50 protein-coding genes, 2 pseudogenes and 1 riboswitch (1 of these 53 running past the window's edge) are annotated in these 57,671 nt (G+C 50.0%); of the genes and pseudogenes, 36 read left to right on the forward strand and 16 right to left on the reverse strand.

Annotated features, from left to right (window positions below; all coding sequences use genetic code 11):
* The coding region (locus LQV63_RS12165; protein ID WP_233696924.1) for a transposase at positions 1-396 on the forward strand (396 nt) is incomplete at its 5' end.
* A 115-nt stretch (positions 397-511) separates the two neighbouring features.
* On the forward strand, positions 512-1,243 hold the full coding sequence (locus tag LQV63_RS12170) for a PrpF domain-containing protein (RefSeq protein ID WP_233696925.1): 732 nt from the start codon (positions 512-514) through the stop codon (positions 1,241-1,243).
* Positions 1,244-1,385: 142 nt separating this feature from the next.
* Here the strand turns inward: LQV63_RS12170 and hemQ are convergent, their stop codons facing one another.
* Complete coding sequence (hemQ, locus tag LQV63_RS12175; protein WP_019423728.1) at positions 1,386-2,135, reverse strand: hydrogen peroxide-dependent heme synthase; 750 nt, start codon at positions 2,133-2,135, stop codon at positions 1,386-1,388.
* A gap of 290 nt (positions 2,136-2,425) precedes the next feature.
* On the opposite strand from hemQ, the gene LQV63_RS12180 reads away from it, so the two are divergent.
* The 7 genes from LQV63_RS12180 to LQV63_RS12215 all read left to right on the forward strand — a co-directional run bounded on the left by LQV63_RS12180 (position 2,426) and on the right by LQV63_RS12215 (position 8,987).
* Positions 2,426-2,719 carry a YuiB family protein gene (locus tag LQV63_RS12180; RefSeq protein ID WP_019423727.1) on the forward strand — a complete coding sequence of 98 codons (294 nt, stop codon included), beginning with the start codon at positions 2,426-2,428 and terminating at the stop codon, positions 2,717-2,719.
* Positions 2,720-2,829: 110 nt separating this feature from the next.
* Positions 2,830-3,534: an NAD(P)H-binding protein gene (locus LQV63_RS12185; RefSeq protein WP_019423726.1), complete on the forward strand. Its 705-nt coding sequence runs from the start codon at positions 2,830-2,832 to the stop codon at positions 3,532-3,534.
* Positions 3,535-3,983: 449 nt separating this feature from the next.
* A complete protein-coding gene (gene abc-f, locus LQV63_RS31770) occupies positions 3,984-5,720 on the forward strand; it encodes a ribosomal protection-like ABC-F family protein (protein ID WP_325175877.1) in 1,737 nt (578 codons plus the stop codon).
* Entirely contained in the window at positions 5,686-5,847 is a 162-nt protein-coding gene (locus LQV63_RS12200) for a hypothetical protein (protein WP_233696926.1), read from the forward strand. The genes abc-f and LQV63_RS12200 overlap by 35 nt, the downstream gene beginning before the upstream one ends.
* Positions 5,848-5,977: 130 nt before the next feature.
* Positions 5,978-7,495 (forward strand): replication initiation and membrane attachment family protein, encoded by a 1,518-nt coding sequence (locus LQV63_RS12205; RefSeq protein WP_233696927.1) that lies wholly within the window; start codon positions 5,978-5,980, stop codon positions 7,493-7,495.
* Between the two features lie 42 nt (positions 7,496-7,537).
* Positions 7,538-8,494, forward strand: a complete 957-nt coding sequence (gene dnaI, locus LQV63_RS12210; protein ID WP_233696928.1) for a primosomal protein DnaI — start codon at positions 7,538-7,540, stop codon at positions 8,492-8,494.
* A gap of 94 nt (positions 8,495-8,588) precedes the next feature.
* On the forward strand, positions 8,589-8,987 hold the full coding sequence (locus LQV63_RS12215; protein WP_019423722.1) for a hypothetical protein: 399 nt from the start codon (positions 8,589-8,591) through the stop codon (positions 8,985-8,987).
* 142 nt (positions 8,988-9,129) lie between these two features.
* Here LQV63_RS12215 and LQV63_RS12220 read toward each other — a convergent pair whose 3' ends face one another.
* Positions 9,130-9,279: a hypothetical protein gene (locus LQV63_RS12220; RefSeq protein ID WP_019423721.1), complete on the reverse strand. Its 150-nt coding sequence runs from the start codon at positions 9,277-9,279 to the stop codon at positions 9,130-9,132.
* Between the two features lie 246 nt (positions 9,280-9,525).
* Here LQV63_RS12220 and trxA point away from each other — a divergent pair, with 246 nt between their 5' ends.
* From trxA to LQV63_RS12245, 5 genes are all read left to right on the forward strand, one after another.
* Positions 9,526-9,846 (forward strand): thioredoxin, encoded by a 321-nt coding sequence (trxA, locus tag LQV63_RS12225; RefSeq protein ID WP_019423720.1) that lies wholly within the window; start codon positions 9,526-9,528, stop codon positions 9,844-9,846.
* Between the two features lie 173 nt (positions 9,847-10,019).
* Positions 10,020-12,068 (forward strand): excinuclease ABC subunit UvrC, encoded by a 2,049-nt coding sequence (gene uvrC, locus LQV63_RS12230; RefSeq protein WP_325175878.1) that lies wholly within the window; start codon positions 10,020-10,022, stop codon positions 12,066-12,068.
* Between the two features lie 97 nt (positions 12,069-12,165).
* Entirely contained in the window at positions 12,166-13,365 is a 1,200-nt protein-coding gene (locus LQV63_RS12235) for a phosphoenolpyruvate hydrolase family protein (protein WP_019423718.1), read from the forward strand.
* A gap of 106 nt (positions 13,366-13,471) precedes the next feature.
* Positions 13,472-14,680: a Tm-1-like ATP-binding domain-containing protein gene (locus LQV63_RS12240; RefSeq protein WP_233696929.1), complete on the forward strand. Its 1,209-nt coding sequence runs from the start codon at positions 13,472-13,474 to the stop codon at positions 14,678-14,680.
* Positions 14,681-14,700: 20 nt separating this feature from the next.
* Positions 14,701-15,534: a phosphoenolpyruvate hydrolase family protein gene (locus LQV63_RS12245; protein WP_019423716.1), complete on the forward strand. Its 834-nt coding sequence runs from the start codon at positions 14,701-14,703 to the stop codon at positions 15,532-15,534.
* 58 nt (positions 15,535-15,592) lie between these two features.
* On the opposite strand, the pseudogene LQV63_RS31775 reads toward LQV63_RS12245, so the two are convergent.
* Positions 15,593-15,742, reverse strand: a pseudogene (locus LQV63_RS31775) (alpha/beta fold hydrolase); the annotation flags it as partial.
* Positions 15,743-15,758: 16 nt separating this feature from the next.
* A complete protein-coding gene (locus LQV63_RS12250) occupies positions 15,759-17,450 on the reverse strand; it encodes a CPBP family intramembrane glutamic endopeptidase (RefSeq protein ID WP_233696930.1) in 1,692 nt (563 codons plus the stop codon).
* A 240-nt stretch (positions 17,451-17,690) separates the two neighbouring features.
* Positions 17,691-17,849, forward strand: a riboswitch (cyclic di-AMP (ydaO/yuaA leader).
* A gap of 59 nt (positions 17,850-17,908) precedes the next feature.
* Here LQV63_RS12250 and LQV63_RS12255 point away from each other — a divergent pair.
* Both LQV63_RS12255 and LQV63_RS12260 read left to right on the forward strand, forming a co-directional pair.
* Positions 17,909-19,267: a TrkH family potassium uptake protein gene (locus tag LQV63_RS12255; RefSeq protein ID WP_233696931.1), complete on the forward strand. Its 1,359-nt coding sequence runs from the start codon at positions 17,909-17,911 to the stop codon at positions 19,265-19,267.
* Positions 19,268-19,305: 38 nt separating this feature from the next.
* Positions 19,306-19,974, forward strand: coding sequence for a potassium channel family protein (locus LQV63_RS12260; protein ID WP_233696932.1), 669 nt, complete (start codon positions 19,306-19,308; stop codon positions 19,972-19,974).
* A 79-nt stretch (positions 19,975-20,053) separates the two neighbouring features.
* Here LQV63_RS12260 and LQV63_RS12265 read toward each other — a convergent pair whose 3' ends face one another.
* From LQV63_RS12265 to LQV63_RS12275, 3 genes are all read right to left on the reverse strand, one after another.
* Complete coding sequence (locus tag LQV63_RS12265) at positions 20,054-20,413, reverse strand: GntR family transcriptional regulator (RefSeq protein WP_267934017.1); 360 nt, start codon at positions 20,411-20,413, stop codon at positions 20,054-20,056.
* Between the two features lie 192 nt (positions 20,414-20,605).
* Positions 20,606-21,442, reverse strand: a complete 837-nt coding sequence (locus LQV63_RS12270) for a hypothetical protein (RefSeq protein ID WP_019423711.1) — start codon at positions 21,440-21,442, stop codon at positions 20,606-20,608.
* Positions 21,443-21,523: 81 nt separating this feature from the next.
* A complete protein-coding gene (locus LQV63_RS12275) occupies positions 21,524-22,438 on the reverse strand; it encodes a LysR family transcriptional regulator (protein WP_019423710.1) in 915 nt (304 codons plus the stop codon).
* A 333-nt stretch (positions 22,439-22,771) separates the two neighbouring features.
* Here LQV63_RS12275 and LQV63_RS12280 point away from each other — a divergent pair, with 333 nt between their 5' ends.
* The 3 genes from LQV63_RS12280 to sdhB are packed head-to-tail and all read left to right on the forward strand — an operon-like array spanning position 22,772 to position 25,999.
* Positions 22,772-23,446, forward strand: a complete 675-nt coding sequence (locus LQV63_RS12280; RefSeq protein WP_026011285.1) for a succinate dehydrogenase cytochrome b558 subunit — start codon at positions 22,772-22,774, stop codon at positions 23,444-23,446.
* A 16-nt stretch (positions 23,447-23,462) separates the two neighbouring features.
* The gene (sdhA, locus tag LQV63_RS12285; protein WP_019423708.1) at positions 23,463-25,232 is read left to right on the forward strand and encodes a succinate dehydrogenase flavoprotein subunit; all 1,770 of its coding nucleotides are present in this window, start codon (positions 23,463-23,465) and stop codon (positions 25,230-25,232) included.
* A 2-nt stretch (positions 25,233-25,234) separates the two neighbouring features.
* Positions 25,235-25,999 carry a succinate dehydrogenase iron-sulfur subunit gene (sdhB, locus tag LQV63_RS12290; RefSeq protein ID WP_019423707.1) on the forward strand — a complete coding sequence of 255 codons (765 nt, stop codon included), beginning with the start codon at positions 25,235-25,237 and terminating at the stop codon, positions 25,997-25,999.
* A gap of 199 nt (positions 26,000-26,198) precedes the next feature.
* On the opposite strand, the gene LQV63_RS31780 is transcribed toward sdhB, so the two are convergent.
* Both LQV63_RS31780 and LQV63_RS31785 read right to left on the reverse strand, forming a co-directional pair.
* On the reverse strand, positions 26,199-26,846 hold the full coding sequence (locus tag LQV63_RS31780; protein WP_325175879.1) for a sulfatase/phosphatase domain-containing protein: 648 nt from the start codon (positions 26,844-26,846) through the stop codon (positions 26,199-26,201).
* Positions 26,822-27,367 (reverse strand): annotated as a pseudogene (locus LQV63_RS31785) (sulfatase-like hydrolase/transferase); the annotation flags it as partial. The pseudogene LQV63_RS31785 and the gene LQV63_RS31780, both read right to left, overlap by 25 nt.
* A gap of 83 nt (positions 27,368-27,450) precedes the next feature.
* On the opposite strand from LQV63_RS31785, the gene LQV63_RS32060 reads away from it, so the two are divergent.
* Positions 27,451-27,612: a helix-turn-helix domain-containing protein gene (locus LQV63_RS32060; RefSeq protein ID WP_407672918.1), complete on the forward strand. Its 162-nt coding sequence runs from the start codon at positions 27,451-27,453 to the stop codon at positions 27,610-27,612.
* A gap of 135 nt (positions 27,613-27,747) precedes the next feature.
* Positions 27,748-28,119, forward strand: coding sequence for a hypothetical protein (locus LQV63_RS12300; protein ID WP_083858941.1), 372 nt, complete (start codon positions 27,748-27,750; stop codon positions 28,117-28,119).
* Positions 28,120-28,686: 567 nt separating this feature from the next.
* Here LQV63_RS12300 and LQV63_RS12305 read toward each other — a convergent pair.
* Positions 28,687-30,057 carry an aldehyde dehydrogenase gene (locus LQV63_RS12305; protein ID WP_233696933.1) on the reverse strand — a complete coding sequence of 457 codons (1,371 nt, stop codon included), beginning with the start codon at positions 30,055-30,057 and terminating at the stop codon, positions 28,687-28,689.
* 177 nt (positions 30,058-30,234) lie between these two features.
* Between LQV63_RS12305 and LQV63_RS12310 the strand changes: the two genes are divergently transcribed.
* The 3 genes from LQV63_RS12310 to LQV63_RS12320 all read left to right on the forward strand — a co-directional run bounded on the left by LQV63_RS12310 (position 30,235) and on the right by LQV63_RS12320 (position 33,176).
* Positions 30,235-31,137 carry a metallophosphoesterase gene (locus tag LQV63_RS12310; RefSeq protein ID WP_233696934.1) on the forward strand — a complete coding sequence of 301 codons (903 nt, stop codon included), beginning with the start codon at positions 30,235-30,237 and terminating at the stop codon, positions 31,135-31,137.
* A gap of 144 nt (positions 31,138-31,281) precedes the next feature.
* A complete protein-coding gene (locus LQV63_RS12315) occupies positions 31,282-32,034 on the forward strand; it encodes a metallophosphoesterase family protein (protein WP_233696935.1) in 753 nt (250 codons plus the stop codon).
* A 158-nt stretch (positions 32,035-32,192) separates the two neighbouring features.
* The gene (locus tag LQV63_RS12320; protein ID WP_019423700.1) at positions 32,193-33,176 is read left to right on the forward strand and encodes a DMT family transporter; all 984 of its coding nucleotides are present in this window, start codon (positions 32,193-32,195) and stop codon (positions 33,174-33,176) included.
* 173 nt (positions 33,177-33,349) lie between these two features.
* On the opposite strand, the gene LQV63_RS12325 is transcribed toward LQV63_RS12320, so the two are convergent.
* Both LQV63_RS12325 and LQV63_RS12330 read right to left on the reverse strand, forming a co-directional pair.
* The gene (locus LQV63_RS12325; protein ID WP_233696936.1) at positions 33,350-34,162 is read right to left on the reverse strand and encodes a histidinol-phosphatase; all 813 of its coding nucleotides are present in this window, start codon (positions 34,160-34,162) and stop codon (positions 33,350-33,352) included.
* Positions 34,163-34,172: 10 nt separating this feature from the next.
* Positions 34,173-35,075 carry a LysR family transcriptional regulator gene (locus tag LQV63_RS12330; RefSeq protein WP_233696937.1) on the reverse strand — a complete coding sequence of 301 codons (903 nt, stop codon included), beginning with the start codon at positions 35,073-35,075 and terminating at the stop codon, positions 34,173-34,175.
* 488 nt (positions 35,076-35,563) lie between these two features.
* On the opposite strand from LQV63_RS12330, the gene LQV63_RS12335 reads away from it, so the two are divergent.
* A complete protein-coding gene (locus LQV63_RS12335) occupies positions 35,564-36,874 on the forward strand; it encodes an MFS transporter (RefSeq protein WP_233696938.1) in 1,311 nt (436 codons plus the stop codon).
* 87 nt (positions 36,875-36,961) lie between these two features.
* Here LQV63_RS12335 and LQV63_RS12340 read toward each other — a convergent pair whose 3' ends face one another.
* Entirely contained in the window at positions 36,962-39,667 is a 2,706-nt protein-coding gene (locus tag LQV63_RS12340) for a calcium-translocating P-type ATPase, SERCA-type (protein WP_233696939.1), read from the reverse strand.
* Between the two features lie 166 nt (positions 39,668-39,833).
* Here LQV63_RS12340 and LQV63_RS12345 point away from each other — a divergent pair, with 166 nt between their 5' ends.
* Both LQV63_RS12345 and LQV63_RS12350 read left to right on the forward strand, forming a co-directional pair.
* Positions 39,834-40,220, forward strand: coding sequence for a type 2 periplasmic-binding domain-containing protein (locus tag LQV63_RS12345; RefSeq protein WP_233696940.1), 387 nt, complete (start codon positions 39,834-39,836; stop codon positions 40,218-40,220).
* Positions 40,221-40,281: 61 nt separating this feature from the next.
* Positions 40,282-42,015 carry a glycoside hydrolase family 13 protein gene (locus LQV63_RS12350; RefSeq protein ID WP_233696941.1) on the forward strand — a complete coding sequence of 578 codons (1,734 nt, stop codon included), beginning with the start codon at positions 40,282-40,284 and terminating at the stop codon, positions 42,013-42,015.
* Positions 42,016-42,113: 98 nt separating this feature from the next.
* Here LQV63_RS12350 and LQV63_RS12355 read toward each other — a convergent pair whose 3' ends face one another.
* Entirely contained in the window at positions 42,114-43,091 is a 978-nt protein-coding gene (locus tag LQV63_RS12355) for a zinc dependent phospholipase C family protein (protein ID WP_233696942.1), read from the reverse strand.
* A 175-nt stretch (positions 43,092-43,266) separates the two neighbouring features.
* Here LQV63_RS12355 and LQV63_RS12360 point away from each other — a divergent pair, with 175 nt between their 5' ends.
* The 7 genes from LQV63_RS12360 (at position 43,267) to LQV63_RS12390 (ending at position 53,288) form a co-directional block, all read left to right on the forward strand.
* Positions 43,267-45,009, forward strand: coding sequence for a sensor histidine kinase (locus LQV63_RS12360; protein WP_233696943.1), 1,743 nt, complete (start codon positions 43,267-43,269; stop codon positions 45,007-45,009).
* Positions 45,006-46,616 (forward strand): response regulator transcription factor, encoded by a 1,611-nt coding sequence (locus tag LQV63_RS12365; protein ID WP_233696944.1) that lies wholly within the window; start codon positions 45,006-45,008, stop codon positions 46,614-46,616. The genes LQV63_RS12360 and LQV63_RS12365 overlap by 4 nt, the downstream gene beginning before the upstream one ends.
* Positions 46,617-47,239: 623 nt before the next feature.
* Entirely contained in the window at positions 47,240-48,571 is a 1,332-nt protein-coding gene (locus LQV63_RS12370; RefSeq protein WP_233696945.1) for an extracellular solute-binding protein, read from the forward strand.
* A gap of 122 nt (positions 48,572-48,693) precedes the next feature.
* Positions 48,694-49,578: a carbohydrate ABC transporter permease gene (locus LQV63_RS12375; RefSeq protein ID WP_019423687.1), complete on the forward strand. Its 885-nt coding sequence runs from the start codon at positions 48,694-48,696 to the stop codon at positions 49,576-49,578.
* On the forward strand, positions 49,571-50,404 hold the full coding sequence (locus LQV63_RS12380; RefSeq protein WP_019423686.1) for a carbohydrate ABC transporter permease: 834 nt from the start codon (positions 49,571-49,573) through the stop codon (positions 50,402-50,404). The genes LQV63_RS12375 and LQV63_RS12380 overlap by 8 nt, the downstream gene beginning before the upstream one ends.
* Before the next feature lie 37 nt (positions 50,405-50,441).
* The gene (locus LQV63_RS12385) at positions 50,442-51,818 is read left to right on the forward strand and encodes a sulfatase-like hydrolase/transferase (protein ID WP_019423685.1); all 1,377 of its coding nucleotides are present in this window, start codon (positions 50,442-50,444) and stop codon (positions 51,816-51,818) included.
* A 144-nt stretch (positions 51,819-51,962) separates the two neighbouring features.
* Entirely contained in the window at positions 51,963-53,288 is a 1,326-nt protein-coding gene (locus LQV63_RS12390; protein ID WP_233696946.1) for a glycoside hydrolase family 125 protein, read from the forward strand.
* Positions 53,289-53,538: 250 nt separating this feature from the next.
* Here the strand turns inward: LQV63_RS12390 and LQV63_RS12395 are convergent, their stop codons facing one another.
* A complete protein-coding gene (locus tag LQV63_RS12395) occupies positions 53,539-55,593 on the reverse strand; it encodes a methyl-accepting chemotaxis protein (RefSeq protein ID WP_233696947.1) in 2,055 nt (684 codons plus the stop codon).
* 386 nt (positions 55,594-55,979) lie between these two features.
* Between LQV63_RS12395 and LQV63_RS12400 the strand changes: the two genes are divergently transcribed.
* On the forward strand, positions 55,980-56,459 hold the full coding sequence (locus LQV63_RS12400) for a chemotaxis protein CheX (protein ID WP_019423682.1): 480 nt from the start codon (positions 55,980-55,982) through the stop codon (positions 56,457-56,459).
* An 82-nt stretch (positions 56,460-56,541) separates the two neighbouring features.
* Positions 56,542-57,318 carry an SDR family NAD(P)-dependent oxidoreductase gene (locus LQV63_RS12405; protein ID WP_233696948.1) on the forward strand — a complete coding sequence of 259 codons (777 nt, stop codon included), beginning with the start codon at positions 56,542-56,544 and terminating at the stop codon, positions 57,316-57,318.
* A 131-nt stretch (positions 57,319-57,449) separates the two neighbouring features.
* Here the strand turns inward: LQV63_RS12405 and LQV63_RS12410 are convergent, their stop codons facing one another.
* Positions 57,450-57,671, reverse strand: the 3' portion of a protein-coding gene (locus LQV63_RS12410; protein WP_019423680.1) for a DUF2573 family protein. The gene runs 42 nt beyond the window's last position; only the last 222 of its 264 coding nucleotides appear in the window; its start codon lies off the right edge, out of view — the gene reads right to left on this strand; its stop codon occupies positions 57,450-57,452.

Raw genomic sequence — 57,671 nt, forward strand, 5'->3', positions numbered from 1 at the left:
ACGCCCTGCTGTTCGATGGGGTTCGCGATGACTTACTGGGGCGCTGACGGCGACTACTTAAAGTTTCGTTGTCCACACGCCACAGGCAAAGTCGATTGTCCACTAGGTATGACCGCTTGCTCGTCGTCCAACTACGGCATGGTAGTCAAAGTCGATACCAAGGAAGACTTGAGACGATTCAGCCATCCGCATCGGGATACCAAACGATGGAAAGAACTTTACAACGAACGAACCAGCGTGGAACGCTGTAACTCCCGAATGAAAACGTATTTAACCGCGGATCGTCTGCATGTCTGGGGCATTCAAAAAGTCACCACGCATCAGTACTTGAATGCCATTGTTCTTCTCGTATCCGCACTTTCAGCTGCTTCGAGAAGAAAGCAAGCCGCCGCTTAAAAAGCTCAAGCTCCAAAAATTCTGGAGGTCTGTCCATTTTCTGAAAGCATACGGTCCTGCGTCGAGACGTTGAGCACTTCTCTCTGCACTTCACCCAGATTTGGAATTATGCAAAATGCTCAAATATGAAGGCAATTTTTCAATCGCAGGCGTTCCCGGATTATCTTCCAAGATCATGTTGAACTTTCTCGATTCGGGCGGCACTTTCACGAGAAAAATGCTGCCGTCAGGCAATGCGATCGACACGGTGCAAATTAAAGACGGAAGGCGTTTTGAAATCAGTGTCGTTGACTGCGTCAATACCATTGTATTTGTAAGAGCGCAAGATGTGGGTGTTAAAGGTACGGAACTCCAGTATCCAATTAACAGCAATGCAGAGCTGTTAGATACCTTGGAGCAGATTCGCGTGAAGGGCGGAATTCTCGCCGGACTGATCCGGCCCCAAGAATCAGTCAGACCGACGACGCATTCGCTCCCCAAAATCGTCATGGTCGCACAGACGACGGATTATATCACGTTAACGAATCAAGCGGTTCAAGCGGAGGACATCGATATTTTATCGCGTTATATCTCCATGGGGGCGCTGCACAAAGCACACGCTGTCGGGGGAGCCATGGCGTTAGCGGCAGCTTGTCAAATACCGGGAACCATTCCTAGCCTCTTAACATCGTCCTCCGGCTCTACTGTACGTATAGGACATCCGTCAGGCACAATGTATGCGGAGGCTGTTGTCGAAAGGAAAGAAACGGATTGGCATGTAATTCGTGCGGCTTGCGGCAGAACCGCCAGAAGATTAATGGAAGGAGAGGCGTATATTCCGGTATCGGTGCTGGCAGCTCATGGTTAAGCGGCCTCCCCGCGTTGGCTGTGTGTCGGGCATGCCGGGTATAGTGACGGGGAAACGGCAGTAGCCGTCAGATAAAAAAACCGGGCCGCCCTCGGGCTTCCCGGTCTCCACTCTCGCCGCGCGGCATAGAAAGAACTATAACTTACTTCATCATTTCGTTCAGCTTGTCCGGTGTGAGCAAATTCCCAACGTAGAAGGAACCGAATTCGCCGAAGCGCGCGCTTACTTCATCGAAACGCATTTCATAAATCAGCTTTTTGAACTGCAGCGCATCATCACTAAAGAGTGTTACGCCCCACTCCCAATCGTCCAAGCCTATGGAACCGGAGATGATTTGCTTCACTTTCCCCGCGTAGCTGCGGCCAATCATGCCGTGGCTGCGCATCATCGCGCGGCGGTCCTCCATCGACAGCATGTACCAGTTATCCGCCAAATCACGCTTCTTGTTCATCGGATAGAAGCAGATGTGCTTGCTCTTCGGCAGAATCGGCTTAAGCCGGGCGATGACTTCCGGATTATCCATCGGATCTTCCGTGGAACCCGGCTTCGCCAAGTAATTGCTCAGTTCGACAATACTTACATAAGAGTAGGTAGGAGTCGTATACTGGGCAAAGGACGTTTTGTTCAATTCATTTTCCAGCTCGTTGAGCTCTTCTAACGTTTCACGCAGATGGAAAATGACGAAGTCTGCTTTCTGGCCGACAATGCTGTATACCGCCGTGCTGCCCTTCTTGTCATTCTCTGTCTGGGTCCAATTGGACCACAGCGCATGAAGCTCTTCCAGCGCATGAGCGCGCTCTTCATCGTCAGCTTTCTTCCACTGTGTCCAGTTGATCGTGCGGAAATCATGGAGCGCATACCAACCGTCTAGCGTTAATGCCGCTTCATTCATGTCGTTATCCTCCGTTATTTAATAAAGTACGTATTCAAAAAGGTCATAGGGACCTTTTTGAATAACCTCTAAAAGATTGTTAAACACAATCGATACGATTAGCCATTACTCAAAGCCATTGTAGCTCATTTGTTATCATATGAGCAACTTCGACGTGACGAATGTCACTGAATGTTCGTTGATTTTTCACAAGTGTACAAGTACACTAAGACTATTCAGCAAATTAGCGAATTATGGATAATAGAGTGGCGAAAATAGACCTGCAGATGGATACAGGGGGATGATTACAGATGGGCTGGATTATGGTCATCATTTTGATGGTGCTCTTCTTTGTCATGATGTTCGGTATCGGTTTCATTCTCAATATGTTGATGAAGACGACTTGGTTTCCGATCGGCTTCTATATTGTGATTGTGCTGCCAGCTACCGTTATTATGCTGTGGAAGCAGGACAATACCTTCCTGGAAAATGTCGCGAGCTTCGGGGTAGTCGATTATTTGACGGCGGTGGCCGGGTTGGCCGGAGCTTACATTAGCGGGAAGACGATTTATTTCTTGCGCAAGAGCGGCTACCAGATGTTCTAAAAATTGAGTGTGCACTGTGAATGGAATTGTCAAAAAAGGGGGGACGCATCTATGAATGGGATGGGTTCCTTTCTTTATTTAAAGATGAGAAGGGTGAGGTGGCGACAACGATGAACGCTCAAAAGGGGCGAACGGCTCTAGTGGTTGGAGCAACGGGGCTGGTAGGGCGGGAATTGGTGCGCAAGCTCGCGGAGGATGCACAAGTTCACAAGCTGATTGCGCTTGTGCGCCGTATGCCAGAGCAAGGCGAGGCGTCTTGGTTCGAGCATGCGAAGCTGGAATGGCATGTCGTGAACTATGACCAGTTGGAGGCATCCAGACAGTCATTCTTGGGTGTGGATGAGCTGTTCTGCTGCTTAGGAACGACGATAAAGAAAGCGAAGTCGCGCGAAGCGTTCCGCCGCGTTGATTACGAATACCCGCTGGAAGCAGCTAAGCTGGCTGCAGAGGCTGGCGCCAAACGAATGTACGTCATTACAGCCATGGGGGCGGATCCGCGTTCGAACGTGTTCTACAGCCGTACGAAGGGCGAAGTGGAAGCGGCGCTCTCCGGTCTGCCATATGACAGCATCTATTTCTTCCGGCCTTCGCTCTTGCTGGGCGATCGGAATGAACGCCGTACCGGTGAGCAATGGGGTGCGATTGCCATGCGCCTCCTGGATCCCATCTTCAAGCTCGGGCCCTTGAAGCAGTATCGCGCCATTCCGGCAAGTGTGGTCGCGGAAGGGATGGTCGCGGCCGCGAAGCAACCGCAGCCAGGGGTGCATGTCATTCTATCGGATTGCATCGCCCCTCTGCCCGTAAATGCATTTTGACAATAACGATTGCGATCGAATACAATAAACATGATTGCATCGACAGATGCAAGTTGATTCTGAATGAAAGGGCAAGGTACACACCGCGATGGACAACTAATCCGAACTCAGCGAATCATTTTGACAGCATTATGATTTCAAAATGTACGTTCAGAGAGGATAGATCTGCCCATTTAGCAGGTTGTATCGGCCGTTATATATAAGCATGTAGAACGATTGAGAAGGTGAACCGCACATTCAGCGGACATGAAGCCGGTGGCTCCTCGTATGTTCATTCTTGTACGAATGGATATGCGTCGTAAGCTGCTTAGCGGCATCTTTCGCGTCAGCGACAGATGATTCCTTTGGCGTCTGGCGATGAGGTGCTCCCATTCTCTCTATTGTGCAATTTCTGCAAGCTTATTGCCGTGAAACGCTATCCTCTCTGGGTAAACCAGGGAGGTTTTTTTATGAATGAAAGATATACAACGAAGACGCCGGAGGTGTCCGGGCGCCTTGTCATGGAGGCGCATCAACTTGCTGCCTACGTCGGCGACCGCCGCTTGTTCCGATTACAGGACCCGCTGCGCGTTTATGCGGGCGAGCGCATCGGTCTAATCGGAGCGAACGGAGTGGGCAAGACTACGCTCCTGCGAATGCTGGCAGGGATACTTGAGCCGGACGCAGGCTATGTGAAATGCGACGTCTCCTCATCCTTCGTGCCGCAGCTTGACGATGTGAGGGAAGAAGAGGCGGAGGAAGTGACACTCAGCGGAGGTGAACGGACGAAGCGCCGTCTGAACGAAGCGGCGAACGGCGGAGCGGAGCTGTTGCTGCTCGATGAGCCAACAAGCCATCTGGATGTAGAGGGCTTGGAGTGGCTGGAGGAACGCCTCATCGATTATGCGCGGAACGGGACGCTGCTCTTCATTTCCCATGATCGGACGCTTCTGAACCGTGTCGCTACGAAAATATGGGAAGTGGAGAATGAAGCGGTTCATATCTATAGCGGAGGCTATGAGGATTACCGCAGAGAGAAGGAGCGGCTGCGGATCGAACGACAGCGTGCCTACGAGAATTATGTGGCGGAGCGGCAGCGATTGCAGGAGGCGATAGTGGAGAAGAAGACACACGCCCATAAGGTCGGAAAGCCTAGGTCCAAGAAAGGATTGACGAGCAAGGAGATTCGTTCGGCTCGTCCGCATTTTAACCGCAAACAGTCGAAGGTCGAGAAGACGGTCAAAACGATGGAGAAACGGCTGGAGCAGTTGAAGGTCGTCGAGCAGCCGTTCGAGCTTGCGCCGGTGCTGTTCGACGCGAATTGCCATGCGCCGCTTCGAAGCAAGAGTGCGCTAGAAGCGCAGGGGCTTCGGCTCAGCGTAGAGGAGCGCGAATTGGTGCGTGACGGGGCCTTTCGCATACGGCCGCACATGCGAGTAGCGCTAATCGGGCCGAATGGAGCGGGGAAGACCACGCTGCTTCGCCGCTTATTGGAGGCGTACGAAGCCCACGGGCAGGATACGGAGCGGCATGCGGAGGGAGCTGGGGTGATCCGTTACGCGCCGAGCGCCCGCATTGCGTATTACGATCAGAAGCTGTACGCCTTGAACTTGCAAGAGAGCGTGCTTGATAATGTCCTGAAGTCGAGCGCTTATGATCAGACTTCCGTACGTACGACGTTGGCGCGGCTTCGGCTGCGCCGGGACGACGCCTTGAAGCCGGTATGGCAATTGAGCGGCGGCGAGAAGGTGAAGACGCAGCTTGCCAAAATGTTCATGAGCGAAGCGAACGTGCTGTTATTGGATGAGCCGACGAACTATTTAGATATCGACACACGCGAAGAGTTGGAGCGAGTCCTGAAGGCGTATCCCGGCACGCTTGTCTTTGCCACACATGACCGCACGTTAATGGATCGGACGGCTACGCATGCCATCGTGTTCAACAACGGCACGTTGGATTGGCTGACGATCGAAGCGCTGCGCGAGCGGCTGCGGTTGAATGCGAACGGTGAGCGCAGTCCCGAGGCTGCTTCCGCAGCGGAGGTTCAATCGGATAGCGTCCTGTCATTGTCCGCGGAAGAGCGCATGAAGCTGGAGCTTGAATGGGCGGAGCTGCTAGCCCGATTGTCGGCTCCGCGCAAGGATGATGCGGTCGAGGAGTTGGAGCGCCGATATGCGGAATTGTTGGAACGGCGCCGACAGTTGTGAGTGGAATCGAATTCCGCTCCATGATGACGGTAAGCGATATCGCGGATCGAGGCCGGGTGATGTGTTGCAGGATGCGCAGACACTGGCGGAACCACAAGCGATATATGCGTTGCTGATCCAGTCTTAAACGCATTTGTTGATAGCAAATCTATGAGTCGGTACCGTCCGCAGTTACCACGATTTTGTCGGACGGGCCGGCTCTTTTTATGATACAATAGGAAAACATGATTTGTTCGGGAGGAGAAGGAGAGAATACGATGCGGATGTCAAATATGCACCATTTTACGGAACACCATCGGTATGTGACTTACCGGGAATTCAGCTTGAGCGAATTGGATCTGAAGATGCTTTCCCATGTGTATCAACCGATGGTCGGAGCATTCGCAATCGGAATGTATCATCTTCTGCATCAGCACGTTGCAGCCGATCGGACCGGATACTCTGGCATTGACGCGCAGCGGCGTCTATTTATGCTGCTTGGATTGGAACCAAGCGAGAAGGGAAGAACGTATTTTGTCGAGCAGACCTCCAAGCTGGAAGCAGTCGGACTGCTGCAGACCTCGCGCATCATGCTGGCGGATATGGACGAATGCTTGTACGAATACGAGCTGCAGCCTCCACTATCACCTAATGATTTTTTTGAGACACAGCATTTAACGCTGCTGTTGCGGGATAAGGTGGGGAAATATGCTGTCCTCTCGTTAAGGGAGCAGTTCTGCACAAGCGAGCCGTTCGATCTTGCCTCATGGGATGCGCATAGGGAAGATATATCCGTTCCTTTCTACGAGCTGTTCCGTTTGAATACGCAAGTGATCGATTTTGAACTGGAACAAGCGCTGCAAGAGGTCGCACCGAGCCGTTCGGCGCAGTCTGCCCAGTTCGCTCAGAAGCCGGACGCACAGGATTTGAATTATGCCGACATTATTACCCGCTTTCCGAAGCAATCGCTAAATCGTAGATTTGTAGAGCAGCTGCGCTATGACAAAGAGGGAATGGGCATGATTAATTATGTGGTGCGGAAGTTCGAGCTCACGCTGCAGGAGACGTGCCGTCTATTGGATGAAGAGGGGGTGTTCACTGCAGAGGGTTCCATTGCGCTCGAAGAGATGCAGCATCGCGCCCATTTGCATTTTCGCCAAAATAAGCGGCGCAGTGAATGGCGGGAGCGGGAACAGAGCCGGATCGAACAGAGCTCGCAGCCGGAGGAAGCACACGAACAGGAAGTGGCGGTGCAGATGGAGTTCTATGTTGAGGTTCCGCCGCAATTCCGCGACAAGTGCGATGTTCACCAATACAATATGATGCTTCGCAATACGCCGTATACACTGATGTTGGAGAAGTTTTTCCCGGGTGCCGTTCCAGATTCATTCCTTGATATGTTTACCAAAATGGACCTGAATTATAAGATGTCGGACGAAGTGATTAATGTCCTTATTCATTATTTAATGACGATGCTCGTTCAAGGAGCGGAACAACGGTTGAACCGGAATTTTGTCGAGGCAATCGTGTCGAACATGCTCGTGAAGCAGGTGGGCACTTACGAGCAGGCGGTCATGTATATTCGACAGCAAGCTCAAGTGAATGATGCGGACCGATCCCGTACAGGCGGTTCAGATTCTGCGAAGTCACCGCGTTCGCGCAGCCGGTACAACAAGACGGCCAAACCAGCGATTCCAGTCGTTCAGCGCACGGGAACCGGCGGCGCCAAGCTAACTCCCGAGGAGCTGCAGCGCGCACGGGATCTGGCACGGCGCTTGGACGAAGGACGAGTATAGCGCGAGTAGCTGTGTGGATATAAGAATGTGGAGGTGTAGCGAATGGAATCTATCGGGGACATATTGAAGCAGCTGCCGGTTAGCAGCCGGAGAGCACAAGCAGAACAGAAAATGACGGAGCTGTTGAATGACCCGCTCATCGTTCAATTTCGAACGAAGTATCCCGAGCTGGATGACCGCAGCCTTCGCATTAATTTGAATAAATTGTACCAGTATGTGACGGAATATCGACGCTGCATGCAATGTCCGGGCTTAGAGAACTGCCCTAATGACTTTCGCGGCCATTATACGAAGCTGAGTGCCGAGACGGTGAATGGCCATGCGCTCGTCTACGATCGCAAAGTGCCGTGCAAGAAGCTCATTTCCTTTGAACGGCAGCAATCCATTCAGAATCGAGTACGTTCCTTCTATGTGGATGAAACGGCGTTGAAGCAAGGATACTCGGCTTCGGAAATTTTGGAGAACGATATCGAGCGCAGCGATGCCGTCTTGGCGATCATTGAATATATCGAGCACACAAAGAAAAACGGCTTGCAGCCGCACGGTCTCTATTTGGTCGGTCCATTCGGCACGGGCAAGACGTTTCTGATGAGCTACATCTTATATGAGCTCGCACGCGCCGATTGTACGGGTGTCATCGTATATATGCCGGAGTTCGTGGAAGAGCTGAAATCGATGTTCCAGGAGCCGCAGAGGCTGCGCGATACGATCGAAATGATGAAGGATACGGATTTGCTCGTATTTGATGATATTGGGGCAGAGAACATAACGCCGTGGGTTCGCGATCACGTTCTCGGTTCCATCTTGAATTACCGCATGAATCGCAAGCCGACCTTCTATACGTCGAACTACGATATGGACGCGCTATTGAAGCATTTCAGCTATACGCGCGAGGGTGAGGACATTCATAAAGCCGAACGATTGATGAATCGCATCCGCCCGTTTGTGAATGTTGTTCAAGTGGATGGAAGAAATAAGCGGGGCCAAGCAGATTCGTAATTACAATATTTGCATATGGATGTGCGTTACAAAAAATTACAGCCTCCATGTATAATGTAAAGGCAGTATGTTTTTTCAACAGGGAGGAATTATTGTGAATTCGAAATTTTTACGCAAGCAAATGATTTGCGGCTTGATGGCGGCATTGATGGTCGGCGCGTGGGCATTGCCTGCTTCCGCTCAGACAGCGGCTGCTTCCGATGCAGCGAGCACATCCGTTACGAGTGAAGTTACGGGGACGGCGGATGAGGCGCAAACGACTACGGACATCGAAGAGCCGGCAGTTCCGGAACAAACGGTCGTTTCCGTGAAGGAGCCGGAAATCCGCGTGGACCTGACCAAAAGCATCGTCTTTTACCGTGCAGTCGGCGGTGAGTCCATTGGCTCACTGGAAGCGCAAACGATATACGTGGAACGGACAGAAACGGACGCAAAGGGCCAGAAGTGGGGCCAAGTTCATACGTGGCTCGGGTACGTGTGGGTTCGTCTGTAGAGAAATAACCGTACAGTTCTTACACCATGCCAGCAACACGAAACAAAGTCCGGCCGCTATAAAGCGGGCCGGACTTTGTTCGCGTTGGGCTTATATCAGCGAAGACAAGTCGCCCGTCGTGCTTCAGAACGGTGAATGAGCGCTACGAGAGGATGAACTTCACAATCACCATGCCGAAAAAGACGACGAACATAAATCCGGTCATGGCGCCGAACCCGAACATCAAATCTGAAAAATCGTTGCGTGGTTCTTCGTTCACATGTTGGCGCGGGTCGATGCTTCTTGCTTCCATTGCGGGTCCTCCCATCTGTCGTGTCTTAATGCTATGATGCACATCACAGCATAGACAGGTATTTTAACCCAATTATCCGCTTATAGTATATCGAACTGCGGCAGGACTGTAAAGAGCGGGCCTCCTTATCGTGTGACAAAATGGGAACAAAAATCCCGTTCAATTTCACATAAAACAGCGAACTGTGGTATACTTTACATGTTGACTCAGATTGCAAGCTTTTCACCATAAAGGAGGAACCTTATTATGGCTATCGTTAACGTATCCGACCAGACGTTCAAGACTGAAGTTGAAGGTCAAGAAGGCGTTGTATTGGTCGATTTCTGGGCGCCTTGGTGCGGTCCTTGTAAAATGTTAGCTCCTATCTTGGATGAATTGGACGGCGAAATCAGCAGCCAAGCGACGATTGCAAAAGTAAACGTGGATGAGAATCCAGAATCCGCGTCCCGCTTTGGCGTTATGAGCATCCCTACCATCATCGTATTCAAAGATGGCCAGCCTGTAGATAAAGTGGTTGGTGTGAATTCCAAGGATGCACTGAAGAACTTGGTTGGCAAGCATCAATAAAGATTTGCGCTACGGAGGACAACCCGTATCCGGTTGTTCCTTTTGTAATTTGTAAAGCAACGGCACTACCTAGCGTTATGCTGCCAAGCCTTCCCGATTCGGGAGGGCTTTTTCTTCTGCTTGTGCTCGTATACAATAGAGAATAGAAAAGTAACGAGAGAGGGGGGAGGACGATGAGCGACAGTGATATGAATCAATCCAATTGGCGTGCCGAGCGCTGGAAAGAGCGCTGGAACGAACGCTATGCTCCGGAAGAGGAAACGGAAATGACACCGGAAGAGCTTACCGAGCGGGGACAATCGTTAGAGCGCATCCACAACAAGCTTGCGCTGCTGCCGGATCAGCCAGGTTGTTATTTGATGAAGAACCGGGAAGGCACGATCATTTATGTCGGCAAGGCGAAGGTGTTGAAGAACCGGGTCCGGTCCTACTTCTCCGGCAGCCATGACGGCAAGACGCAGCGCTTAGTATCTGAAATTCGCGACTTCGAATATATCGTCACTTCCAGCAACATGGAAGCTCTTATATTGGAATGCAACCTTATCAAGAAGCATCATCCTCGTTATAATGTGTTGCTGAAAGACGACAAGACGTTTCCATATATAAAAATTACGAATGAGCGCCATCCGCGGCTTGAAGTGACACGGCGCGTGTTGAAGGATAAGGCCAAATATTTCGGACCCTATCCGAACGGCTTTGCCGCCCAACAAACGAAGAAGCTGCTCGATCGCTTGTATCCGCTGCGCAAATGCAGCACAATGCCAGATCGGGTGTGCTTGTATTACCATATCGGCCAATGCTTGGCGCCGTGTGAGTATGAGGTGACCGAATCTGAGTACGAAGATATGGTGCAGGAAATTTCCAAGTTTTTGAGCGGCGGTCATGAAGAAATTAAAAAAGAGCTGCGTCGCAAAATGGAGGAAGCGGCAGAGGAGCTGCAGTTCGAGCGGGCGAAAGAGTTCCGTGATCAACTGATGTCGATTCAAGCCATAATGGAGAAGCAAAATATTAACACGGCGGATCAACTGGATCGGGACGTGTTCGGTTTTGCCGTGGACAAAGGCTGGATGTGCGTTCAGATTTTATATGTCCGCCAAGGCAAAATGATCGAGCGCCATGCGACGAAATTTCCGTTTTACGGCGATGCGTACGACGATTTCATGTCCTTCGTTACCCAGTATTACAGTGAGAATCCAGCGCTTCCAAGGGAAATTCTGCTTCCGAACCCCGATCCGGTCGAAACCGAGGAGTCCGTGGATGCTGCGGAGCCTAGTGAAACTCTTATGCCAGTGACTGATGTTGAAGTGTCGGAGGAGAATAAAGCAGGCGCGGATGCACTGCAGGAATGGCTGAAAGTAAAGGTTCACATTCCTAAGCGAGGCTTGAAGAAGCAAATGATCGGCATGGCGATAGAGAATGCCCGTGTCACGCTGGATGAGAAATTCAAGCTGCTTGAACGCAGCGAGGAACGGACGCTGGGGGCGGCCGAACGGCTCGGCGCTGCGCTTGGCATCGGCTCAGCACGCCGCATCGAAGCGTTTGATAACTCGAACATCCAAGGGTCTGATCCGGTCTCAGCGATGGTCGTATTTATCGACGGCAAGCCGGCCAAGAAAGAATACCGCAAGTACAAGGTACGGACAGTTCAAGGTCCGGACGATTATGAGACGATGCGCGAAGTGATTCGCAGACGGTATGAACGGGTGCTGAAGGAACAGCTGGAGCAGCCTGATATGATCGTGGTTGACGGTGGCAAAGGCCAAATGTCAGCCGCCTTGGACGTACTCGAGAACGAGCTGGGCTTAGCCATTCCGGTATGCGGCTTGGTGAAGGACAACAAGCATAAGACGGCGCAGCTGATGGCTGGCGATCCGCCGGAAGTCGTTCCGCTTGGACGCGACAGCCAAGAGTTCTATTTGCTGCAGCGCATTCAGGATGAAGTGCACCGCTTTGCCATTACGTTCCACCGGGAGCGGCGGGCGAAATCGATGGTTACGTCTGCGCTCGATTCCATTCCCGGCATCGGCGAGAAGCGCCGGAAGATGCTGCTGAAGCATTTCGGTTCCTTGAAGAAAATACGCGAGGCTGCGGTCGAGGATTTCCGTCAGGTTGGTATCGGCGAGAAGCTGGCGCGAACGATATTGTCCTCGCTGCGGGATGAGGAAGAACAGCACGAGGCTGTTGCGGATGATGAGCCGTACGAAGAAAAGAGCAGAGAATAAGTGAGCAAAGGCAGCTTTGTGGGGAACTTCCTGCAAAGCTGCTTTCAGGTTTAGATGGATTTTTACCTCGGGAGAGGGTCCGAAAGGGTGTGTTTTCGTGTATTTTGATCGCGATACAATAAGGAATCAGCTAAAAGCACAAATAAAAACAAATGGACATATTATTGGCGTAGCGTCTGGAGCAGGCATTACAGCGAAATATGCGGTAAAGGGCGGAGCTGATTTCATTTTAGCCTTGAACTCAGGACGTTTTAGACAGATGGGATTGAGCTCTCTTGGAGGATTACTGCCATTTGCTAACAGCAACGAGCTAGTTATGGAATTTGGCTCTAGAGAGATTATTCCTATCGTAAGAGACGTTCCTGTCATCTTTGGACTCTGTGCGACTGATCCAACCATTAACTTAGAAGATTATATGGAAACCATTCGTATGAAGGGCTTTTCTGGAATAAATAACTATCCAACCGTAGGATTAATGAACGGCCAATTTGGTGAGGCTTTGAAGGAAGAGGGGAATTGTTTTGAAACAGAAGTTAAGGCGATCAGAATAGCGAATGAGAAAGATCTGTTTTCGATTGCTTTTGTGTTTGACCAAGAGCAGGCACGAGACATGGCTGCTGCTGGCGCAGATATCATTTGCGCTCATTTAGGTTTTACAAAAGGCGGTATTTTGGGCGCGAAAAAAGTTTTATCCTTAAAAGCTGCTGCAGAGATGGCGAGAGATATTTTTCGTGCTTGTGATGAAATAAATCCCGATGTATTGAAGATGATCTATGGCGGTCCAGTCAATACACCTTCCGATGTGAAGTATATGTATGATAATACAGAAGCTGTAGGGTATTTGGGCGGTTCTTCATTTGAACGAATACCTTCTGAAGCAGCGATTACGAAAACGGCTATCGATTTCAAGGAGGTTGGACTTACTGAACATGACAAGCTCCTTCATAAAATGCTTGAGGGTGTGACCAAGCACTATGATTATGTTCAATTCGTTAAAGAGTATGTAGCTGCGAATTACATGAATGAGATTTCTTTTGCAGAACTGGCTTTGGTAGCTCATATTTCAAGGACATATTTAAGTTATTTGTTCAAAAAAGAAGTTGGATGTACGTTTCCTGAGTATGTAACAAGGTTTCGAATCAATAAAGCAACGGAGTTAATGAAACAGAATCATATCGAGTTATCTGAAGTTTCCGAACTTGTGGGATATAATGACTACGCCCATTTTAGTAAAACGTTCAAGAAACAAACGGGGCTTTCCCCCCGAGAGTATCAACGACAGTACAAAAACACATAAACACCATACAAATCTACATGAATCATCAAACATAAAACTCTATACTTGAATTGTAAGCCGGCTTAGTAGTCCTTCATACTTCCACTTTTACGAGGAGGTCATTATATTGAAAACAGTTGCGATAGTCGGAACATTTGACTCCAAAGGAAAAGAATTTTCTTTTGTGAAAGATATTCTGCAAGGTCTTGGGTTGAATACGCTTACCATCCACAGTGGAGTATTCGAGCCCATGTTCGTCCCAGATATTTCGAATGAGGAAGTAGCCAAGGAAGTTCATGCAGATATTCGTGAAATCGCCTCCAAAAAAGACAGATCTTTAGCAACGGAAATTCTTGCAAAAGGTATGGAAAAACTAATTCCTAGACTATATGCGGAAGGAAAATTCGACGGAATCATCTCCTTTGGCGGTACCGGCGGCACATCCATTGTAACGCCGGGAATGAGAGCGCTGCCAATAGGTGTGCCGAAAATAATGGTGTCTACCGTCGCTTCCGGGAACGTCTCGCAGTATGTAGGGACTAGCGATATTATGATGTATCCATCTATCGTCGATGTATCGGGGCTGAACTCGATTTCAACGAAAATCTTTACCAATGCAGCCCTTGCGATTGCAGGTATGGTGAAATATGAGGTCGATTATAAAGTTGAAAAAAAACCGCTTATAGCCGCTACCATGTTTGGGCTTACAACCCCTTGCGTCAACCAGGCTAGGGAGTACTTGGAGGCACATGGGTATGAAGTGATTGTGTTCCATGCAACAGGTACTGGCGGCAAAACGATGGAAAGATTAATTGAATCTAATTTCTTCGATGGCGTGTTGGATCTCACCACAACAGAATGGTGTGACGAACTGGTAGGCGGTGTGTTGAATGCAGGACCGCATCGGCTCGAGGCAGCCGGGCGCTCTGGTGTGCCTCAAGTTGTTTCGACAGGAGCATTGGATATGGTCAACTTCGGGCCGTTCGACACGGTGCCGGAGAAATTCCAGGATAGAACTTTTTACAAGCATAACCCGACCGTGACTTTAATGAGAACGACGGTTCAAGAAAATAAAGAAATAGGCAAGATCATATCCGAAAAATTAAATAAGGCGACCTCTCCAACCGCATTAATGCTGCCTTTAAAGGGTGTTTCCGGGCTGGATGTGGAAGGACAGCCTTTCTATGGAGCAGAAGAGGATCGCGCCTTATTTGATACGCTCAGAAATAATATTGACCGAAACGCCGTAGAGCTCATTGAATTGGACTATGACATCAATGATAAACATTTCGCTTTAGCGGCAGCTAAAAAGTTAATCGAATTGATGCAGAAATAGAGAAATGAGGAGGAAGCAAAATGAAACAAACTCGTCAAGAAATCATAAACCAATTGAAAGAACATGTAGCTAAAGGTGAAATGATTCTAGGAGCCGGAGCAGGTACGGGGATTTCTGCAAAAAGCGGTGAAGCGGGCGGAGTAGATTTAATCATTATTTACAACTCGGGAAGATATAGAATGGCTGGCCGGGGATCTCTTGCAGGATTATTGCCTTATGGGGATGCTAACCAAATCGTTGTAGATATGGGAGCGGAAGTATTGCCAGTTGTGAAGCATACACCAGTGCTTGCAGGCGTGTGCGGTACAGACCCTTTCAGAATGATGGAAGTTTTCTTGAAGCAGTTAAAAGAACAAGGGTTTGCAGGCGTGCAAAATTTCCCGACCGTTGGCTTGATTGATGGCGTCTTTAGAGCGAACCTTGAAGAAACCGGGATGGGCTATGATTTAGAGGTTGATATGATTCGGAAAGCACACGAGCTTGATTTGCTTACTACCCCATATGTATTTGATGAAGAACAAGCTATTAAAATGGCTAAAGCGGGTGCGGATATTTTGGTAGCGCACATGGGCTTGACAACAAAAGGAACAATTGGCGCGAAAACCGCATTGACTCTTGAGGATTGCGCCAAGAAAATCCAAGCTATTACCGATGCGGGCAAATCTGTAAATCCAGATATTATGGTCATTTGTCATGGCGGTCCGATTGCTGATCCGGAAGATGCTCAATATATTTTCGACAACACCGTAGGTGTGGATGGATTTTTCGGTGCTTCAAGTATTGAACGGTTTGCCACAGAGGTTGGTATTAAACAGCAAGCAGAAGCATTCAAACGTGTTAATTTAAAATCGTAGAATTTATAAACTTTTCAGGGGAAGCCATAGGTTTCCCCTTATTTACGTTTTTGTAGAGTTACTCTCCCTTGCCCATCCATTCGGCTATTAGATTGTCAAAAGTATGGGGCTCCTCAAACATCGGATTATGTCCGCTATGCTCAAAAATCACTTTCTTCACGTTCGCATAAGTATCATTTATCAGATCCCATAGCGAGACCGCAGCAACCTCCGCCTGTTTTGCTCTATGACATGGGCAACATGTTCACTTTGCGTTGATGAAGATTCTTTAAGCCGTATATAATCAGCACCGGCAGTATCAAGTATAGCGCGCCGAGCGTCGAGCCAGACACGGTTCCTCCCAGTAAGTAAGACATGCTCATCAGCAAATTATCCAGCATGAGGTGGGCGAACAATGCGGTCCAGAAGCCGTGCCTCAGCATGATGTACAAGAATATAAAACCCATAATCAACAGTTCAACCGGCCGGGAGTAGAACGGGAATATCGGATAAGTGACATGTCCGAAAGCCCAGATGAGCGTCGGGATGAGACCAGCTATCCATGGATTTCTCACCCAGCGCTGCAACAGTCCCGTGCCGAACCAGCGATAGACGCCTTCTTCCGATATCGCAGCCATCCAAGCGAGCAGAGGATAAAGCGCCGGCAGCCTCAAGTTAAGCGGAGACTGTGATGCATCTGTCGTCGACCATGCGCCAAATCCCGTCTCCAAGGCGGCGAAGATAAACGTCTGCACTCCAAGCAAGAGCCCTGCATAGACCGTGCCGAGCCAGAAGGCACGGGGCAGCACTGTACCGAACTCCGGACTGCTCCAGGTGGGCATCAAGCGCCGATGCTTAGACTGATCCCACAAGCGTGTGCCTGCTAGCAAGGAGAAATAGAGCACCACTCCCTGAAGCACTGTAATTCCGCCTTGGACGATCAAAGCGTACTCCATACGGATCTGTGCGGCAGGCACCCCGAATTGAAGCGAGATGAGGCCAGGCAGCAGGTTCCAGATATGAAGCAGGGAGATTCCGCATGAGACGATGGACAGTGTGATTATCGTACCGGAGCGGAATCGGATAAGCTTGCGGTAACGAATGCACGCGACGAGCGCGAGAATGCTGAGCAGCAACGACATCCATGTATAACCAATTTTATAAATGGACGAAGCGGTGGCGGTCTGCTGCAATTCCTCTGTTTTATAGCTTAGCGGCACCTCCCATACTGGCTTGGCTGTGACGACGTCGTTGTTGTGAAAGTGTACGACGAAGTCAAGCGTTGCGCCGCCAACTTTGGCTTTGGGCACCGTGACCCGCATTTCGTCCTTGCTGTTCAAGCTTTCTTGCTGAATGTTCAACTCGGATGATGACCAGCCCAATTGTTTTATGGTCTGTTCCGCCACGGCGCGATAGTCTAACGTTCGGGAGACGACGGAGTCATCCGCGGCAGTTGCCGGGCGTCCGGTGAAATTGAAGCCGATAATCTGGCCGTTCGTCATGTTGACATCGATGCTCAACACATCAGGGCGGCCTCCACGTACAACGGAGAGCAGGACTTGATACCTATCGTACGGAGCCTTGCGGCTCCAAGGCTGGAAGGCTTCCGTCAAACGCTCCTTGCTGATATATCCAGCCAGCGTGGAATCCGTCTGATACACGACTGTCGGGTCAGCACTTCGCATCGTCAGTTCGGATCGCCAAGACTGCTGCTTCATGTACTGAATCGCCTTGTCGGCCGCCTCCGTCTTCGTAATCATTGAGACCTGTGCGCCTTCCTCCGGGCTCACCTCGAATTGCAGTAAGGGAATAATAACCTGCACGGTGAGAAACACTATGAACCCAACGATGGAAGCAATAAGTAAAGACTTGGTTATGTAATAAGAAGGTGCAGCCTGATTATGAGCATCATGGTGTGCTTGATGGGTAAAAGACATCTTTTTTCCTCCATTTAGTCGTATATACGCAGTTCTCTTTTATTATTGTATCCACTTCATTTGTGTAAAGTCCAGCAGAGGAATGAAGCTACGCCTTGATAATGAAAGAGTTCTCGATACATTTCAAGAAAATGGGGTTTTGTAAGCGCTATTTAACGTTATTTTTCAGCCTATTCAACTGAATTTGTTCGATCTTTGACTTTGTGCGCGAGTAGGGAAACGTATATAATCTCGTTATGAATTGCATACATGCCGAGTTTCGTCAATGTACGAAAGCGGGGGAACCGATTAATGGGGTGAATTTCGCGTATGACGGGTCATAAGAACCGTCTGCGAATAGGGCAGCCTGAACGTGCCCGAATCCGTCAGCTAACCTCGTAGGCAAGTGCGTCAGGATACCAGCGATAGCATTGGATTTCCAGTGCTTTTTTTCGTGGACAAAAAGAGGTGACACCCCCTTGAAGCTTTCAAGGAAAAACAGGATTTTACATTTAACGCCGTCACGCATACTTGTCGTTGGATTTGCATTAATTATTTTATTAGGCGCATTTCTGCTTATGCTGCCGATATCAAATTCCAACGGACAGCCGCTGTCTTTTGTTGATGCGTTTTTCACAGCAACATCAGCAACCTGCGTGACCGGGCTAGTTGTGGTCGATACAGGCACCAGCTTTACGGTGTTCGGGCAAGTGGTCATTATGCTGCTCATTCAAGTCGGCGGGCTTGGCTTCATGACGATGGCGACGTTGTTCGCGCTTGCTTTTAAAAAAAAAATTTCGTTAAAGGAACGTCTTATTTTACAAGAAGCGCTTAATCAAGGCAGCATGGAGGGAATTGTCCGCCTTATCCGCAAGGTGCTGCTGTTTGCCTTCTGTATCGAAGGAACCGCCGCCATTCTGTTTGCGACGCGTTGGGCGTTCGACCTGCCACTCGGACAAGCCATTTATTTCGGGATATTCCATGCGGTGTCATTGTTCAACAATGCCGGATTCGACCTGTTCGGTTCGGTGTACGGACCGTTCTCCAGCTTAACGAGCTATGTGGGAGATCCGGTCATTAATACAGTGGCTATGTTGCTCATCGTACTGGGCGGGATTGGCTTTATCGTATTGTCCGATGTAGTGGATTATCGCCGTACCCGCAAATTGTCGCTGCATACGAAGATTGTTTTGACAATGACCGGACTTCTTATTGTTATCGGCACAGTCGTTATATTCATATTTGAATTTACCAATACACGCACGCTCGCCGGTTTAAGCGGGTGGGAGCAGTTCTGGGCTTCTTTGTTCCAGTCTGTCAGCCCGCGTACGGCCGGCGCGAATACCATCGATATCGGCGCCATGCGCCAAGCTTCCCAGTTTTTTATGATCATACTAATGTTTATTGGGGCTTCACCCGGTTCAACCGGGGGAGGGATCAAGACAACGACGTTCGCCATTCTTGTCGGCGCGGTCATTACGATGATTCGGGGAAAAGAGGATATCGTCATCTATCGCTATCGCTTGGCGAAGGACAGAATATTCAAAGCCGTTACATTGACCTTGTTGGCATTATTCCTGGTCATTATGGTCTCGATGATATTATCGACGACAGAGGACCATCCGTTCCTTATGATTTTGTTCGAGACGACGTCTGCCTTCGGCACGGTCGGCTTGACAATGGGCTTAACGACGGATTTGACCGATTTCGGCAAGGTGCTTCTATGTTTGACGATGTTTGCCGGGCGATTGGGGCCGATAACGCTGGCCTATGCGCTCGGACCGAAGAGCGAGCGGGAACTGTACCGCCATCCGGAAGGCAAGATTACGATAGGGTAAATAGAGAATAGTAATGGATGAAGGAGTTAATAGCTATTATGGAGTTGCAGCAGTTTGCAGTAGTCGGGATGGGACGATTCGGATCGAGCCTTGCCAAGGAACTAGTCAGATTAGGACATCAAGTGCTGGGCATCGATAAAGATGAAGAGGTAGTTGCGGATATGACGGGCATGGTGACCCATGCCGTCGTGGCGGATGCGACGGATGAAGATGTGCTCCGCTCGCTCGGCATTCGCAACTTTGATTGCGCCATTGTTGCGATTGGCGATGACATCCAGACGAGCATCCTGGTCAGTATTCAGATGAAGGAGCTTGGCGTCAAGAAGGTAGTCGCCAAGGCGCTGTCTGACCTGCATGGCCGCGTGCTTGAGCGGCTTGACGTAGATCGGGTTATTTATCCCGAACGAGACATGGGAATCCGCGTTGCCCATCAGCTTGTGTCTCCGAATTTGCTCGATTATATCGAGCTGTCGAAGGAGTATACGATTGCTGAGCTCAGTGTACCCGGCTGCATGCAGGGGATGTCGCTGAAGGAATTGAACCCGCGGGCCAGATTCGGCTGCAGCATCGTCGCGCTCAACAAGCCGGAAGGCATCATTATCGCCCCGTCGGCCGAGGCTGTCCTAGATGAGCGGGACATTATGGTCATGATCGGAACCAACAATCAAATTGAGGATTTCGAAGAATCGATTATGTTGAAAAAATAAAGAACACGCCGCCTGTTTGCCCGTCCATTGACGGAGTTAAGCGGGCGGCGTTTTATTTATCTATAGGATACACAAGCTGTCACTCCTGTATTTTCAAAATCATGTTGGCAAGCTCTTGCTTGTCAATTTCCAATGCTCTCGCTTCCTGAAGAATGCGCGGCAGCTCGACCTCTGCGAACTGGGCGCGGCGTTTCTCGCGCACGAGACGCTTCGCTCCTTGGCGCACGAACATTCCCACACCTCTTTTCTTGTACAATATGCCTTCGTCTACAAGCAAATTAATGCCTTTGGCAGCCGTGGCTGGATTGATTTGCAGCACTTTGGCGAATTGATTGGTGGAAGGCACTTGGCCTTCTTCCTCTACGGCACCGCTCAATATGTCATTTGCAATCATGTCGGCGATTTGCAAATAGATCGATTTGGACTCATCCAACAGCAATGGATTCACCTCGTTTCGTCCGGTTATCGTACTTACTCCATGCCGTATGCGCGGGCAAGCATTATTTCATGACCGCATTGGTTCATTACTCATGTAACTAACTATAGTTTCTGAAAATGAAAAAAGCAAGAGGCGCGATAACGCCTCTTGCCTGCAGCTTGCCATTGCAACCGTCTGCCGGCAAGGCAGCTGTTACAGAAAAATCTTCGTTAAAATGAGCAGCAGCACGAAGTAAAGGGCGATGCTGCTTGCGACGTACAAAAACCGGTTGTCGCGCGTCACTTCCGCCTGCTCCATCGTCTCGGATACCGTCATGATGACGGAGGTGAACCAGACGATGCCCGCGATCGCGAGCGACAGGGAAGTGAAGCTGATGAGCATCATGAGGAAGGCGACCAAGTAGGCCGGACCGTAGGGCATTTGCATCGCAGCCAAACGGACGAGGAACGTCTTCACGTCCGAACGCTGCACGCCCTTCCAGCGGCTGACGAGCCAGAGCGCGCCGAACAAGGCGGCGAGCGTAATAATGTAAAGCAAGACGAGCTTGATAAATAAACCGATAGACTCACCTGCGTTTAGATAAGCGCCGAAAGGATTAAGCATGGACATGAGACCGCTAAATATGCTAAAAGCGAACAAGGCGAAGCCAATTGCCGAAGCCGCCACTGCAATGACGCCGTACAGCCAGTCGGAGGCTGGCTGTAGAGCAGAGGCTTCCGTCGGATGCTTCATCAATTGAACGACGCGCTTCATATCAAAAGCTGATTCGCGCTTGGCTCCGAATGAAGCCCCGCCGTACGAATTGGAACCATTCGCGTCCAATGGTTGGTTAGGCACTTGGCCCGGAGCCGCATAAGGTGCCGAAGCGTCCATCGCTCCAGCAGCGGCGGCTGTCTCCCGGTGACTGGCGATTTCTTGGCGGACTGCCGATTCCTTCTGATCGGAAGTGCCGCTTAAGGCTGCCTCCTTGGAGCAGGTGTGGGGCTCATGCTCATCCAACTTCTCCCCACAACGGTTGCATACATCCATCTAACATCATCCTCCTGAAACCCCTAGATTAGCAAAGTTTACTTTTTTCTTTTTCTATTTTAATTTCGACAGCAAATGACATTATTCCTTCTTGAAAATGTGATTCCATGTCGTCGCCGCCTGCGTCGTTTCTTCAATGAACCGTTTGGCCGCATGGCTTAAGGCGGCTTGCTCGGCGTATACAATAGAAGTGATGCGTTCGGTTTGCTTCAGCTCTTTTAAATGAATGGCGACCAATTTATTGTCCTGCAGCCATTCTGAGCGCAGATACGACTTCGGCAGCAGTGCAGCGGCATGGCTCGTCGACAGCAGCCGCACGATCGCCTCGAATGAATCGATCTCCATCCGGATATCCGGCATGATGCGATAGCGGCGGAACAGATCGTCGATGAGCTTGCGGTACCAGGAGCCTTTGGAGAACAGCAGCATCGGCAAGCCGTTCAAGCGGGCCATCGACCAGTCGCGGCAGTCTGCCAAGTCATGATTTTGCGGCAGCACCAGCTGCAAATGGTCTGCAAACAGCGGGATGCATATGAGGCCTGGTTCACGTATGGCATCAGCTACGAGCCCTAGATCAACCGATTGCTCGCGTACCTGAGAGACAATTTCGTGGGTCTTGCCTGTTACGGCTTTTACGTTAGCTTCCGGATGCTTTTTCACAAATAAGGAAACAAACAGCGGCAGCGTCGTCTGCAGTGTCGTTAAGCTGGCGCCTATCGTGACGGTAGCATGTCCTTCCGCCTTGTAATCGGCGATAGACTTCAAGAAATCGAGCTGGCGGTTGCGGATGTCAAGCGCGAATTCATAAGTAACCTGGCCGACGCGCGTCAGTTCGAGCCGTTTGCCGTTCCGAATAAACAAATCGACACCGAGCTCCGCTTCGAGCTTCGCAATCTGGCGGGACAGAGCAGGCTGAGATATGTTTAGCCGTTTGGATGCTTGATTTAGACTGGTCAACTCGACGACCGATGCAAAGGACTCTAACAAATCCAACATATTCTGAGACCTCCCATTTCATAAATAATATGAAAATGCAAATTGTCAATGATCTCACACTTATGCGATTTAGTTATAAAAATTATAATAATATTGCAATTCCATTATAAGCAAAAAAGGAGTAACATGGAAGTGTCACAAGTTGTTCACATTACGAGGAAGCGGTTACAAGGGCTACGCATGAGCGCTGTCGAAGGAAGCAACAACAGGGTTTTGCAGCCCTGATAAAAAAGTGACAAAATGTTGACGCTTTCGACAGGCACAGGTAAAATGAGGATGTTTCATTACCAAAATCTACATGGATGCAAAATGGAAAGGGGAAACGGCACGCTTATGAAACGAGGTTATTTTTACTCGCGGAAGTTGCACTCGCTTCTAGGGGTTATCCCGCTTGGGTTCTTTCTTATTACTCACATGATATCCAACTACTCCGCATACGAGGGCGGAAGGGAATCGTTCCAAGACAAAGTCGCATTAATCAACGGTTTGCCGCTGGTGTTTTTCATGGAAATGTTCTTCATTTGGCTTCCGCTTCTGTATCACGGTGTGTACGGCCTGTATATCGCATACACGGCCCGCAACAATGTGGGGAATTACAATTATGGACGTAATGTCGCTTTTCTGATGCAGCGCATTACCGGTGTGATCACGTTTATCTTCGTGACATGGCACGTTTACGAGACGAGGGTGCAGGTGGCGCTAGGCAACATTACCCATGAAGAGCTCGGCTCTCATATGAACAGCATCGTTACGCAGCCAATGATGTTCATCATCTATCTGATTGGAGTCGTTGCGGCATCGTATCACTTTGCGAACGGCATGTGGGCGTTCCTGGTCAGTTGGGGTATCACGGTCGGACCGCGCTCACAAGCCATTTCTGCTAAAATTTGCATGGGCCTGTTCGTGCTCATGTCCACGCTGTTCGTGCTTGCGCTATTCGCCTTCCGGGGGAAAGAGTTCGAAGCATCTGCAGCAGCGATACATTCGTTAGTTACCATCATCGGTTAAGGGAGAGTGGCGCAAAGTGGCTAAACAGAACATTATCGTCGTCGGCGGGGGCCTGGCTGGGCTGATGGCAGCAGTTAAAGCAGCGGAAGCAGGCGTTCACGTCGACCTTTTTTCTTTAGTTCCAGTGAAACGTTCTCACTCTGTCTGCGCACAGGGCGGCATTAACGGTGCGGTGAACACGAAGGGGGAAGGAGACTCGCCTTGGGAGCATTTTGACGATACCGTGTACGGCGGTGACTTCTTGGCGAACCAGCCCCCGGTCAAGGCAATGTGCGAAGCGGCGCCGGGCATTATCCACTTGATGGATCGCATGGGGGTTATGTTCAGCCGGACCTCCGAAGGCTTGCTTGATTTCCGCCGTTTCGGGGGCACGCAATACCACCGGACAGCGTTTGCGGGCGCGACGACAGGCCAACAGCTGTTGTACGCGCTTGACGAGCAGGTGCGGCGTTGGGAAGCGGCAGGACTCGTGACGAAGTATGAGCACTGGGAGTTCCTGTCCGCTATCATTGATGATGAAGAGATTTGCCGAGGCATTACCGCTCAGGATCTGCGCTCTATGGATATTAAGTCATTCGTGGCGGATGCGGTCATTCTGGCGACTGGCGGCCCTGGCATTATTTTCGGGAAAACAACGAACTCTGTCATTAATACAGGAACAGCGGCGAGTGCGGTATATCAACAAGGGGTGCGTTATGCGAATGGAGAATTCATTCAGATTCACCCGACGGCGATTCCGGGCGATGACAAGCTGCGCTTGATGTCAGAGTCGGCGCGTGGAGAAGGCGGACGCATCTGGACTTATAAAGATGGCAAGCCATGGTATTTCCTCGAAGAGAAGTACCCGGCTTACGGGAACTTGGTGCCGCGTGATATCGCAACCCGTGAAATCTTCCACGTCTGCGTAGATTTGAAGCTGGGCATTAACGGGGAGAACATGGTGTACCTGGATCTGTCTCATAAAGATCCGAAAGAGCTGGATGTGAAGCTAGGCGGCATTATTGAAATCTATGAGAAATTTATGGGCGACGACCCACGCAAAATTCCGATGAAAATATTCCCGGCCGTTCACTATTCGATGGGCGGCATGTGGGTCGATTATAACCAAATGACCAACATTAAAGGGTTGTTCGCCGCAGGAGAATGCGAATATCAATATCACGGTGCGAACCGTCTTGGTGCTAACTCCCTGCTGTCGGCCATCTTTGGCGGCATGGTTGCCGGCCCGAAAGCGGTGGAATATATTCGTGGTCTCGATAAGTCAGCCGAAGATGTCGCTTCTAGCGTATTTGAACGCGAGGCGAAGCTGAGAACGAATAAATATGAAAGCCTGTTAAGCATGAATGGTACAGAGAATGCGTACGTGCTCCATAAAGAGCTTGGTGAATGGATGACGAACAACATGACTGTTGTCCGTTATAATCACAAGCTGGAAGAGACGATTCATAAGATTAAAGAGCTGAAGCAGCGCTACAATAACATCAACATGACGGATACCGCCCGTTGGAGCAACCAAGGCGTAACCTTCACGCGTCAGCTGTGGAACATGATCGAATTAGCGGAAGCTATGACGCTGGGCGCTCTGCTTCGCGACGAAAGCCGCGGCGCGCACTACAAGCCGGATTTCCTTGAGCGTAACGACGAGCAGTTCATGAAGTCGACGATTGCGACATGGACGCCGGATGGCCCGCAAATCAGCTATGAAGATATAGACGTATCGTTGATCGAGCCGCGCAAGCGCGACTACACGACGGATAAGCAGAAAGATAAGAAGAAAGGAGAATAACGATGGCGGAAGCTGTGGCTCAATCTAAAAAGATCAAGTTCATTGTCACGCGTCAGGACGCTCCGGACGCGCAGCCGTATACCGAGGAGTTCGAAATTCCGTATCGTCCGAACATGAACGTCATTAGCGCGCTTATGGAAATTCAACGCAATCCGATCAATTCAGGCGGCAAGGATACATCTCCAGTGTGCTGGGAGTCGAACTGCTTGGAGGAAGTGTGCGGCGCATGCTCCATGGTCATTAATGGAAAGCCGAGACAGGCTTGCACCGCGCTCGTCGATAAGCTGGAGCAGCCGATTTCTCTGGCACCGATGAAGACGTTCCCAATCGTGCGCGACCTCGTTATTAACCGTGAGCGCATGTTCGATGCTCTGAAACGGGTTAAGGCTTGGATTCCGATTGACGGCACGTATGATCTCGGTCCCGGACCGCGCATGGCGGAGACGAAGCGCCAGTGGGCGTATGAACTGTCCAAGTGCATGACGTGCGGTGTCTGTCTAGAGGCTTGTCCGAACGTTAACGACAAGACGAGCTTCATCGGACCTGCTCCCATTTCCCAGGTGCGGCTGTTCAATGCGCATCCGACGGGGGAGATGAATCAGGATGAGCGCTTGGAGGCACTGCTTGACGATGGCGGTATCGAAGGCTGCGGGAACTCGCAGAACTGTGTTCGCTCCTGTCCGAAAGAGATTCCGTTGACGACATCCATTGCAGAAATGAACAAAGATACGACGAAGCTCATGTTCAAGCGTTGGTTTAAGATGTAGTTCTTCGCTTGTGACGAACCATATAGTATGGATAAGAAATGAACATTATTATTAGATATTTGCGCCTCGATTGCGGGGCGCTCTTTCTTTTTAGACAACCTCTATGAAATATCTAATGGAGGCGATATTCAATGACAGAAGAGATTATTCAGCAGCACGACACAGACGACATCGTCATTACGCGATCGAACCACGATCTTCAAGCTGTATACTGGACATGCGAGCGCCAATAATTTTCATCTTTATTACAAGTTCGGATACGCAACGGAGAATGGGCAGCATATTCACGAGCAGCTGACTCTCTTGTATTTGGTGAAGCGCCGCCCTGACAGCAGTTCCTGACAAGGTGGCGCTCAGCTATTACAATGACCGGTGTTTCAACACATACTTTAAGCGCCCCAATGCGCGGCATCGGCATCGATTCCTTGCTAAGCTCGGCCCAAATATATTTCAGCAGCAGCTCTTGCTTTAACGGTTGGGATGAGACATCGTCCCACAGATTGCGGATCTCGTTCGGGTCTTCTTTCAGATCGAACAGCTCGCCGTATGTCTGATTGTAATAGACGGTCAGCTTATACCGCTCATCGACATATGTTTTCTGATGAATCGTCGTCGCTTCATGGCGGAATTCACAGATGGCGTGTTGTCGTGCGGGAGTGGATTCGTCCTGCCATACACCGCGCTGATCCACTCCTATCATAGCGTAAGGAATCCGGGCTCCGGCGAAGGACAGAAATGTCGGTGCCAGATCGACGAGCGATTGGAGCTGATCGCTTCGCGTCCTGCTGGGATAACGCCTGGGTAACGGACGATAAATGGCAATTTGATTAAGTCTTCGTAATGAAATCCACCCTTGGCCTGCAGACCGTGCTGCCCGAAGAAATGCCCTTGATCCGAAGTGAAGACGATTAGCGTGTTGTCTGCCAGACCGAGCGCATCCAATTTATCCAGGATTGCGCCGATGTACTTATCCATCAGGCTGATCATGCCGTAATAAGTTGTGACGATCTGCTTGCGCCGCTGTTCGTCACGGATAACATGCGAGTGATAGCCGTGAATGGAATTGCCCGATTCGCGCCATGCGCCGAAGTCTGGATTATCTTCCTGCGTCATCCGAAAATGAGGCGGATTGTTGTCATGCTCTCTTGGAATCAGCTCCGGGATCGTTACCTGTTCCGGGTCGTACATGCTATGCCACGGTTCAGGCGCGAGATATGGCGGATGCGGGTCGAAGAAGCTGAACCAGAGCAGAAGCGGCTCTCCGTCTTGTTGATATTGTTCCAAAAGGGCATTGGTCCGCTCCGCAATCCAACGGTTATAGTGATATTCCTCGGGAATCGGCCAATGGAAGGCTTGCTCCGGGTTCATCGTGCCGGTAGGCGGAGTGAAATAGTCGCGCCAATTGGAACAGCCGTTATATCCGTGCGCTTCGACTTGAGGAGGCGGAACGCCTGTTAAAGCAAGGGAATCTGTCAGTTACAGATATTGCGCTGTCGGTCGGCTATGGAGACATTTATTCGTTTACGAGCGCCTTTAAGCGAAGCATCGGCATGTCACCGTCCCATTACAGAGACAAGTATGTATTAATCGAGCAATCTTCGACAGATGGCTAAGGCGAAAAATAAATTATGAATATTTAGTGAAATTTTTAGTATTCGAAAGCTTCAATATGTTTTATAGTAAAAAGTAAATATATTTCAGTCAATGTCTCCCGCATCCTTGAATCGAATCGCATTACAGCAACTGCGATGAAAGCCCAAAAACAGGGGGTGTTATTCATAATTATCCATTTGTCTGAGAAAGACAAACACAGATGGAAGCAGAGCGGTCTTTTTAGACGGCTGAAGGCGATTGTAGATGATTGGGACCCATTAGGTTTATTGGCGCTAGGCGCGCCGAACGATGAATACGACTGCTTGACCGTACATATTGTCGAACTGTATGAAAGGCAGTTAGACATGCCGGAAATGGCAGAGCGATTGGAACAGTGCATGGAAGAGCATTTCGGAATTGGGCCGAGCATAATGGGGCCGGAGCGATTGCAGTTATGGCGGGAAGGAACCGCTTCGTTTTGTAAGCGCTTAGAATGGGAGCGGGAGATGTTGGCTGAGAATCAATGAGTATCAATGGAATGGTTAAAGCGCTTATCATTGAGCTGGTTCTACTCTTGAATAAGGGTATGAGCCAGCTCATTTTGTTGCAATCATGTAAGAGCGAGTGAAGAACAATTCATGACCTATATAAGTGGAAAATAAGCTATTTTCCACGGTCGAAGCAAGCCCTATTGGAAAATATACAGTAAAATGTACGGATTGGGCGGCTAAACGGCATGTGGACTGTATTTGTCCAGTGGATCTGGCTGCTTTTCAGCGATTACTGCTGAAGAGTGTCTAAGCACTGTATGAATTCCAATGGAATCTGCGATAAAGAGAGATACACTGCATTTTCTTTTCATTGCACAAAATTCAATGCAGGATGAGACAAGGGGGGATACGATCAAGCCCCCAGCCTTGCTTTATCTCTTCGAAGAGGAAATAGGTCGGATAAATAGAGTCGAATACAATCAAATCTCGAAAGATTATAAGCTCAACTTATATAAATGCACTAAATTATAGCGAAGCGGGCTCAGAGAAAAAGAGCCCGCTTGGATTGATAATCTTGCAGTATGTCATTTTCTCTTCGGCGCACTAGCGCATCAAACGCTTCATGATGTCTTTGCGGTTTTTGGCACCGGGGTAGCGGAAGGAAATGTCGAACCAGGTGGGCTGATACAGTACGCTCTTCTTGTGGCTGAACGCATCAAAGCTGTATTTTCCATGATAACTGCCGATGCCGCTCTCGCCGACGCCACCGAACGGGAGGTAAGGCGTCGCGATATGCATGAGCGTATCATTGATGCATCCGCCTCCGAAGGAAATGCGCTCCACCACCCGTTCCTCCAGCCTGCGGTCCTTCGTGAAGAGATAGAGCGCGAGCGGCTTCGGGCGTGCCAGAATGGCCAGCTCTGCCTCATCATACGAATCGTAGGTCAGGACAGGCAGAATCGGGCCGAAGATCTCCTCCTGCATCACAGGCATCTCCCACGTCACTTCAGTCAGAACGGTAGGCGCCATGCGGCGCTGCTCCTTGCTGATCTCACCGCCAAAGGCAATCCGGCCATCCTGTAAGAAGGGCTGAAGTCGTTCTATATGCCGCTCGCTCACGATGGAAGCATACTCTAGGCTCTGGAGCGGATCATTCCCGTAAAATCGCCGCACCGCCTGATTCAATTCGTGAACGAACTGGTCGCGCCGTGAGTGGTGGACATATACATAATCCGGCGCGATGCACGTCTGGCCGGCGTTGGTCCATTTGCCGAAGGCGATGCGTCTTGCTGCAAGCGCGATATCGGCATCTTCATGGACAATGCACGGACTCTTGCCGCCGAGCTCCAGCGTCACCGGGATAAGCCGCTTTGCCGCCGCATTCATGACGATCTTGCCGACATGAACGCTGCCGGTGAAGAAAATAAAATCAAACGGCAGGTCGAGCAGCTGTGTGCTCGTCTCTACCCCGCCTTCCACCACAGTCACATGACGCGGATCGAACGTTTCCTTAATCAATCGCGCGATGCAAGCGCTCGTGTGCGGCGTCAGCTCGGATGGCTTCACCACCGCTGTATTGCCGGCTGCAAGCGCACCGATAAGCGGTGCTATCGCCAATTGGAACGGATAGTTCCATGGCGCGATAATTAGCGTGCAGCCGTACGGCTCGGGCACAATCTTGCCGCGGCTTCCTATATGCGTCAGCGCCGCTTTGACCTTGCGCGGCTTCGCCCAGCGCCCAACTCGCTTCGCCGCGAGCCGCGCTTCCTCCAGGACGATGCCGATTTCGGTCATATAAGCTTCGGCCTCGCTCTTGCCCAAGTCCATGTGCAGCGCACGGACGATGTCGCCCTCCATGTGGGAGACAGCACTATGCAGCGCTGTCAGTGCACGCCTGCGCATGGCAATGCCGCGCGTATTGCCTTCGTGGAAGTACGAGCGCTGAGAAGATAGTATATCCGCCGGTATAGACATGAATGGAAGCCTCCTTTCCGCAATAAAGTTGTGTATTCCAGTGAAAACTATTACTTCTCGGTGCTGAAAAGTTACTTTTTAAACACGCATTATGAGATCATTAAACCATATTATTCGGGCATTTGCATTGCTTTCCCCACTGATTCATAATAAAAGCAATGAGTGATAAAGTGGGGAATGATGGTGGAATCTCTGTCGAGAAGAAACGCAAATCAGCGTCCGGAACGGAGCCCGGGGCGGCGCCGCTTTCTGCGCAGGCTGCTTGGCGTCATGATCGGTGTTCCCGCCGCTGCGGCGGGTTATGCCCGATTCATTGAGCCGTTCATGCTTCGGCAACGAACGTTACACCTTTCTTTGCCGCGGCTGCCGCAAGCTTTCAACGGTCTTACGATTGCACATCTTACAGATATTCATTTTGGCCACCATATGAGCGCCGAGCGGCTGCAGCAAGTTGTCGACGACATTCAGGCGGCCGAACCGGACCTCATATGCCTGATGGGGGATTTAGTAGAGGACCGTGAAGTATCGGTCGCGCAAGCGATCCCGGTGCTGCGGCAATTGACGGCGCCACTTGGCAAATTCGCGGTGCTCGGCAATCACGATTATGAGCGCGGCATGGACTTGGCAAGCGAAGCCTTCGAGGCTTCTGGCTTTCAGGTGCTGAAGAATGAGAGTCACCTGATTGAACGTCACGGGGCCGTAGTAGCCGTTGCAGGGATCGATGATGCCCTCAAGGGCATACCTGATATGAACGCAGCTCTGCGCGGCATAGCTGCCGATACGTGCAGCATTCTGCTTGCTCACGAGCCGGATTGGGGCAAGGAAGCGCTTAATTACCCGATCGATCTTCAGTTATCAGGACATAGCCATGGCGGACAGGTTCGGCTTCCTTTCTTTGGGCCGCTGCTGCTGCCTAGACTTGGAACACGCTATCCTGACGGCCTATATGAGTTGGAACGGACAGGGGGAGAAACGCGATCCCTATTTATTTATACGAGCCGCGGGATAGGGACGACCGTGCTTCCCATTCGCTTTTCCTGTCCGCCGGAGTGGACGATAATTACGTTATCAAAGAGCTAGTATCGGCATAAACCTTGCCAATGAAGCATAGCAAAGAAAATATGGATCGATAGCCAGCAACACGTTAGGACGTGTTTCAACCAATTACATTGCAGAAACGGTCTGAATAATAATAATTGCTACCTAGAGAGGAGACGATGCGAAATGCAGTCCATTGCCATCATTTCAGATATACATGGAAACATACAGGCGCTGGAAGCAGTGGTCACCGATATTAAGCGTCAAGGCGCTGATCGGATATATTGCCTAGGAGACCTGGTCGGCAAAGGACCGAATCCAGCAGAAGCGGTCGACCTCCTGTTCGAACATTGCGACGTGATCGTGCGGGGGAATTGGGACGATCTCGTCCTGCAAATCGAAGATGATGATCAATTCCGCTGGCATGCGGAGCAGCTCGGAAGCAAACGATTGGAGATGCTTAGCAAGCTGCCATTCTCGCATGATTTCATTATGAGTGGCCGCCATATTCGGCTCGTTCACGCTTCGCCGCAAAGCGTCTATCATCGCGTTCAGCCATGGGATGATCTGGAGAAGCGTCTCGGCATGTTCGAATTTACATCTTCTTTAAGCGAGCCGCTGCATCCTTGCCAACCGCCGGATGTCGTTGTATACGGAGACATCCATAACGCTTACTTGCAGCACCTGCAGGGCCGGACGCTAGTCAATTGCGGCAGCGTAGGCAATCCGCTGGATATGACGCAAGCGTCATATATTATGCTGCAGGGCCATTGCGGGCAAGTGCATGCGAGTGAATTCTCCATTCATTTTCACCGTGTTCCATATGATATCGAACATGCCGTACGTGCGGCGGAAGAAGCGGGCATGCCTGGTCTTAGGCCATACGTGCGCGAGCTGCGCACCGGCGTATACCGAGGCTTGCAGAAGGCCGAGGAATAGCCTGAAAGAGGTTGTTCTAATAGCGACCCTTTTGAATACGCAACGAAAGTTACTTTGCTCTTCCCAAGCGCTTATCATGGTGATACGATAGTATCCGTTGCTTTCATTACGGAGCGACTTCATTATGTAATAAGCGAACGGAAAGGTGGAGACATCAAGTGAAAGCGCAGCAGTGGTTCACTCATCCTGTCGGCATGACGGTCAGCGCCGTACTGGCCACATTATTGTGGGGAAGCGCCATGCCGGCCATCAAGATTGGGTACGAAGAGCTTGGCATTGCTTCGCAGGCGACGCATGAACAATGGGTGTTCGCGGGGTACCGTTTCCTTTTGGCTGGATTCATGCTCATGTTGTTCGCGGCATGTGTCAACCGTGCCGCTCGTCTGGGGAATCCGACGATACGACCCAAGCCGCGGCGTACAGGATGGCGTGTGGCACGCCTTGCCGTCATTCAGACTTTTTTGCAGTATTTATGTTTTTATATCGGCTTAAGTTTAAGTACGGGCATGAAGGGAGCTATCATTACGGGAGCAACCTGCTTCTTTCAAATGGTTGTAGCTCGTCTCATGGATGGCAACGAGAGCTTCACGCCAGGCAAGACGTTAGGCTTGTGTCTTGGATTCGCTGGCGTCATCATCGTCACGTTGAATCAGGGCGGAATGGCAATGTCGCTTGGTATCGGGGACGTATGTCTGATTCTGTCCGCATTGTTTGGCGGATGGGGCAACGTGCTGGCCCGCCATGAAGCTAGAGATTTTCCCGTATTATGGCTTACCGGACGACAAATGGCGCTCGGCGGCTTCGGACTCATCGTCATCGGAGCGTGGCGCGCTGGCTGGGCGCCTTTCCATTGGGATACCGCTTCGGTTATGCTGCTGTTGTACTTGGCCTTCCTCTCGGCAGCGGGATTTAGTCTATGGAATATGGTCATGAAATATAACAGTGTGGGCAAAGTATCGATGTTCTTATTCCTTATTCCGGTATTTGGCGTCTTGCTGTCCGCGTGGCTGCTTGGCGAAGCGTGGAATGAGTGGACGCTCGCAGCGCTTGGACTTGTGGTGGCGGGAATTCTCGTCGTCAACCGATCGGCGGTTGCGAAGCAACGTGAGGTAACGATTCACCAAGCCGACAAAGCTTGTTAACATCAATTTAACGATTTGTTACACAACGGTAATATTCCTGTTAACGTCGGTTAATGTTGAGAGGGTATATTGGTAACAAGACCCCCTTTTGATGAATATATATATCCCTTGAGTCGGACCTGAACGCTTCAGGTCCTCTTTTTTTTGTCGTTCACACCATACAAAAAGCCGCTCTAATCGAGCGGCACCTCATGCTTCTGCTTCTCTTTGTAATATACCCAGCGTGTGAACCCGATGTCCTTCAAGCGCGTACGGACTTCCTCCCATTCGTCGCCGACGCGGGAAGGGATATGCGCATCGGAGCCGAAGGTCACATCAACTCCGAAATGGAGCGCACGCTCCAATATTTCATCTGACGGATACCAACCGCCGCTCAGCTTCGTCTTGCCGGACGTGTTAATCTCAATGGCGACCTTGCATTCCGAGATGACCTTGAGCGTGTCGTCAATGACATCCCATGCCTCGATCTCGGAGAACGCCGGATAATTGCCCTTCATCGCATCGATGTGGCCGAGAATGTGGAACATGCCGGATCGCGCGGAATCCTGGATGAGCTCGTAATAGACGCGCTTCTCGGTAATTTTCCGCTCCGTGGACAAGTTCTTCCACCGATTTTTATTGAATATGCTGACGCCGCTCGTATTGTGCACCGAGCCGATGATGTAGTCGAACGGGTAACGGGACAGCACTTCGCGATACAGCTCCGCATACTCCGGAAAGAAGTCGGATTCGATGCCTAGCAGCACATCGATACGTCCCGCATATTCCTGCTTCAATTGCAGAACTTCGTCCACATAGTTGCTGAACTCGCCCTTTGCCATAGCAATATTGGGGAACGGCTGCTCTTCATCGCTGCCGAAATAAGGTGTATGGTCCGAAATGCCGATAACGTGCAGCCCATGCTTGATACCTGCTTCGATATAATCGCGAATGTTGCCATCAGCATGGCCGCAGCGAAAATGATGCGTATGCAAATCAAATTTCATAAATAACCTCCTATTCTGAACCGATGAATTGAGTTTCCGGCATGCCCTTCAAGTCATTTAAAAATTGCTGCATCGCCGAGTTTAAATATCGGCCTGTACGATACATGACCCCAACGGGATGGGCCGTTTCCAACTCATTAATATGTACGATTTGCAGCGATCCGCGACGTAACTCAGTGCTGACCGACAGCTTCGAGATGATAGCTGCGCCCAGGTTGAGCTCCACCATCCGCTTCACTTCTTCGCTGCTGGACAGTTCCATGACGATGTGTGGCTGAATGTTGTATTTGCGTAAGAGCTCGTCTGCAAATTTACGTCCCAACGTGTCGGGTGACAGCACAATCAGAGGGATTTCCCGCAGCATTTCCACCGTGCCGTGCTTATGTTGAGCAAGGGGATGGTCCGGGCTTACTACTAGCTCGAACGTATCGTAGTAGAGCACGGAAGAGACTAAATTCGGGTTCTTTTCATTTAAATAGCCGATGCCGATATCGACCGTTCCGTTCTCGATATGGGCCATGACATGCGAGGAGGACATCGACAGAATCTTTGTCTTAATTAACGGAAATTGGTCCTGAAAATAGGAAAGCACCCGCGGAAGAATCTGAATCGCAATCGATGTCGTCGTACCTAACACAATATGGCCTTGAGGAATTTGATTCAAATCGGCGAGCTTCTGCTTCAAGTCATCGACAATATTTAAAATACGCGCTGCATGTTCAAGAAATACTTGACCGCTATCCGTTAAGGTGACCGGTTGGTTGCGGTCGATGAGCACCGTCTTGAACTCATCCTCCAAGCTCTTGATCTGCGCGGACACGGCGGGCTGCGTCAAATTAAGCAATTCCCCTGCCTTGCGGAAGCTCATTGTTTTGGAGATGGTGGTGAGCGTTTCCAATTGGCTTAAATTCATGAGGGCTCCTCCTATCCCATGCAATGATTTTTGTTGCGTTTACATGCCTTAAAAGAATTTATCATTTTTATCGTAGTAATAAAATTGTTTTCTCAATATACTTCTGATTATAGAGGAAGCGGACTGTCTGAGCAAATGATTGCCAATTTATCTATGCTATATACAAGGAGATGCTGGATTGATTGCCGCCTATCGCAACCGCTCTTTCCGTTACAGCTTTGTTGGATGGGCCTCATTATGATGGTGCTGCTTCTGGCATTCAGCGTGGATGGAATCAATGAGATTCTTCCCAATGCAGCCTACATTGATACGTTGTGCACTGAAGGCTGCTATGGATGAGATCGTAATGTTTGTTTATAAGGAGCGAGCAGCAAAGTTGAGTTAACAAAACTTAATATTTGAAACAGTTGACCCGCTGCCTCGCGATCACGCACAATGAGTGAGGACGTTCTCATGAGAATATTTATATCGTAGGTAGGGGGAGTGCGATGCGCACGAAGGAAGTTCGCAGTTGGATGATGTACGACTGGGCCAACTCCGCGTTCGCCACAACAATGCTGGCGGCGGTTCTGCCCATCTTCTATCAGACCGTGGCCGCATCGAATTTGCCGGCTCATCAAGCAACGAGTTACTGGGCGTTTACGCAGACGATCGGCATGATCCTCGTAGCGTTGCTGTCGCCGATTCTCGGCGCAATGGCCGATTTATCTCAGCGCAAAATGGCCTTTTTGCGCGTATTTGCATGGGCGGGCGCACTGGCGTGCACGCTGATGGTATTCGCTGGCGAGGGCGATTGGATTTACGTATCGGCTTTATTCATCATTGCTACGTTGGGCTTCTCGGGAGGCAACACGTTCTATGATTCACTGCTGCCTGACATTGCTGCGCCGCATGAGCGGGATGAGGTATCCGCCAAAGGCTACATGTACGGATATATTGGCGGGGGCGTCCTGCTAGCCATCAACATCGTCATGCTGGAAATGTGGGAACCGCTCGGGTTTTCAAGCAAAGTGGCCGCGACGCAGGCCGTGTTTTTGACCGTCGGTATTTGGTGGTTTTTCTTCTCCATGCCGCTGTTCAAAAATTTGCGTGATCCGGTTCGAACTGAACGTCGGCCAGTTGCGTATTATGCGAAGCGCGGCTTTGGACGTATTTTTCAGACCGTAAAGAGAATTAAGCATTATCCAGAACTGATTAAATACATTTTTGCCTTCTGGTTTTTTAATGACGGCATATCTACCATCATTGGCATGTCAGCTATTTATGGAGCTGAAATTGGAATTCAGACGAGTCATCTCATTATTGCGTTGCTCATTACACAGTTCGTCGGCATTCCGTTTACGTTCCTGTTCGCCAAGTTCGCTAACCGGCTTGGTTCGAAGCGTTCGCTCTATATTTCACTCAGCACCTATATCATCATCGTGTTTCTCGGATATTTCATGACAACTGCGCTTCACTTCTACATTTTGGCGTTCATGGTCGGGATGGTTCAGGGAGGAAGCCAAGCCGTGTCCCGTTCTGTTTACAGTCAAATGGTGCCGCGCAGTCGAGCGACCGAATTTTTCGGTTTCTTAAGCTTATCGAGCAAAGTCTCGGCCTCTATTGGCCCGGCCGTGTTCGGAGCCGTCGGGTTGTTGACCGGCTCGACGCGGCTTGCCATTCTATCCATATTGCTCTTCTTTATTGTCGGTATCGTGCTGCTTATTTTCGTCAACATCGAGAAGGGACGCATGGAGGCGGAGCGGGAAGAGGAGATGTGGACGACGTCGTCGGCATCGTCCGGCATGCCTTTGAAATAGAGCGGAAAATAGAAACATCACCCCTTATTGTTATCAACAACAATAAGGGATGATGCAAGGGGCTTTTCAATAGCGCAGGAAGCAGGGTTAAGCTTGCTTGTTCAGCGAGCGGGTCACCAGCTTCACGATCTCCACAATTGGAACAATCGAGAGCGACGCCGCAATGACGACGATCCATTGCTCTGTATTCAACATGACGACATTGAATAAATCGTTCAAGCCCGGGATTACGACGACCACGATGACGAGCAGCGCGGAAATGAGGGCCGCATAGTTCATATATTTGTTCGAGAAAAATCCGATCTTGAACAACGAATGCTTATTGGAGCGCACATTGAACGCATGTGTAAGCTGGATTAAGCCCAACGTGGCGAACGCCATCGTGATCGCGACGTTCTCGGAATAATGCGTATGTCCCCAGTAATACGCGAATAGCGTAAGCGCGGCTTCCAGCAACCCTTGGTATACGATGCTGCTGCCAACCCCATCCGCAAAAATGCTTGTCGAGGCTTTGCGCGGCGGCCGCTTCATCATGTCGGATTCCGCTTGCTCAAAGCCGAGTGCGAGTGCAGGCAGTGTATCGGTTACTAAGTTAATCCACAATATATGAATCGGGAACAGTATTTTCCAATTCAACAGCGTTGCAATGAAGAGCGTTACGACCTCACCCAAGTTGGCCGACAGCAAATATTGTATCGTCTTGCGGATATTGCTGTACACTTTCCGGCCCTCTTCCACGGCGACGACAATGGTGGAGAAGTTGTCGTCGGCCAGCACCATATCGGACACTCCTTTTGACACGTCCGTACCGGTAATCCCCATTCCAACCCCGATGTCTGATGTCTTCAACGCAGGCGCGTCGTTCACACCGTCACCGGTCATAGCGACAATCTTGCCTTTCTTCCTCCAAGCTTGAACGATGCGAACCTTATGTTCAGGCGATACCCGCGCATAGACGGAATACTCTGTCACTTTGTCTGCGAAATCCTTGTCGCTAATCTGATTCAGCTCGGTACCGGTCAGTACGCCGCTTTCGTCTTGGATAATGTCTAGTTCCTTCGCAATGGCCGCGGCTGTATCCCGGTGGTCACCCGTAATCATAACGGGACGAATACCCGCCATCTTGCAAATGCGCACCGCTTCCTTCACTTCTTCCCGCGGCGGATCGATCATGCCGACAAGACCACTGAAGACAAGCTCTTGCTCCACCGCTTCGGTGGTCAACTCTTCCGGCAGCCGCTCTGCATCCTGATAGGCAAGTGCCAATACTCGCAACGCCTTGATGGCCATTTCTTTATTCGCGACGGCGATGTCATGGCGGTGTTCGCTCGTCATAGGCACAACAGTGCCATGAATGAAAATATGGCTGCAGCGTTCGAGCAGAACATCAGGCGCGCCCTTCGTCATGATTCGGTATGGGCTTGCCGCTTCAACATTTCGATGCGACGACATGTCATGAATCGTCGTCATCAGCTTGCGCTCGGAGTCGAATGGAATTTCGGCTGTGCGCGGATAGCGCCGTTCGCCATCGCGCTTGTCCAGTCCCTTTGCCAGCGCGAAATCGACCAGTGCCGTTTCTGTCGGATCTCCGATGAAAGATACGTTGTTCTGCGTCCCGGCCGCATCACTTGCTCCTTCTGTAATTTTCGAATCGTTGCAGAGCGTCATCACTTGCAGGAACGACTCATAGCCCTCGACTTGCTGCAATGGTTCTTCCGCCGGGTGCAAGGTACCGTCCAGATAGACATGCTTGACGGTCATTTTGTTCTGCGTTAGCGTACCTGTCTTGTCCGAGCATATAATTTCCGTGCTGCCGAGCGTTTCCACTGCCGGGAGCTTGCGGATAATTGCCTTGCGCTTCGCCATCTTCTGAACGCCCAATGCCAGGATGATCGTAACGATCGCAGGCAAGCCTTCCGGTATGGCGGCTACCGCCAACGAAATGGAAGTGAGGAGCATCTCGAATATTTCCCGTCCCTCGATCAATCCGACGACGAAGATGACAATGGCAACGCCGATAATAATGAACGTAAAATATTTCCCCAGCTCGTTCAGCTTAGTCTGGAGCGGGGTAACCTCATCTTCCTCTTGCGAGATGTAGCCGGCGATTTTGCCGACCTCGGTCTCGGCTCCGGTCGCCGTGACGACGCCGATACCTCGCCCGTAGGACACATTGCTGCTCATATAGGCCATGTTCTTGCGATCCCCGATGACGAGATCGGCCTTGTCTAATGCTTCGACACCTTTTTCAACTGGAACGGATTCACCGGTTAAAGCCGCTTCTTCAATCTTAAGCGAGGCGGATTCGATAATCCGCAGATCCGCCGGCACGACATTGCCAGCTTCCAGCACGACAATATCGCCCGGTACGAGGTCTTCGGCTTTAATGTTCATCGCTTTGCCGTCGCGTACGACCTGGGCATACGGAGACGACATTTGCTTCAGTGCCGTCAGCGCTTGCTCGGCTTTATTCTCTTGAATAACCCCCAGCACCGCATTCAATATGACGACAACCAAAATGATGAGTGAATCTGTCCACTCGCCCAATAAGCCGGAAATCAGCGCCGCAATAAGCAGGATAATAATCATCACATCTTTGAATTGTTCCAGCAGCTTCGCGAAGATGGATTTCCCAGCCGCCTCCTGCAGTGCGTTCTTGCCGTAACGCCGCAGCCGTTCCTCCGCTTCTGCTGCCGACAAGCCGTCTTTGCTCGTCTGCAAATGTGAAATGACCTGTTCGGCCGTTAGGGTGTGCAGCGGCTCGACAGGTTTCTTTGTATCGCTCTTCTCCATAAAAGTCATCTCCTATCCAATCTAGTGTGATGGTTTGAGCGAAAAGTTATGTATTTGCTTGAAGAGCTTGTGCTTCAGAAGGTGTTTTCCTGCAAAAACTAGTACTTCTCGGTGCTGAGAAATGGTCTTTTTGAACACACACTTATATTAACGCTGCGAATCGATTTTGAATCGTGTATTTGTTAAGCAAACGAAGCAGAAGGAAGCGGCCTGGATCTTCATCACATGGATGATGGAAGCTGACACGCAGCATATATTGTATAATACCGCTCTGTTTCCATCACGTACGGATGTTCTCTACGGGCATAACAAGCTGTCATACCCCGTCAGCGAGTATATGGAGCCTTATCGGGAATGTATGAAGTATGCTTTTTTGCGTCCGCCGTATTATCATTGGGGAAAGATAGAAAAAGAATTTGACGCCGCTATGGTGCGCATCTTCGACGAAAGGGCAGCAGTACAAGCGACTTTGGACGATTTGGCGCAGCGAATCGATCGGCTAATCGCTGCAGAGCGGCAAGAGGAGCAGCATCGCGCTGCACCTGCTGAATAAGGGCATGCTTCGCGGTGTCAGGCCAAAGCAAGATCAACTAGATTGAAGGAGAGGCATTCATATGAACGAGAAAGATCAAGTGTTCCCAACGAGTGAAGTGAATGAGACAAATGGGGCGAAGCGGACATTCTGGAAGGAAGCTGTCGTCTACCAAATTTATCCACGCAGCTTTCATGACAGCAACGGAGATGGAATTGGCGATTTACAGGGGATCATATCCAAGCTGGATTATTTGAAAACATTAGGCATCGATGTCATTTGGCTGTCACCGGTATACGAATCGCCTAACGATGACAACGGCTATGACATTAGCGACTATCGGGCGATACATGAAGAGTTCGGCACGCTTGCCGATTGGGAAGTGTTAATAGACGGGATGCATGCGCGCGGGATGAAGCTAGTCATGGATTTGGTCGTTAATCATACATCTGATGAACATGCCTGGTTCGCCGCATCGCGCGAATCGGTGAACAGTCCGTACCGTGATTATTATTATTGGCGTCCGGGCCGCGGTGACCATGAACCGAACAATTGGACGTCGGTCTTCAGCGGCTCTGCGTGGCAGCATGATGAGCGCACGGATGAATATTATTTGCACCTCTTCTCCAAGAAGCAGCCTGATCTGAATTGGGAAAATCCGCGCGTGCGCGATGAAATCTATGACATGATGCGCTGGTGGCTTAATAAAGGCGTCGACGGCTTCCGCATGGACGTCATTAACTTTATTTCGAAAACACCGGGACTGCCGAGTGTCGGCGAGGAACGGTATGCGTGGGGCGGAGAGCATTTCATGAACGGACCGCATCTGACGGAGCATTTGCAGGAACTGAAGCGGGAGGTGCTTGACCGTTATGAAGTGATGACGGTCGGTGAAATGCCGGGCGTTACGGTGGAACAGGCGCGTGAAATTACGGGTGAGAATCACGGTTCTCTCAACATGGTGTTCCAGTTCGAGCATATGGAGGTCGATTCAGGCGCCGGCGGCAAGTGGGATGTGACGCCATGGAAGCTGCATGATTTGCGCTCCATTTTGCACAAATGGCAGACCGGTCTTGCAGACAGCGGCTGGAACAGCCTTTACTTGAATAACCATGACCAGCCGCGCATGGTGTCTCGCTTCGGCGACGACAGCGCTTATCGGGTGCAATCCGCCAAGATGCTGGCGACGCTGCTGCATACGTTGCAAGGAACACCGTACATTTACCAAGGGGAAGAGCTTGGAATGACGAACGTCCGTTTCGATCGCATCGATCAATACAAAGATATTGAAACCCTCAATATGTATCGCGAGCATACGGAGCAATACGGCAAGGATCCGGCCGACGTGATGAAGTCGATTTATGCCAAAGGCCGCGACAATGCGCGCACGCCGATGCAGTGGAATGCATCTCTGCATGGCGGCTTCACGTCGGGAACGCCTTGGCTGGAATCCAATCCGAATTATTCGGATATCAATGCGGAACAGGCGCTCTCGGATCCGGACTCCATCTTCTACTACTATCAAGCGCTCATCCGGTTGCGGAAGCAGAATCCGATTATGGTGTACGGCGATTACCGTCTCTGGCTGGAAGAGGACGAATTCATCTATGCTTATACACGTTCCTGGGAAGGCAAGGAGTGGGTCGTACTGTTGAATTTCGCGGGTCATGACGCTGCGTTCCACTGTCCTCCAGAATGGAAGGGGCGCGCCTTTACACGCATCATTGGCAATTACGAAGACGTGCCGTTCGATATGTTCGCGGATGCATCGCTGCGTCCGTTCGAGGCGTTGGTGCTTGAAATAACCGCACGCTGAATGCTTGATTTTGCAACATATGATGTGTTCTCCTCTAAAACGGAATAACGGACCCTCTCTCGCACATTGAAATAATGTGCGAAGAGGGTCCGTTTTGTTCAACCTATGCGCCATATCGGATCTTCGACCGTAATAGGACGGTTATGTTCCATCTCCAGCCCTGTCTCATACGAGCGATTGCCGATTGCTTCTTGCAGTGTATTATAGGCACCTGCGATGTCCTGTCCTGCATCTGGTCCGTTCGCTTCCGCGGCGTTGTCCCGAGCCTTCCAATAAGCGAGCGTCGCCGTCAGTACGCGTGCCGCGTCTTCCCGCGCCGTGTCCCACATATCCCATATGCTTGTCGTGTACGTTTCGTTCGTTCCCGTCGGGTCGGGCCACGCTGTGCGGGCTTCGTTCAATACATCGTATGGCGGAATATTTCGCTTATAGACAAACGGCTCGATCTGCTTGAAGGTTAATACCGTCTTTACGCCATACGGATCATGGAACAGGCGTTGCGCACGCACCATATCGCGGTTCGCGCCGTTCCAATATTCACGCTTGGCCTGACGGGCGAGTTCCGGATAATATTTGTTAGACAGCTCCTCGAACAAGCGCACGATATCCTGTGGAAATTGTCCGCCTGTATCGATTTCCTTCCATACCGGCGTCTTCCATGTCTCCATACTCATCTTCTTCCGCACCACATGCGTGTCCATGAGCACCTCGAACCGTTGATGGTCCCATTTCTTGAATCCCGATCGAACGAATACATACGGATGCATATGGCGATCAAGGATATGATGGAGCAGAAATCCCAAGGCATATACGCGGTTCTCCGGCTGTTGGGGCGAGACGGAAGAGAGCAGATCAAGAATAAATGGCCCGCAATACTCGTTATGCATCGCCGAACCGATATCGTTCATAACGGTAATGCGCTGCCAAGGGAAAAACTGATGATAGAACAGGAAGTCCGGCCCCTGACATCCCATATTGAACAATCGTTTCCGGTTCTCATCCTTAATCCATTCGGCGAGCCCAGCCTGAGCAAGCGCTTCTTGGCCGAACAGCAAATGCGTCCATATGTTGGGCATGTTGGCCCTCCCTTTCGTTAACGGATTCTATTCGTTGTCGGTAAATTCCCACTATAATCAAGATGACGTGTTGTAGGCAAAGTTGTCAACCTTTTTGTATAATGAGAAACGTTGAACGAAATGGTACGGAGCAGCATGTTTGACAGACGATAACTACAGCGAAGGAGACGACTCTATGATACGCGCGCGCACATTTGTCAGCTTGCAGCACAAAATTTTCAAATTCACCGTTCTGCTCGTGTGCATTCCGATATTGCTCATTGGCTCCATTTCTTATTGGTGGTCGGCAGATATTTTGCAGCAGAAAGTGTCGGTGTCTGATCTTAACACTGTCGCGCAGGTCGGCCTGAATGTGCAGTTCATGACAGACTATGTGCACGATACGTCGTTGTTCCTCATCCAATCGGACGAGGTCAGGCGGTTCCTGCTTAGCAATCCTGCATCCAATGAAAGCCTTGAGCGAGAAATCTCATCAATGGAACGGTTCTTCCTTCATCTTACCAATATGAAGGAATTCATTCACTCCATCTATTTGCAGGGCGAGAACGGGGTAACGTTCAGCACACACCCGGAGGCTGTCAGCTTGAATGGCATGATGCTGGAAGAAGTGAAACGGCTGCGCGGCAAGCCGTTGTGGTTCATACAGAAGCATAACAACTATGAGACCCTGTCTTTTATCCGCGAAATTCGGGATGTGAACAATGTCGGACGCCGGCTTGGCATGGTTCAAGTTAATATCGATCTGAATTATGTGCGCCAACTGCTGAACCAGCAGCGCATCGGCACCCGCGACAGCTTCTATTTGCTGAATGAAGAGGGGCTTGTGCTAACGTCGACGGTGGATGACAACGTCTATTCCAAGCTTCCGGATAACTTCGAGTTTCCAGATCAGGCCTATGGGGATCACGGCTACTATACGGTTGCTATGGATAAGGAACGGTATTTGATTACGTATGCGGGCATTGCCAAGACCGGTTGGCGGATCGCGCATGCCGTTCCGCTCAAGGAGATGCTGGAAGAGAACGCCGTTATTACGAAAATAATGCTCATCGCGATGATCGCGTCACTCGTCGTGTGTGTCGTTACCGCCATCTTGTTCTCGAAGCGGATTATCCGCCCGATTCAGCATTTGCGCAGCTTGATGCTGCGGATGGAACGGGGGCAGTTCCAAGGACGCGTGCAAGTTCAGAGCAACGATGAAATCGCCCAACTCGGTCGCAGCTTCAACCGGATGAACGAGCGGCTTCATGAGCTGGTCAATCAGGTATATGAAGCGGAGCTGAGGAAGAAGGAAGCGGAGCTTAAAGCGTTTCAAGCGCAGATCAATCCGCATTTCTTATATAATACGCTCGATACGATTTATTGGATGAGCCGGATGGAGAAGGCATACGAAACGGCTCAATTGGTCGAGGCGCTATCCAAGCTGTTCCGTCTCAGCCTGAATAGCGGCCAAGAGTTGACAACGGTTCGCGACGAGGTCAATCACTTGAAAAATTACATGATTATTCAACAAAAGCGGTACGAGGATATGATAGATTTTCATTTGGAAACCGATAATGAAGATACACTTAATGGGCGAACTGTGAAGCTCATCTTGCAGCCCTTCGTGGAAAATGCGATTGTTCACGGCATCGAGAAGCTGGGCGAGCCGGGTTGCATTCGAGTGGACGTATTCCGGCAAGAGGACAAGCTTATCTATCGCATCTCGGATACGGGAACCGGGGTCGATGTGGCGGAGATGGAGCGGCTCATGCACGAAAGCGGGGCTAATAACCGCGGCTTTGCGATTAAAAATGTAAATGACCGGATTCAGCTTTACTTCGGCGATGACTGTGGAGTGACCTTCAAAAATAACGAGGCTGGCGGAACGATCGTAGAAATCATACAGCCTTGGAAGACGGGAGAGGATATGACATGAGTGCGATTAAAGTATTGATTGTAGATGATGAAGTCATCATTCGAAAAGGTATTCGCACGTCTATCGATTGGGAGCCGCTTGGCATCGAGATTATCGGCGAGGCGAGGAACGGGCAAGAAGCGTTGGAGCTGGCGGAATCGCTGCAGCCTGATATCGTAATGACTGACATCCGCATGCCGCTGATGGACGGGCTGGCGCTGGCTGCCAAGCTGAAGGAGCAGAAGCCGCACATAAAGATCGTGATCGTGTCCGGCTATGACGATTTCGATTATGCGAGGCAAGCGCTCAAAATCGGTGTCAGCGAGTATTTGACCAAGCCGGTTGGAGCTGAGGAAATGAAGAAGCTGATGTCGAAGCTAAGGGATCAAATCCGCGCGGAACGGGAACGTCACAATGAGGAATCGCATAATGGCATGCTGCTGCGGGAAAGTATGCCTTACATTCAGGCAAAGTGGCTGAACCGACTTTTAAAGGGCGAGCACCAAGACGAAGTGACGATTCGCGATCGGGCGAGGCAGCTGCACATTCCGCTGGATGGACCCGAATATGCCGTAGTCGTCATCGATATTGACGATTATCGTCTCATTATGGAGCAATCGACGGATCGGGAGAAGGAACTCATACAATTCGCTATTCAAAATATTGCAGAAGAGCTGTTCGGAGAGAAGTTTACGACTGCGGTCTGCCGCACAGAGGAAGATACGCTGGCAGTGCTCTTAAGTGTGAACATGAGCAATAAGCATCTTATTACGGCATGCTGTGAGGAAATGCAGCAATGTGTGCGCCGTTATGTCAAGCTATCGGTAACGCTCGGCATCGGCAGCATCATTTCTTCACTCGCTAACGTGCCAGCGAGCATGGAGGAGGCGATGTCTGCGATTCGAAGTAAGGTGTACCGTGGTAAAGGGCAAATCATCGTCTTTGATGCGAAAGAGCATGCCCAAATGAAATCGCCGATGCTTATCCCTACGGAAGAAGAACTCGAGCTCTTGCAACGACTTGCGACGATGGACTTCGCAGGCATTCAGGAACGGCTGGACAAATGGTTTCGCCATTGTGCGGAGGAAGGCGTATCGTATCAGCATGTTCAGACGCTCTGTGTGAAGCTTGTCGTGCTTGCGACAACGCATGTGGAGCAGATGGGCGTGAAGCGTACCGATCTGGATCCGGTGCTCTTGAACCCATATGATGAGGTAAAAAAGTATGAGACCGCGCACGATATGAAGCAGTGGCTCCTGAAAATGTTCGAATCGTTCATCCAAACCATTTCGCAATATAAGACAAGCCGTTACCGGAATATCGTCTCCGTTGCCATTCAATACGTTCAGGAGCATTACGCGGAGGAGCTGAAGCTCGAAGATATCGCGGGGCACGTCTACGTTACGCCGAATTATTTCAGCCGCGTGTTCAAGCAGGAGACGGGCGAGCACTTTACGGAATGGCTGAATAAATTCCGGGTGGAGAAGGCGAAGCCACTCCTGCGGGATGTCAGCCTCAAAGTGTACGAGGTTGCGGAACAGGTCGGGTATAACGACTATAAATATTTCGCTCATATTTTCAAAAAGTATACGGGCACTACACCTAAGGAGTATCGAAATCAGTTATAATGCGGTTAAATTGCACAATATGGACGAGAGGACAAGGACGGCTTGCGAGCTATCCTGTCCTTTTTTGCGGTATTGGCCGCGGGCATCCACAACTGACTGTCTGTTCACTATACTTTCTCCGCATTTTATCCGACTCAGGACTTGATCATTGACCATACCGGTTAACTCGCAATTAAACATAACTGACCAACCTGCCTTGCAGCAAATAAATGACTCGTCTGTTAGTCCCTTTTGCCCAATCTCCCTCAGGCTCAGAAGCAAACATACCGCTTTTCCAACGACTAAAGTGATATATGCTCATAGCCCAGACAGGAGTGGTTTTACGACTGGGATTTCTGACTCATGGGGAGAGTGGGGCTAAGGGGAGAATAGAAGAGATAACATGGTGCTGAAATTTTAAAGGAATAGGTCCTGCGCTGCATTTTCCATATGATGAGTAACGATATTTCGTGAAAGGCACCCACGGGGGAAATTCAGGAAATAAAAGTAATAGTTACTCGAAGAGGCTAAAAAAACGGACATTTTAATAATTCTCTCTACTTATTTACTTGTATGAATTTCCTATACTTAAGTTGTAAACGTTAGCAAGTCTAATGAAGACATACACGAGGGGTGTACACAACATGAAAAAAGGGTTAAAACGTTGGACGTCCATGCTGCTTATTTCCTGCATGGCTTTGGTGGTTGCAGGCTGCGGCTCGTCCCAATCCTCTTCCGGCTCAGGCGAGCAGGCAGAAGGCAAGAAAGAACCAATTAAATTTATGCATATGTTTGACAAAAACGCAGAAGGCGGCGGCCTTCACCAAGCGGAATTGTTGGACACATTCATTACAGAAAATCCTGACATTAAATTGGATCAGGAAGTTCAGTCCCACGATAACTATGAGACGAAAATCAAAACATTGGCTGCAGCGAACGAGTTGCCAGACGTCTTCCTAATTAAGAGCTCGATGGTAACGACGTTCGTCGAGAACGGACTAGTAATGTCAGTCGACGAGCTGCTTGATAAAGATGCAGATTGGAAAAATGGCTTCGTGGACGGTGCGCTTGATACGTATCAAGTAGACGGAAAAACGTACGGAATCCAATTCTCCGGCGGTCCGACACACGCTATTTACTACAACAAAGATCTGGTAGCGCAAGCAGGCTTCAATGAATTTCCGAAGACGTGGGATGATTTCCTGAAGCTTATTGATAATTTGAAAGCGAAAGACATCACGCCGATTGCTTTTGGAAACAAAGGAAAATGGCTCGCAAACTCTAGCTACATGTCTACGCTTGGCGATCGTTTCACCGGTACGGAATGGTTCAATAAGCTTGTTAACAATCAAGGTTCTAAATTTACAGACCCTGAATTCGTACAGGCGCTCACTCTGTTCCAAGACTTGGCGAAGCGCGGCGCGTTCAACAGCGACATGAACTCGATCGACAACAACCAAATGAAGACACTGTACTATAACGGTAAAGCAGCGATGTTTATTGAAGGCGCTTGGGCAAGCAACGCGGTTGAAACAGGCGGCCCGAAAGAAATTCTCGACAAAACAGAGCTGGCTATCTTCCCGGCTATTGACGGTGCCAAAGGCGAACAGAACGGTGTATCCGGCGGCGGCGGTTGGGCTTATGCCGTCAACGTAAATATCGACAAAGCCAAATTGGATGATGTTGCGAAAATGCTGAAATTCTTGTCTGACAAAGATGCAGCGAAAGTCATTCTGAAATATGGCGATATTCCATCCAGCAAAGTGGAAAACATGGATGAATTGAATCTGTCTCCAATGACGAAAAAAATGGTGAAAATGCTTGAAACAACGAAGTATGTACCGATTTACGATTCTCGCTTGTCTCCTGGCTTGACTGAATCGATGAACGCAGCGATGCAAGATATGCTGATCGGTCAGATTACACCAGAAAAAGCAGCAGAAGTGATGCAAAAAGAATTCGACAACGAAATGTAGAGATAAATGGATTAGTTAGATAGATAGAGAAACTTGGATAGGATAGGGATAATTCTCCCGGGCGCATGCCCGGGAGAATCGTTATCCTGCTGAAATCGAAACAGAGAGAGGAGAGAACCGTGATGAATAACACCGCTATCCGTCCCAAACGCTGGACGTTTTTTGCATATTTGATTCCAGGCGTTGTCATTTATGCATTTATGGTGCTAGTCCCGTTGGTGCTCGCTTTACGGTACAGCTTCTATAAATGGTCCGGCGGTCCGAAGATGGAATGGATCGGCCTGAAGAACTATCAAATCCTCCTGCAGGATGAGAAGTTCTGGGGAGCCTTTATCAATAACTTGCTGATTGTTGGTTTTAGCGTTATCGGGCAGATTGGGATAGCTTTCATAATTGCCATATTCTTAATGAATAAATGGGTGAAATGGCGTGAGTTCCACCGTACCGTTATTTTTATTCCGGTCGTATTGTCGTCCGTCGTTATCGGCTTTCTGTGGTCGATGATTTATAACAACGATGCAGGACTTCTGAACTGGCTCTTGACAAGCTTGGGGCTGGAATCTTGGATTAAACCGTGGCTCGATGACCCGAACGTCGTCATGTATTCCGTAACAGCACCGATCGTGTGGCAATATATCGGGTTCTACTTGATTATTTTCATGGCCTCTATGCAAAGCATTAACGGTGAAGTGTACGAAATGGCGGAGATTGATGGCGCCACAGGCATGAAGAAGACGTTGTACATTACATTGCCGTTGATGAAAGATACACTCAAAATTGCTGTGATGCTCTGTATTGCGGGGAACATGAAGGCGTTCGACAGTATCTTCGTAATGACCGGCGGCGGCCCGGGCAACTCCTCGACTGTTATGGCGCAATACGCTTATGATACGTCGTTCAAAGCGTTCAAGCTCGGGTACGGCAGTGCAATTTCCATCGGCATTATGGTACTTAGTGTCGGGCTCATCATGATTAGCCGCTTGATTGGAGGGAAGAGCAATGACTAAGCTGAAGACGCTCATACCGCGGATTCTTATCAATCTCTTTTTGTTCATCATGTCGTTGTCATGCATATTCCCGATTCTATGGATGATTTACTCTTCGCTCAAGACACAGCAGGAGTTTAACACGAACATTATTTCTTTGCCGACGCGGTTGAATTTCCAGAACTATATCGACGCGTTCCGTATCGGGAAGATGGATACGTACTTCGTGAACAGTGTCATCGTAACCGTGCTGACCGTCGTGCTGACTGTTGTCATCAGTTTCTTGGCCGCCTATATATTGGCGCGGTTCAATTTCCCGGGACGTGGCGTCATTTATTTCATGTTCCTGGCTGGTATGCTTATCCCGGTGCACGGCCTGCTTATCCCGGTGTTCGTCGAGTTCAAGTCGCTCGGATTGTTGGACCAACGGATAACACTCGTCCTGCCTTACGTTGCCTTTAACTTGTCAATGGGGATCTTCCTATTCGAGAACTTCATCAAGACTGTGCCGCTTGAGGTGGAAGAGGCAGCAGCGATCGATGGCAGCTCGACGACACGCCGTGTACTGACGATTGTGCTTCCGATGTGTCTGCCAGTTATCTCGACGGCGATTATTTTGTATTTCCTCGGTGCATGGAACGAATTCCCGTTCGCACTCGTGTTGATTAAGAGTCCGGAGCTTCGTACACTGCCGGTCGGCTTGACCAATTTTAACGGACAATTTACGGTCAACTATCCGCAGATGATGGCGGCGATGGTTATCGTTGTGTTACCTGTCATTTTGACCTATCTCGCATTTTATAAGAAAATAATGCAAGGGATGACTGCGGGGGCCGTTAAAGGATAAGCCGCAACTCACTCATAACGAATTGGGGGTAGGCACAATGCTCAAAGACTCGAAGCGTAAACCGAACGTTGTCTTTATGGTAGCTGATGATCATCGTTATGAATCGATACGCGCTCACGGCAATACGGAAGTAGAGACGCCGACGCTGGACGCGCTGTCCAAGCGCGGCGTAAGCTTTCAGAGTACGAATATTATCGGCGGGATGGATGGGGCGGTCTGCGCCCCATGCCGCGCCTGCTTGAATACGGGTTCTTCTATCTTCGGCGCTACGGTGAAGCAAGACTTGGGAGATACAATGGAGAAGCTTACCATTGCTCCCCAGAAGGTAACGATGGCGGAAACGTTCAGAGCACATGGATATTACTCGTATGCGGTCGGGAAATGGCACAATGATAAGGCCAGCTTCAACCGCAGCTTCTGTGGCGGGAATCAGATCTTCTTCGGGGGCATGAGCGATCACCGCCAAGTGCCTGTCTATCCGTACGATCCGACCGGAGCGTACACTGCCGATATGCGCAAGATGGAGACGACCTTCTCGACGGAGCTGTTCGCGAATGAAGCTGAATCATTTATCCGATCCTATGAGAAGGAGGAACCTTTCTTCCTCTACGTGGCGTTCACTTCACCGCACGATCCGCGGACTGCGCCAGAGCCGTATGCGTCGCATTATGATGCGAATGCGCTGCAGCTCCCGGCCAACTTCGCAGTGGAGCATCTATTCGATAATGGCGAGATGCACATTCGTGATGAAGGGCTCGCCGCTTCGCCGCGTGATCCGGATGAGGTTCGTCAGCATATCGCCGACTACTATGCAATGATTACACATCAGGATGCACAGATGGGACGTATTGTGCAAGCGCTTGATGACAGTGGACGACTGCAGGACACGATCGTTGTGTACACGTCAGATCATGGGCTTGCCGTTGGACAGCACGGCCTGATGGGCAAGCAGAATCTATACGAGCACAGCATTCGCATTCCGTGGCTGATGGCGGGACCAGGCGTACCGGAACGAGAAGCAGTTGACGGACTGGTGTATCAGATGGACATTATGCCTACTCTGTGTGATGTTGCAGGCATTGACATTCCTGCTACCGTGGAAGGCTGCAGCATGAAGCCGCTCATGGATGGAAATGGAGACGAAGGACGGGAGACGGTCTACTCGTTATATAAAGATACGCAGCGTATGGTGAAGGACGGACGCTGGAAGCTGATACGCTACCGCCGCTCTGATTGGAGCAATGAAGGAACGGACACGCTTCAACTTTTTGATTTGACTGAAGATCCTGCTGAAACGCGCAACCTTGCGCATGAGCCGGGGATGAAGCAGCATGTGGAGCGTCTGGAGCAGGAAATGGAACAATGGATGCGCCGTGTTGGCGATCCTTTTGTCGAACATTTTTGTGCAACCTAATAAAGTTCGCTCTTTCATCTAGCAAGCTGAAACGTTTCCATGTAAACTGAAGGAAGTCACGACGGACAAGCCGTTCTTTTCAGCTCGTGCGTACTCGTGATTGTAGAGACATCATCATGTGGAGAACAAGTGGAGGATGAAATCATGGAACAATTCCGATTGCCGAAAATTGATGTGCCTAAGTTTGAATTGCCTCAGGCGGTACATCGCGTCTTGGAAGAAGCAGAGCAGAAGCTGGCGCATCGCCCTAAGCTGCTGAAGCTGTTCAAGAACTGCTTCCCTAATACGCTCGAAACGACGACGAAATTGCTGGATGACGGCACAACCTTCGTCTTGACCGGAGATATCCCAGCGATGTGGCTGCGCGATTCGGTCGAACAGGTTATTCATTATGTGCCTTTTGCGAAGGATGACGAAGATCTACAGCATATTATCGGCGGCTTGATTAAGCGCCATATGTACTATATCAATATTGACCCGTATGCAAACGCGTTCAATGAAACGGCTAACGACTGGCACTGGGATGCCAATGACCAGACGGACATGTCCCCTTGGGTATGGGAACGCAAATACGAGCTCGATTCCATGTGCTTCTCGATTCGCCTTGCCTATACGTATTGGAAAGAAACCGGCCGCACCGATATTTTCGATACGAACTTCAAAATGGCGATGCGCAAAATCGTTGACGTATGGAAAACAGAACAGCACCACTTTGAGAAATCGCCGTACCGCTTCATGCGCGAGAACTGTCCGATTATCGACACACTGCGCAATGACGGTCTCGGAATGCCGGTGAACTATACGGGAATGACCTGGTCTGGCTTCCGTCCGAGCGACGATGCATGCGACTTCCATTACAACATTCCTTCGAACATGTTCGCTGTCGTCAGCTTGCGCCAAATGCAAGAGATTGCGAAGTACGGCTTCCGTGACGAAGCGCTTGTCAGTGAAATGGCGAAGCTCGAGGAAGAAATCAACCACGGCATTCAATTGTACGGGGTATACAATCATCCGACATTCGGCAAGATCTATGCCTTCGAGACGGACGGCTTCGGCAATCATTGCCTAATAGACGATGCGGGTACGCCAAGTCTGATGTCGATTCCGTATATCGGATATACAACGGTAGAGGATCCGATTTATCAAAATACGCGCAAATTTATTTTGAGCAAAGAAAATCCGTTCTATTTTGAAGGGAAAGCTGCAAAAGGTATCGGCAGCCCGCATACACCGGACGGATACGTATGGCATATGGCGTTGTCCATGCAGGGCTTGACGGCTGACAACGACAATGAAATGCTCGCCATGATCAATATGCTGGAAGCTACCGATGCGGATACTGGCTTTATGCATGAAGGCTTCTTGGCGGATGATCCGAACGTGTTTACCCGCGCTTGGTTCGCATGGTCGAACAGCCTGTTCTCGCAATTGGTATGGAAAGCGATACAGCGCGGCCTGTTGGATAAATAATAACAAGCTGGATTCAGTGCCAGCGTTCATTATGGATACGATCAAGCAAGGAGTTATCCCATTAGTGATTGATACAATTTAGGGATAGCTCAGATTATTAAAATATTGTAGCGTAAAAACGAAAAAATGGTGGAGCAGGGACTATTCCTGCTCCACCATTTTGCGCTTTTGGCCGACTGGGCGGACCACGAATAAACGGGGACTGTCCTTCAAGTCATGCAGACCTGTCGGGACAGCCCCTTTGGATTAGTTATATTTTGTATTGGCTAATCATTTGATTCAAGGTATGCGCCATCTGCTTCAATGCTTCGGCATTGTTCATCAAAGCGGACATATCCTCCAGTTGCCGCGCGGTGAATTGCACTAGCTCTTGAGAATGATCCGAATTTTTCGAAGCAATGTGAGCTATTTCATTCACGGATGCGAGCACTTCCTCAGACCCTACGGACATCTCTTCCGTAACCGCCGAGGATTCTTGGATCTGACCCGTTATATCGGTCACTTCTTTTACGATGTTTTGGAACATATCGCCCGATACTTGCACTTTAATCATGCCGTCGCCAACGTTTTGACGCACATCTTCCATCGACTCTACCGCCCTGCGGGCATCGCCGCGGGTTTGCTCGATAAGCTCCGCAATTTCATTGGCGGAAGCCGCCGAGCGTTCCGCCAGCTTTCTCACTTCATGAGCAACGACCGCAAAGCCTTGGCCGTGTTCGCCAGCGCGCGCGGCTTCAATCGACGCATTCAGAGCAAGCAGACTTGTTTGCGACGAAATTTGGGTGATGACATCGACGATATGCGCCATCTGCTCCGAACGCTCGCCTAAGTTTTGCACCAATGTCCCCGAGCTCCGCACAGACTCATCAATTGCGCTCATTTGCGTCACTGCTTGCTGAATGAGCACGTTGCCTTGCAGCGCTTGCTCGCTTGTGTCTTGAGACGTTTCGGATATGCTGGTCGTGCTTTCGGCGATGCGCTGAATGCCAATCGTCATTTCTTCCATCGCCTTGGAGCCTTCGTCCGTTCCTCTCATTTGCGTCACCGCTCCGTCAGCTACTGTCTGCACGATGGAATCGACTACTTTTAACTGATTCGCACTTTCTTCCGTATGCGCCGATAGCTTCTCCGACGATGCGGCCAGCGTATTCGCAGCACCGCGTATCTCCATGACCAAATTCCGGATGGATGATTGCATCACTTGCAATGACTGCCCAAGTGCGCCAACCTCATCCTTCTTCCGCTGGATATGGGCTGGAACTTCCTGTGTGAAGTCGCCTGAACTGATCTTCTTCAGGTTGGCAACGACTGTCTGAATCGGTTTGGAAATGTTCGAGGCAACCGCAAGCGCCAACAGTACTGCCAAGATGGCACATATAGAGCTAGTTATGAGATTGACCATGCCGATTTTGTCAGCTTCTTGCGTCAGCTCGCTTTTTTCAACGACAGATAAGTATTTCCAGCCCGTTTGTTTTGATGTGTATAGATTCGTCATGTAGTCCGTTCCGTCTATTTGAACATCGAATTGATCCGTTGTTTTTTCTTTGATATTTGCAAATTCGGGCACACCTATTTCAGAGATGTTTTTGGAAATAAGCTTAGCATCCCGCGGGTGAGCAAGAATGGTTCCGTCTTTGGAAAGCAGAATGACATAGCCTGTTGAGCGGATTTTAATGTTTTTGAGTTGCTCGGTCAGACTGCCTAAGCTCGTATCGATCCCGACTACGCCAACCGGGCTGCCACTGTCGTTTTTAACGACGGCAACGCTGCTCATAGTCAATAATCCGCTAACCGAACTCAGATATGGCTCGGTCATCACCACTTTATCAGGATTCGCCTGCGCGCTTGCATACCATGGGCGGGTTCGCGGATCATATTTGGCCGCCATTTCTTTTTCCGGCCATTGGACATAGCTTCCTTGAGCGCCTGCTAAGAACACGGCAGAGGTTCTCGGATGCGATGCGGCAAAGCGTTCGAATTCGTTATAAATGTCACTTTCGATGCCGCCGTTTTGTGAAAATGTTGAATTCGTTGTTTTCGTTTGATTCGTGTAAGAGGTGATCGTGTGATCTGCTTTGGTTACGATCGGGCTGTTCGCCAACAACTGCACATTCTCATTAACCGTTTCAAAAAAAAGAGAGATTCTGCCGTCTACCTGCGAAATTTCGTTCGTCGTCGATGTAACGAAATTAGTGGTGATCTCATTTACCATACTGCGATGTACAATTACGCCAATCAATGAAATGGGAATCAGAATCGTAACTAGAAATGAAAGAATCAATTTAGCTTTAATACTTTTCAACATAGTTGCCCTCCCTAAGGTGCATTCGAAAGAGATTCGACATTTTATGAATTAATTCGACATAAGTATTTATCGCCAAAAAAATGACCATTCTTAATATGTGAATCGTTTGGTCGCCGATTTTATTTGAAAAATAAGAAAAAAAAGAGAAACATCGCGGATTTATGAACAAGGTTTGGATGCGCCATACGAGAAGATAAAGCTTTAGAAGTAGTTCTTTGTGCTCAAAATACATATAAATGCACATTTTTATTGAAAAACAGACAAATGATCTAGTGATCGACTCCATTGTTTTCAGCATAATAGTCATATAGAAGTGGGCGTATAGGACGTTCGAATGATATCGAACATTACTCCCTCATTGTCGGAAAGGGGCGAAAGATACAAAGATGAGAGCCGAATGGATTCATCCTTTTTTGCAATCGGCGTGCACGGTCATTGAACAAATCGTGCAGGTCCGTCCGGAACGGGGAGAGCTTGAGATGTTATCTTGGAGCGGAGCTCATGATTTCCGCATCCAGGTTGGTCTGACGGGACAATTATCGGGTCATGTGGCATTTGGACTAAATGAAGATGTGGCGATCAAGATGGCTTCGGCGATGATGGGAGGCTTCCCGCTGGAAGCACTTGACACTATCGGGGAAAGCGCGATTTCGGAGTTAGGGAATATGATAAGCGGCAACGCTACGACGTTAATGTATAACCAAGGATTGCGTGTCGATATTACACCGCCTCAATTGCTGGTCTCCTCTGATCACTCGGGGCCGATTAATCAGGCGATGGCCGTACCGCTCATTATGGGAGGCATCGGGCGGTTTGATGTGCTCATGCATTTCGGCTATAGTGATAAGGTTAGTATCGTATCCTAACGCATGATGCAGAGGCTGCAGCGATTCGGAAGCGGAAATGTGGCGGGCTGCAGCCCGGGGCAGGATTAAAGGAGTATGAAGAATGGATTTGAAGGGTAAAATCGTGCTGATTACGGGCGCGTCGAGCGGTATCGGCGCATTGACCGCACGTGCCGTGGCTGCAAAAGGGGCAATCCCGGTGTTCACCGGACGTTCCCTGCAGAAGCTGGAGGCTTCCGTCTTAGGCATTGCATCAGAGCATGCCGTCTATACGATGGACGTCACGAACGATGACGATGTTGAACGTGTCGTAGCCAATGTGCTGGAGCGGTACGGCCATATCGATATTTTGCTTAACAATGCGGGCTTCGGACAATTCGAACGTGCGGTAGACATGACTGTGGCGCAGTTTGCCGCCATGATGGACGTCAACTACATGGGTATCGTGCGCTGCACGAAGGCGGTGCTCCCGCATATGCTGGCACGTCGTGACGGGCATATCGTGAACGTGGCCTCAATGGCAGGCAAGATCGGATCCCCTAAATCTACCGGGTACAGTGCAACGAAGCACGCCGTGCTTGGCTTTACGAATGCGCTGCGCATGGAATTGTCAGGGACCGGAGTTGCGGTGTCTGTCGTCAACCCAGGCCCTATCGACACACCCTTCTTCGAGCTGGCTGATCCGTCAGGTCATTATGTGAATAATGTCCGCTGGTTCATGATGCCGCCGGAGAAGGTCGTTCGCCATCTGGTGCGCATCATGGAGACGCGCAGACAGGAAGTAGACCTGCCGTGGCTGGGAGCCATTGGGACGCGCCTTTACTCACTTTTTCCCCGTTTGTCCAATCGTGTAGCAGCCAAATTCCTGAATAAGAAATAAATGAACTACAGTTGGCTCTGAATCGAATAATCAGCTTGATAGGCCATAGAAAGGTCCGCTCATGCTATGTTGCGTATGGAAGCGACAGAGAATGAGCGGACTTTTTTGCTTGCTTTAGCATGGAGACGAGGTTATGTTTCGGTACCGCTTTGACGGTGGGCTTCGTTCATTTGTTTCATTTCTTCGAATAATGAGCGAACAGCGGCTTTGCCCTCTGGATGCGAATCATTCCAGTGGCGGGTCAGGTTCGGCATCGTCTTGTGCATATGATTGTACAGCGCCCATAACTTGACTTTCTCTACGGTGGCTTCATCAGAATGCCCGGTGAGAAGCTCCGCATATTTTACAATGAG

Origin of the sequence: Paenibacillus profundus (assembly GCF_021369635.1) — a bacterium.
Classification (GTDB): Bacteria; Bacillota; Bacilli; order Paenibacillales; family Paenibacillaceae; genus Paenibacillus_B; species Paenibacillus_B profundus.

Bases quoted from the DNA above. Each gene is read 5' to 3' on its own strand.
- LQV63_RS12170 (WP_233696925.1), top strand. From the start codon at position 512: ATGCTCAAATATGAAGGCAATTTTTCAATCGCAGGCGTTCCCGGATTA.
- hemQ (WP_019423728.1), bottom strand. From the start codon at position 2,135: ATGAATGAAGCGGCATTAACGCTAGACGGTTGGTATGCGCTCCATGAT.
- LQV63_RS12180 (WP_019423727.1), top strand. From the start codon at position 2,426: ATGGGCTGGATTATGGTCATCATTTTGATGGTGCTCTTCTTTGTCATG.
- LQV63_RS12185 (WP_019423726.1), top strand. From the start codon at position 2,830: ATGAACGCTCAAAAGGGGCGAACGGCTCTAGTGGTTGGAGCAACGGGG.
- abc-f (WP_325175877.1), top strand. From the start codon at position 3,984: ATGAATGAAAGATATACAACGAAGACGCCGGAGGTGTCCGGGCGCCTT.
- LQV63_RS12200 (WP_233696926.1), top strand. From the start codon at position 5,686: ATGCGGAATTGTTGGAACGGCGCCGACAGTTGTGAGTGGAATCGAATT.
- LQV63_RS12205 (WP_233696927.1), top strand. From the start codon at position 5,978: ATGCGGATGTCAAATATGCACCATTTTACGGAACACCATCGGTATGTG.
- dnaI (WP_233696928.1), top strand. From the start codon at position 7,538: ATGGAATCTATCGGGGACATATTGAAGCAGCTGCCGGTTAGCAGCCGG.
- LQV63_RS12220 (WP_019423721.1), bottom strand. From the start codon at position 9,279: ATGGAAGCAAGAAGCATCGACCCGCGCCAACATGTGAACGAAGAACCA.
- trxA (WP_019423720.1), top strand. From the start codon at position 9,526: ATGGCTATCGTTAACGTATCCGACCAGACGTTCAAGACTGAAGTTGAA.
- uvrC (WP_325175878.1), top strand. From the start codon at position 10,020: ATGAGCGACAGTGATATGAATCAATCCAATTGGCGTGCCGAGCGCTGG.
- LQV63_RS12245 (WP_019423716.1), top strand. From the start codon at position 14,701: ATGAAACAAACTCGTCAAGAAATCATAAACCAATTGAAAGAACATGTA.
- LQV63_RS12250 (WP_233696930.1), bottom strand. From the start codon at position 17,450: ATGTCTTTTACCCATCAAGCACACCATGATGCTCATAATCAGGCTGCA.
- LQV63_RS12260 (WP_233696932.1), top strand. From the start codon at position 19,306: ATGGAGTTGCAGCAGTTTGCAGTAGTCGGGATGGGACGATTCGGATCG.
- LQV63_RS12270 (WP_019423711.1), bottom strand. From the start codon at position 21,442: ATGGATGTATGCAACCGTTGTGGGGAGAAGTTGGATGAGCATGAGCCC.
- LQV63_RS12275 (WP_019423710.1), bottom strand. From the start codon at position 22,438: ATGTTGGATTTGTTAGAGTCCTTTGCATCGGTCGTCGAGTTGACCAGT.
- LQV63_RS12280 (WP_026011285.1), top strand. From the start codon at position 22,772: ATGAAACGAGGTTATTTTTACTCGCGGAAGTTGCACTCGCTTCTAGGG.
- sdhB (WP_019423707.1), top strand. From the start codon at position 25,235: ATGGCGGAAGCTGTGGCTCAATCTAAAAAGATCAAGTTCATTGTCACG.
- LQV63_RS12300 (WP_083858941.1), top strand. From the start codon at position 27,748: ATGAAAGCCCAAAAACAGGGGGTGTTATTCATAATTATCCATTTGTCT.
- LQV63_RS12305 (WP_233696933.1), bottom strand. From the start codon at position 30,057: ATGTCTATACCGGCGGATATACTATCTTCTCAGCGCTCGTACTTCCAC.
- LQV63_RS12310 (WP_233696934.1), top strand. From the start codon at position 30,235: ATGATGGTGGAATCTCTGTCGAGAAGAAACGCAAATCAGCGTCCGGAA.
- LQV63_RS12315 (WP_233696935.1), top strand. From the start codon at position 31,282: ATGCAGTCCATTGCCATCATTTCAGATATACATGGAAACATACAGGCG.
- LQV63_RS12325 (WP_233696936.1), bottom strand. From the start codon at position 34,162: ATGAAATTTGATTTGCATACGCATCATTTTCGCTGCGGCCATGCTGAT.
- LQV63_RS12330 (WP_233696937.1), bottom strand. From the start codon at position 35,075: ATGAATTTAAGCCAATTGGAAACGCTCACCACCATCTCCAAAACAATG.
- LQV63_RS12335 (WP_233696938.1), top strand. From the start codon at position 35,564: ATGCGCACGAAGGAAGTTCGCAGTTGGATGATGTACGACTGGGCCAAC.
- LQV63_RS12340 (WP_233696939.1), bottom strand. From the start codon at position 39,667: ATGGAGAAGAGCGATACAAAGAAACCTGTCGAGCCGCTGCACACCCTA.
- LQV63_RS12350 (WP_233696941.1), top strand. From the start codon at position 40,282: ATGAACGAGAAAGATCAAGTGTTCCCAACGAGTGAAGTGAATGAGACA.
- LQV63_RS12355 (WP_233696942.1), bottom strand. From the start codon at position 43,091: ATGCCCAACATATGGACGCATTTGCTGTTCGGCCAAGAAGCGCTTGCT.
- LQV63_RS12360 (WP_233696943.1), top strand. From the start codon at position 43,267: ATGATACGCGCGCGCACATTTGTCAGCTTGCAGCACAAAATTTTCAAA.
- LQV63_RS12365 (WP_233696944.1), top strand. From the start codon at position 45,006: ATGAGTGCGATTAAAGTATTGATTGTAGATGATGAAGTCATCATTCGA.
- LQV63_RS12370 (WP_233696945.1), top strand. From the start codon at position 47,240: ATGAAAAAAGGGTTAAAACGTTGGACGTCCATGCTGCTTATTTCCTGC.
- LQV63_RS12375 (WP_019423687.1), top strand. From the start codon at position 48,694: ATGAATAACACCGCTATCCGTCCCAAACGCTGGACGTTTTTTGCATAT.
- LQV63_RS12380 (WP_019423686.1), top strand. From the start codon at position 49,571: ATGACTAAGCTGAAGACGCTCATACCGCGGATTCTTATCAATCTCTTT.
- LQV63_RS12385 (WP_019423685.1), top strand. From the start codon at position 50,442: ATGCTCAAAGACTCGAAGCGTAAACCGAACGTTGTCTTTATGGTAGCT.
- LQV63_RS12390 (WP_233696946.1), top strand. From the start codon at position 51,963: ATGGAACAATTCCGATTGCCGAAAATTGATGTGCCTAAGTTTGAATTG.
- LQV63_RS12395 (WP_233696947.1), bottom strand. From the start codon at position 55,593: ATGTTGAAAAGTATTAAAGCTAAATTGATTCTTTCATTTCTAGTTACG.
- LQV63_RS12400 (WP_019423682.1), top strand. From the start codon at position 55,980: ATGAGAGCCGAATGGATTCATCCTTTTTTGCAATCGGCGTGCACGGTC.
- LQV63_RS12405 (WP_233696948.1), top strand. From the start codon at position 56,542: ATGGATTTGAAGGGTAAAATCGTGCTGATTACGGGCGCGTCGAGCGGT.